General features: G+C 41.3%; 49 protein-coding genes and 1 pseudogene (1 of these 50 running past the window's edge). 19 read left to right on the forward strand and 31 right to left on the reverse strand.

Going from position 1 to position 57,671, the window contains the following annotated elements; all coding sequences use genetic code 11:
- Positions 1–288: 288 nt before the first annotated feature.
- Both LMH66_RS00005 and LMH66_RS00010 read right to left on the reverse strand, forming a co-directional pair.
- A complete protein-coding gene (locus LMH66_RS00005) occupies positions 289–3,549 on the reverse strand; it encodes a DEAD/DEAH box helicase (RefSeq protein ID WP_229367431.1) in 3,261 nt (1,086 codons plus the stop codon).
- Positions 3,550–3,669: 120 nt separating this feature from the next.
- Positions 3,670–5,622 carry a monovalent cation:proton antiporter family protein gene (locus LMH66_RS00010; protein WP_229367432.1) on the reverse strand — a complete coding sequence of 651 codons (1,953 nt, stop codon included), beginning with the start codon at positions 5,620–5,622 and terminating at the stop codon, positions 3,670–3,672.
- Between the two features lie 191 nt (positions 5,623–5,813).
- On the opposite strand from LMH66_RS00010, the gene LMH66_RS00015 reads away from it, so the two are divergent.
- On the forward strand, positions 5,814–6,707 hold the full coding sequence (locus LMH66_RS00015) for a GGDEF domain-containing protein (RefSeq protein ID WP_229367433.1): 894 nt from the start codon (positions 5,814–5,816) through the stop codon (positions 6,705–6,707).
- 76 nt (positions 6,708–6,783) lie between these two features.
- On the opposite strand, the gene tilS is transcribed toward LMH66_RS00015, so the two are convergent.
- The 17 genes from tilS to rpsB form a co-directional block, all read right to left on the reverse strand.
- Positions 6,784–8,325 (reverse strand): tRNA lysidine(34) synthetase TilS, encoded by a 1,542-nt coding sequence (gene tilS / locus LMH66_RS00020; protein ID WP_229367434.1) that lies wholly within the window; start codon positions 8,323–8,325, stop codon positions 6,784–6,786.
- 76 nt (positions 8,326–8,401) lie between these two features.
- Entirely contained in the window at positions 8,402–11,875 is a 3,474-nt protein-coding gene (gene dnaE, locus LMH66_RS00025; RefSeq protein ID WP_229367435.1) for a DNA polymerase III subunit alpha, read from the reverse strand.
- 207 nt (positions 11,876–12,082) lie between these two features.
- Positions 12,083–12,712 (reverse strand): ribonuclease HII, encoded by a 630-nt coding sequence (gene rnhB, locus LMH66_RS00030; protein WP_102527895.1) that lies wholly within the window; start codon positions 12,710–12,712, stop codon positions 12,083–12,085.
- A 44-nt stretch (positions 12,713–12,756) separates the two neighbouring features.
- Positions 12,757–13,905, reverse strand: coding sequence for a lipid-A-disaccharide synthase (lpxB, locus tag LMH66_RS00035; protein ID WP_229367436.1), 1,149 nt, complete (start codon positions 13,903–13,905; stop codon positions 12,757–12,759).
- 8 nt (positions 13,906–13,913) lie between these two features.
- The gene (gene lpxA / locus LMH66_RS00040; RefSeq protein WP_229367437.1) at positions 13,914–14,684 is read right to left on the reverse strand and encodes an acyl-ACP--UDP-N-acetylglucosamine O-acyltransferase; all 771 of its coding nucleotides are present in this window, start codon (positions 14,682–14,684) and stop codon (positions 13,914–13,916) included.
- Positions 14,681–15,142, reverse strand: a complete 462-nt coding sequence (fabZ, locus tag LMH66_RS00045) for a 3-hydroxyacyl-ACP dehydratase FabZ (protein ID WP_220753863.1) — start codon at positions 15,140–15,142, stop codon at positions 14,681–14,683. The genes lpxA and fabZ overlap by 4 nt, the downstream gene beginning before the upstream one ends.
- Before the next feature lie 38 nt (positions 15,143–15,180).
- Complete coding sequence (lpxD, locus tag LMH66_RS00050; RefSeq protein ID WP_229367438.1) at positions 15,181–16,200, reverse strand: UDP-3-O-(3-hydroxymyristoyl)glucosamine N-acyltransferase; 1,020 nt, start codon at positions 16,198–16,200, stop codon at positions 15,181–15,183.
- Positions 16,200–16,697, reverse strand: a complete 498-nt coding sequence (locus tag LMH66_RS00055) for an OmpH family outer membrane protein (RefSeq protein ID WP_102527890.1) — start codon at positions 16,695–16,697, stop codon at positions 16,200–16,202. Before LMH66_RS00055 ends, lpxD begins: the two co-directional genes overlap by 1 nt.
- A gap of 56 nt (positions 16,698–16,753) precedes the next feature.
- Complete coding sequence (bamA, locus tag LMH66_RS00060) at positions 16,754–19,237, reverse strand: outer membrane protein assembly factor BamA (RefSeq protein WP_229367439.1); 2,484 nt, start codon at positions 19,235–19,237, stop codon at positions 16,754–16,756.
- Positions 19,238–19,267: 30 nt separating this feature from the next.
- Entirely contained in the window at positions 19,268–20,653 is a 1,386-nt protein-coding gene (rseP, locus tag LMH66_RS00065; RefSeq protein ID WP_229367440.1) for a sigma E protease regulator RseP, read from the reverse strand.
- A 14-nt stretch (positions 20,654–20,667) separates the two neighbouring features.
- Positions 20,668–21,858 (reverse strand): 1-deoxy-D-xylulose-5-phosphate reductoisomerase, encoded by a 1,191-nt coding sequence (ispC, locus tag LMH66_RS00070; protein WP_229367441.1) that lies wholly within the window; start codon positions 21,856–21,858, stop codon positions 20,668–20,670.
- Between the two features lie 6 nt (positions 21,859–21,864).
- The gene (locus LMH66_RS00075) at positions 21,865–22,722 is read right to left on the reverse strand and encodes a phosphatidate cytidylyltransferase (RefSeq protein ID WP_229367442.1); all 858 of its coding nucleotides are present in this window, start codon (positions 22,720–22,722) and stop codon (positions 21,865–21,867) included.
- Positions 22,723–22,744: 22 nt separating this feature from the next.
- Positions 22,745–23,569 (reverse strand): isoprenyl transferase, encoded by an 825-nt coding sequence (locus LMH66_RS00080; RefSeq protein ID WP_229367443.1) that lies wholly within the window; start codon positions 23,567–23,569, stop codon positions 22,745–22,747.
- A gap of 83 nt (positions 23,570–23,652) precedes the next feature.
- Entirely contained in the window at positions 23,653–24,210 is a 558-nt protein-coding gene (gene frr / locus LMH66_RS00085) for a ribosome recycling factor (RefSeq protein WP_102527884.1), read from the reverse strand.
- Positions 24,211–24,328: 118 nt separating this feature from the next.
- Positions 24,329–25,060 carry a UMP kinase gene (gene pyrH / locus LMH66_RS00090; protein ID WP_102527883.1) on the reverse strand — a complete coding sequence of 244 codons (732 nt, stop codon included), beginning with the start codon at positions 25,058–25,060 and terminating at the stop codon, positions 24,329–24,331.
- A 67-nt stretch (positions 25,061–25,127) separates the two neighbouring features.
- The gene (tsf, locus tag LMH66_RS00095; protein WP_102527882.1) at positions 25,128–25,979 is read right to left on the reverse strand and encodes a translation elongation factor Ts; all 852 of its coding nucleotides are present in this window, start codon (positions 25,977–25,979) and stop codon (positions 25,128–25,130) included.
- Between the two features lie 116 nt (positions 25,980–26,095).
- Positions 26,096–26,824 carry a 30S ribosomal protein S2 gene (gene rpsB / locus LMH66_RS00100; protein ID WP_102527881.1) on the reverse strand — a complete coding sequence of 243 codons (729 nt, stop codon included), beginning with the start codon at positions 26,822–26,824 and terminating at the stop codon, positions 26,096–26,098.
- Between the two features lie 336 nt (positions 26,825–27,160).
- Here rpsB and map point away from each other — a divergent pair, with 336 nt between their 5' ends.
- The 3 genes from map to dapD are packed head-to-tail and all read left to right on the forward strand — an operon-like array spanning position 27,161 to position 31,402.
- Positions 27,161–27,952 (forward strand): type I methionyl aminopeptidase, encoded by a 792-nt coding sequence (gene map / locus LMH66_RS00105; protein WP_102527880.1) that lies wholly within the window; start codon positions 27,161–27,163, stop codon positions 27,950–27,952.
- A 25-nt stretch (positions 27,953–27,977) separates the two neighbouring features.
- Positions 27,978–30,557, forward strand: coding sequence for a bifunctional uridylyltransferase/uridylyl-removing protein GlnD (gene glnD, locus LMH66_RS00110; protein WP_229367444.1), 2,580 nt, complete (start codon positions 27,978–27,980; stop codon positions 30,555–30,557).
- Between the two features lie 20 nt (positions 30,558–30,577).
- A complete protein-coding gene (dapD, locus tag LMH66_RS00115) occupies positions 30,578–31,402 on the forward strand; it encodes a 2,3,4,5-tetrahydropyridine-2,6-dicarboxylate N-succinyltransferase (protein WP_102527878.1) in 825 nt (274 codons plus the stop codon).
- Between the two features lie 114 nt (positions 31,403–31,516).
- Here the strand turns inward: dapD and purU are convergent, their stop codons facing one another.
- The 3 genes from purU to LMH66_RS00130 all read right to left on the reverse strand — a co-directional run bounded on the left by purU (position 31,517) and on the right by LMH66_RS00130 (position 34,465).
- Positions 31,517–32,398, reverse strand: coding sequence for a formyltetrahydrofolate deformylase (purU, locus tag LMH66_RS00120; protein WP_229367445.1), 882 nt, complete (start codon positions 32,396–32,398; stop codon positions 31,517–31,519).
- A gap of 181 nt (positions 32,399–32,579) precedes the next feature.
- Complete coding sequence (locus LMH66_RS00125; protein ID WP_229367446.1) at positions 32,580–34,049, reverse strand: PTS transporter subunit EIIC; 1,470 nt, start codon at positions 34,047–34,049, stop codon at positions 32,580–32,582.
- Complete coding sequence (locus LMH66_RS00130) at positions 34,004–34,465, reverse strand: flavodoxin (protein WP_229367448.1); 462 nt, start codon at positions 34,463–34,465, stop codon at positions 34,004–34,006. Before LMH66_RS00130 ends, LMH66_RS00125 begins: the two co-directional genes overlap by 46 nt.
- Before the next feature lie 157 nt (positions 34,466–34,622).
- Here LMH66_RS00130 and LMH66_RS00135 point away from each other — a divergent pair, with 157 nt between their 5' ends.
- Entirely contained in the window at positions 34,623–34,805 is a 183-nt protein-coding gene (locus LMH66_RS00135) for a hypothetical protein (RefSeq protein WP_102527874.1), read from the forward strand.
- A 157-nt stretch (positions 34,806–34,962) separates the two neighbouring features.
- Here LMH66_RS00135 and truC read toward each other — a convergent pair whose 3' ends face one another.
- Positions 34,963–35,811: a tRNA pseudouridine(65) synthase TruC gene (gene truC / locus LMH66_RS00140; RefSeq protein WP_102527873.1), complete on the reverse strand. Its 849-nt coding sequence runs from the start codon at positions 35,809–35,811 to the stop codon at positions 34,963–34,965.
- A 10-nt stretch (positions 35,812–35,821) separates the two neighbouring features.
- A complete protein-coding gene (locus LMH66_RS00145; RefSeq protein WP_324295146.1) occupies positions 35,822–36,199 on the reverse strand; it encodes a YqcC family protein in 378 nt (125 codons plus the stop codon).
- A 60-nt stretch (positions 36,200–36,259) separates the two neighbouring features.
- Here LMH66_RS00145 and LMH66_RS00150 point away from each other — a divergent pair, with 60 nt between their 5' ends.
- Together LMH66_RS00150 and LMH66_RS00155 are read left to right on the forward strand one after the other, a co-directional pair.
- Positions 36,260–37,285, forward strand: coding sequence for a DUF3549 family protein (locus tag LMH66_RS00150; protein ID WP_229367450.1), 1,026 nt, complete (start codon positions 36,260–36,262; stop codon positions 37,283–37,285).
- Positions 37,282–37,668 carry a DUF3301 domain-containing protein gene (locus LMH66_RS00155; RefSeq protein WP_102527871.1) on the forward strand — a complete coding sequence of 129 codons (387 nt, stop codon included), beginning with the start codon at positions 37,282–37,284 and terminating at the stop codon, positions 37,666–37,668. The genes LMH66_RS00150 and LMH66_RS00155 overlap by 4 nt, the downstream gene beginning before the upstream one ends.
- Positions 37,669–39,539: 1,871 nt before the next feature.
- On the opposite strand, the gene LMH66_RS00160 is transcribed toward LMH66_RS00155, so the two are convergent.
- Together LMH66_RS00160 and LMH66_RS00165 are read right to left on the reverse strand one after the other, a co-directional pair.
- Positions 39,540–39,875 carry a DUF962 domain-containing protein gene (locus LMH66_RS00160; RefSeq protein ID WP_229367452.1) on the reverse strand — a complete coding sequence of 112 codons (336 nt, stop codon included), beginning with the start codon at positions 39,873–39,875 and terminating at the stop codon, positions 39,540–39,542.
- Between the two features lie 145 nt (positions 39,876–40,020).
- Positions 40,021–40,650 carry a GNAT family N-acetyltransferase gene (locus tag LMH66_RS00165; protein WP_229367453.1) on the reverse strand — a complete coding sequence of 210 codons (630 nt, stop codon included), beginning with the start codon at positions 40,648–40,650 and terminating at the stop codon, positions 40,021–40,023.
- Between the two features lie 131 nt (positions 40,651–40,781).
- On the opposite strand from LMH66_RS00165, the gene LMH66_RS00170 reads away from it, so the two are divergent.
- The gene (locus LMH66_RS00170; protein WP_102527928.1) at positions 40,782–41,012 is read left to right on the forward strand and encodes a DUF2789 domain-containing protein; all 231 of its coding nucleotides are present in this window, start codon (positions 40,782–40,784) and stop codon (positions 41,010–41,012) included.
- A 68-nt stretch (positions 41,013–41,080) separates the two neighbouring features.
- On the opposite strand, the gene LMH66_RS00175 is transcribed toward LMH66_RS00170, so the two are convergent.
- A complete protein-coding gene (locus tag LMH66_RS00175) occupies positions 41,081–41,467 on the reverse strand; it encodes a DUF3192 domain-containing protein (RefSeq protein ID WP_102527868.1) in 387 nt (128 codons plus the stop codon).
- 194 nt (positions 41,468–41,661) lie between these two features.
- Here LMH66_RS00175 and LMH66_RS00180 point away from each other — a divergent pair, with 194 nt between their 5' ends.
- A complete protein-coding gene (locus LMH66_RS00180) occupies positions 41,662–41,997 on the forward strand; it encodes a hypothetical protein (protein ID WP_102527867.1) in 336 nt (111 codons plus the stop codon).
- 157 nt (positions 41,998–42,154) lie between these two features.
- A complete protein-coding gene (locus tag LMH66_RS00185; protein WP_102527866.1) occupies positions 42,155–42,928 on the forward strand; it encodes a Zn-ribbon-containing protein in 774 nt (257 codons plus the stop codon).
- A 153-nt stretch (positions 42,929–43,081) separates the two neighbouring features.
- On the opposite strand, the gene syd is transcribed toward LMH66_RS00185, so the two are convergent.
- A complete protein-coding gene (gene syd / locus LMH66_RS00190; protein WP_229367455.1) occupies positions 43,082–43,729 on the reverse strand; it encodes a SecY-interacting protein in 648 nt (215 codons plus the stop codon).
- Between the two features lie 59 nt (positions 43,730–43,788).
- Between syd and queF the strand changes: the two genes are divergently transcribed.
- On the forward strand, positions 43,789–44,643 hold the full coding sequence (queF, locus tag LMH66_RS00195) for an NADPH-dependent 7-cyano-7-deazaguanine reductase QueF (RefSeq protein ID WP_229367457.1): 855 nt from the start codon (positions 43,789–43,791) through the stop codon (positions 44,641–44,643).
- Between the two features lie 65 nt (positions 44,644–44,708).
- Here queF and LMH66_RS00200 read toward each other — a convergent pair whose 3' ends face one another.
- Together LMH66_RS00200 and LMH66_RS00205 are read right to left on the reverse strand one after the other, a co-directional pair.
- Positions 44,709–45,668: a 4'-phosphopantetheinyl transferase family protein gene (locus LMH66_RS00200; RefSeq protein WP_229367459.1), complete on the reverse strand. Its 960-nt coding sequence runs from the start codon at positions 45,666–45,668 to the stop codon at positions 44,709–44,711.
- Positions 45,669–46,432: 764 nt separating this feature from the next.
- Positions 46,433–47,338: a LysR family transcriptional regulator gene (locus LMH66_RS00205; RefSeq protein ID WP_229367467.1), complete on the reverse strand. Its 906-nt coding sequence runs from the start codon at positions 47,336–47,338 to the stop codon at positions 46,433–46,435.
- A gap of 121 nt (positions 47,339–47,459) precedes the next feature.
- Between LMH66_RS00205 and LMH66_RS00210 the strand changes: the two genes are divergently transcribed.
- The 6 genes and pseudogenes from LMH66_RS00210 (at position 47,460) to LMH66_RS00235 (ending at position 51,208) form a co-directional block, all read left to right on the forward strand.
- Positions 47,460–47,798 carry a sugar nucleotide-binding protein gene (locus tag LMH66_RS00210; protein ID WP_229367474.1) on the forward strand — a complete coding sequence of 113 codons (339 nt, stop codon included), beginning with the start codon at positions 47,460–47,462 and terminating at the stop codon, positions 47,796–47,798.
- Positions 47,799–47,927: 129 nt separating this feature from the next.
- Positions 47,928–48,104: pseudogene (locus LMH66_RS00215) on the forward strand (SDR family oxidoreductase); the annotation flags it as partial.
- Positions 48,105–48,186: 82 nt separating this feature from the next.
- Positions 48,187–49,374, forward strand: coding sequence for an MFS transporter (locus tag LMH66_RS00220; protein ID WP_229367478.1), 1,188 nt, complete (start codon positions 48,187–48,189; stop codon positions 49,372–49,374).
- Between the two features lie 80 nt (positions 49,375–49,454).
- Positions 49,455–49,862: a glutaredoxin 2 gene (gene grxB / locus LMH66_RS00225; RefSeq protein ID WP_229367480.1), complete on the forward strand. Its 408-nt coding sequence runs from the start codon at positions 49,455–49,457 to the stop codon at positions 49,860–49,862.
- A gap of 28 nt (positions 49,863–49,890) precedes the next feature.
- Positions 49,891–50,079, forward strand: coding sequence for a hypothetical protein (locus LMH66_RS20520; RefSeq protein ID WP_229367482.1), 189 nt, complete (start codon positions 49,891–49,893; stop codon positions 50,077–50,079).
- A gap of 10 nt (positions 50,080–50,089) precedes the next feature.
- Positions 50,090–51,208, forward strand: a complete 1,119-nt coding sequence (locus LMH66_RS00235) for an alkene reductase (protein WP_229367490.1) — start codon at positions 50,090–50,092, stop codon at positions 51,206–51,208.
- A gap of 871 nt (positions 51,209–52,079) precedes the next feature.
- Here LMH66_RS00235 and fusA read toward each other — a convergent pair.
- Complete coding sequence (gene fusA / locus LMH66_RS00240; RefSeq protein ID WP_229367491.1) at positions 52,080–54,119, reverse strand: elongation factor G; 2,040 nt, start codon at positions 54,117–54,119, stop codon at positions 52,080–52,082.
- A 370-nt stretch (positions 54,120–54,489) separates the two neighbouring features.
- Here fusA and LMH66_RS00245 point away from each other — a divergent pair, with 370 nt between their 5' ends.
- Together LMH66_RS00245 and LMH66_RS00250 are read left to right on the forward strand one after the other, a co-directional pair.
- Positions 54,490–55,353 (forward strand): transcriptional regulator, encoded by an 864-nt coding sequence (locus LMH66_RS00245; RefSeq protein ID WP_371995918.1) that lies wholly within the window; start codon positions 54,490–54,492, stop codon positions 55,351–55,353.
- On the forward strand, positions 55,350–57,671 hold the start of the coding sequence (locus tag LMH66_RS00250; protein ID WP_229367493.1) for a type I polyketide synthase. It continues 5,946 nt past the right edge of the window; 2,322 of the gene's 8,268 nt are visible here — the first part of the coding sequence; it begins with the start codon at positions 55,350–55,352; the stop codon falls past the right edge of the window. Before LMH66_RS00245 ends, LMH66_RS00250 begins: the two co-directional genes overlap by 4 nt.

The following is a 57,671-nucleotide window of genomic DNA, read 5'->3' on the forward strand; positions in this document are numbered from 1 at the left end:
ATCCAAGAGGGTATTGCTGTTGATACCCTCTTGGTCGGGTGTGGGTGGAAAATCCACGACTTTGATTCAGATTTAAATTTAGATTTAGATTTAGATTTAGATTTAGATTTAGATTTAGATTTAAGTTTAGATTCTATTCAAATATATAAATCATTAGCTAACGAAAGCTGCTAAAAATCTTGGGGCATAAACGACTTGCCCTACCCCGTTTCGACCAGCAAAAATGCCAGAAACTATCAATAATCGCCATCCTGAATAAACAACCGCAGTGAAATACGCCGCTGTTAACTAACGCAATAATGACAATAAATCGTCCGCATTACCTTGCCATTGACTCTTGGCACTACCCGCTAAAATACTGTCAGCTAAGCTTTGTTTATGCTGCTGCATTTCTTGAATTTTCTCTTCAACTGTTCCTTGGGCAATCAACTTATAAACAAACACCGGATTTAGCTGCCCTATGCGGTGCGCTCTATCAGTTGCTTGTTTTTCAGCTGCTGGGTTCCACCAAGGATCAAAGTGGATCACAGTATCTGCAGCGGTTAAGTTAAGCCCTGTTCCGCCAGCTTTTAAACTGATCAAAAATACGGGTACTTCACCTTCTTGGAATGCATCAATTTCAACCTGACGATTACGGGTTTGCCCAGTGAGCTTACTGTAACTAATCCCCATTTTGATAAATTCTTGCTCGATAAGCGCAAGCATCCCAGTAAACTGGCTAAATATGAGGATTTTACGCCCCTCTTCCACCATTTCAGGTACATTTTCAGTTAGCCAAGTTAGTTTGGCATTATTCTCAACATGTTGAGCTTGTTCGAGTTTCACTAAGCGTGGATCACAACATGCTTGGCGTAGCTTAAGTAATGCATCTAAAAATTCAATATGACTACTTGAAACACCTTGTTTAGCAAACAGTTCACGCAGCTTTTTCTCCATCACTAAACGGATACTTTCATATAAATTACGTTGGTCTTTTTCAAGCTCAAGCGTTTGCACTATAATGGTTTTTTCAGGCAGTTCCGACATCACTTCAATCTTAGTACGGCGTAATAAGAAAGGCGCAATACGGTTAAGCAAAATCGCCGATTTTTCAGTGTCAGCTTGCTTTTCAATAGGTCCTCTAAACTCTTTGTTAAAGTAGGCGTGCTGGCCTAAAAGCCCGGGTAAACAAAAATCCATTAACGACTTTAATTCACCTAAATGGTTTTCAAGCGGCGTACCCGAAAGACATAATCTAAACTGGCCTTTAAAGGTTTTCAGCGCTTGAGTCACTTTTGCTTGGGCATTTTTGATTTGCTGCGCTTCATCTAAAATGATGTGCTCAAAACTGTATTCACTGTAAACCATTTCATCGCGCAAAATTAATGGATATGTGGTCACAATGACATCATAATCTTCAATTTTATCTAACAGTGCTTGGCGCTTGTTACCATGTACCACCAGCACTTTTAAATCTGGGGTAAATTTCTGTGCTTCTTTATACCAATTCCCGACAAGGCTGGTAGGACAAACAATCAGGCTGGGTCTGGTTTTCCCAGAGGTCGTTCTTGCTGGAGTATTTAAGCTGGTACTCACTGCAGATGCTTTCATCTGTTTTGCTTTTAACAAAAATGCTAGTGTTTGAAGCGTTTTACCTAAGCCCATATCATCGGCAAGGATCCCGCCTAATTGGTACTCTTTCAGGAAACAAAGCCAATCATAGCCTTGTTTTTGATAATCACGTAACGTGGCATTTAAGCCTGTTGGTAACTCAACAGCTTGAATACCTTTAAACTCTGACAATTTAGTTGCAAGGTGCCTGACACGCTCACCGTTTAATAAACGGATATCACTTTCAGATAACTCATTGAGTAAGTCAGCTCGGTTACGTGGTACTTCTAATAAGTCGCCGCCGCCTCGTTGAAACAGTTCTTGGATTACCGAAATCAAAGGTTTAATGGTTTTGGCTTTTATCTTCACAAATCGGCCATTTGGCCCTGGTAGGATAAGTTCTTGCTCATCATCAGGCTCGCCATTTTGCTGTAGCCAACGAGCAACTAAACTCAATAAAGGCACGCTTTGGCCTTCGATATCCGCATTAAGTGATAATGAGAACCAGCCACTGTCTTCATCGTCATCTAAATCGACTTCGATGTCTGCATCAATAATGTTGAGATCAAACTCAGGTGCAAACTCCACCTCATAACCTAAGTCTTCTAAGGTCATGATCCCAAACGTGGTTAATTGCGCCCATTCGTTCACCATTTCAGGCATCAAACCTAGACTATAAAAACAGGCTGAATGATTGGTATAAGTTAATAAACTATTATCAATGGCTTGTAACTGCAGGCTTTGTAAACATGCTATTGCTTGCGCTTCACCTTCTAGTTCTCGATGAATTTGATATTGCACTTTACCTTGTTTAATTAAGCTGATTTTCTCACGACTCACTTTACCTGCAATCGCAATATCACCATAAGCAAACTCAAGTTGTAATACTGGTTGAAGCACCGCGCTGTCATTGAGCTGCACCATGGCAAAGGTTAATTTTACCTTTAATGGATCTTCAATCTCATGAAACTCTATCTCACTGGGAACAGGCACACTTTTAGGCGAGAAATGACGTAACATTTTGTCGCTGATCGAGTCGACCTTATCCAGCGGCACTGGCGGCATTTGTTGTAATAGCTTGAGCTTTTCAACAGTTAAATCCGTTGCAACTGCACCAATTTTTAAATAGTCCAAATCAACGAACATCGGCGGACAAGTGGCAATAAATTCCCAGTTGTCTAATTCAGGCATGCTCATACTAATTTGCGTATGACGTGCATCAGTTTCTTGCCAAACAAAACCGGGAGCTACGGGATGTGTTATTGCTAATGGTGTGCGGCTCTCTTCCCAAAAACATGTGCCTAATTCCAGCATTTTGTTCAATGCTAATGCACAAATTTCACCTTCTAGATAAATCTTTGAGGCACTTTTTGAAGAAGATAATAACAAGCTGATTATCTGGCTATCTTCAGGGTTAATCCACCAAGGAAGATGATACTTAACATCGTTTAAGGCGACTTTACTGCCTTTGTTGTATTGGCCTTTCTTATTCAATTTGCTGCGCTTGAAGTCAACAAAAATGCCATGATGATCGCTAGATAAAGAGAAGATGATACGATCTTTCTCTTCATCCTCTTCTTCGACTGGATTAATAAGATCTTGTTTTTCTAACTGCATTAACCACTGACTTAAGCGTTGCTCTTCAACGGGCTTTTTGTCAATTAGGGCCAAGAGTGCTGCTGCAACATGCTTACAGTTGCTTGCAACAGGACAAGAGCAGTGAGATTTCATCACAATTTTATGGTTCACGTTAACCAAGGTTATATCTTGTCGATAAGGCTCAATCGCAGAGCCCACCACGTAAGATTCAATATTATGATTCTCTTGGCTTGCATGTACTTCAAGTACACGCCCTTCAATTAGATAGTTCTGTGCTTTTTGAAGTTGAGCAGAAGAAAATAACTTAGCAATAAGGTCTAAGCTAATTTTAATTGGAAGATTAAATAATTTGGCCGACATGCACTATTCCATACAAGCTGTAGCAAGAAAAATTGGCTACACAACAACGAACGTAACCATCCATTGTATGGAAGAAGATGGCAAAATTCTACTGTATTCGGCCATCTTCAAAAAAAACCATCACCCTTGTAATAAATACTCTTCAGCAGTTTCTATTGCACGGGGTTTTCCCACTAACATAATGATGTCTTTACGTTGAAATACCCAATCCTCAGGCGGAGGACTAATTTCCTCTCCTTTTCGCCTTACAGCGCGTATTTCAGCCCCTAACTCAGACCATGGAATAGCCGTCAACGTCTTACCTACCGCGTTAGAACCTGTATCTAAAGACACCGCATGCAATAACTCAAGGGTGAAGTCGGTTTCTGCCCCAGTAAAAAAGCCGTGCAGATATTGATAATGATTGCGTCGTTCTGATTCAAGACGCTTAATAATTCGCGGCAAAGGTACACCACATTTATAAAGTACCTGTGACACAAGCATCAAACTGCCTTCTAGTTTTTCGGGGATAACTTGTGTTGCGCCCATTTCCTTTAAGCTATCAAGCTCCGCATCATCTGTGGTGCGTACAAGAATTTTAGTCTCTGGGGCAAGCTTTCTCGACAATGCTAAACAATCTTCAACTTGCCTTGATTCGCCAAAGGTAATCACCACCATACTGGCGCGGCGAATACCAATTTGTTTTAGCAGCCCCATTTTACAAGCATCACCGAAGAATACGGGCTCACCAGCAAGTTTGGCTTCTGACACACGTTTAGGATCTAAATCTAACACCACAAAAGGCACAGCCTCTGTTTTTAAAAAGCGGGCAATGGTTTGGCCCACACGGCCATAACCTAAGATCAATACCAAATCGCCGTCTTCTGGTGGTGGTAATTGAAACTCATCTTCTATTGTCGATTTTTTTGATGTTTTACCTTCAATCTTTTGCGCAATAATAAGACTATTTCGAACAAGCCATGGCGCTATCGACATTGAAAGCACCGCAACCATGACAAATATCGTGCTCATCTGAGTTTCAAGCAGTTCATAATTAACCGCTAGCGCCAGTACGACAAAACTAAATTCGCCTACTTGTGCAAGGCTGATAGCCGTACTTAACGCTACTTTAAATTGCTCACCACCCAGTTTAAGGATCCCAAACACCACTATGGTTTTAGTTAATAACACCGCGATTAGGATCAATAATATTTGCCACCAAAATTCAGCGACAATTGAGAAATCAAGCAGCATACCAATGGAAATAAAGAACAGACCCATTAACAAGTCACGAAACGGTCTTATATCGGCTTCGAGTTGACGGCGATATTGGCTTTCACCTAATAGCATGCCAGCAATAAATGCCCCAAGCGCCATTGATAACCCAAGCCACTGAGTAAACGCGCCCGTCACTAATACAACAACCAAGGTTGAAAGAACAAACAACTCGTTTGAGCGAGAGCGTGCAACTTCATCAAATATGCGCGGTAGGATCCACTTACCAAAAGACATTAAACCAATAAACGCTAAGATCCCTGTCAGCATTCCCCATGCAATTTCAAGAAAGCCTATCGGCTCGCCGTTGGTTGATAATAGCGGTAATACAATCAATAAAGGCACGACGGCAATGTCTTGAAACAACAGCACACTGACCGATAGCTCGCCATGCCGTCTTCGCATCCAGCCTTGCTCATTGACTAGCTTAAGGACAATTGCAGTTGAAGAGAGTGCCACTGCAGAACCAATCACCACAGCTGAAATCATGTTTTGCCCAAATAGCAAAGCCACTAACCCTGCAATGAGTGCAGTAAAAGTCACTTGCGCACTACCTAAACCGAATACTGTGCGCCGCATTGACCAAAGTTTAGGTACCGAAAACTCAAGCCCTAAACTGAACATCAGTAATACCACTCCAAGCTCAGCCACAGAGTGCATTTGTTGTTGAGTAAACCAATGAAAACCACTAGGGCCGCTCACAACACCTGTCAGTAAATAAGCAAGAATAGGCGGCAACCCAAATCGTCGAAGTATTGAAATTGCCACAATAGCAATCACCAACATTGAGAGAATATGGATAAAAATGCTGTGCTCCATAAATACGTGTTCTCCGAGTCAAAAAACCAACGATTAAAGAAACAGTCTATTAACAAAGTAGTTCATTAACAATAACCATATGAAAATAAGGTATAAAAAATAGTAGGCGCACTTTTTGCATTAGTTATACAAGTTAACAACAAACGTTTCACCACTTTTGCAGGAAGCAATCATCGAATGAGGTACTAACAATGGATTACGCAATTGCTTCACAGCCATATCCAGAACAAAACTGGGGTAAATCAGCGTCTTATACAAAATATAACAGCGCTAACTCAGAACGTAATTTGATGAATATCCTGCAGCAAATGCATTCGAGTTTAGACCCTAGAACAGTGTTTGCCAGCTACGGCAAAACGCTCGGCCAACTATTGCCGATCCAGGGGTTGCAACTTAATCAACAGCTCAAACTTAACTGGGGACGCTGTCATGGTTTAAACCAACAACGTGTTATCAGTGGGTTTGGTGAGCCATACAGCATTAAATATTATCTAACAGCGCCGTTAACACCGAGCCAAACACTGCAATTAAACAAACTTGAATCATTGTTTTCTCAGCCATTTTTTAATGCGATTAAATTTGATCAAATGTCTAATAAGGCTATGTTTGATGCGTTGACCGGTTTAGGCAATCGTTACTACTATCGCCAAACCATTAAAAATGCATTGGCGAGAGCTAATCGTAACCAAGGTAATATTGCTTTGTTAGTTTTAGACTTAGACAATTTTAAAAGTCTAAATGATAAACACGGTCACAAGTTAGGTGACACGGTATTGTCTGAATTTGCGGAATTAATCAATGAAGCCATTCGCAATACCGACCAAGCGTTCCGCATTGGTGGTGATGAATTTATTATTATAGCCCAAGGAAATGAACTCGAAATGACACCTTTGTGTCAACGCATTATTGCAGCAATGGCTGAGCACCCATTAATGCATGCTTTTAATGTTCAGTGCAGCATCGGTGTGACGGATTCGACCGTTTCAAATGTGCAAGATAAGTTATATGAAGCCGCCGATAAAGCGCTATATAGTGCGAAAGCTGCAGGAAGAAATTGCTTTAATATGAGCAACAAAAACCTTTAACTGGATATGCGAATTAGTATATCCAGTAGTTAAGAGGTTTTATTAAACTAAGTGCATTGGTTTTATCGTTGAGATATTAAGACGTAAAAACAAATCCCAATGTTTGCTGCTTGGCTAAATAACGCTTATCGACCCAAAGTCCCACTGCTGCAACAAGGTTATCATTATAGAAAACCAGTGGAATTTGACTTCTGATCCAAGGCGGCACGGCAAGTTCTTGCCATATTTTTTTAAGCTCACGTCCTTTATCTCTAAAGTGAGGCTGACAACGTGTACTGCCTTTAGCGCCGAATACTACACTCACTTGTTCACCATTAGGCAGCCTTAACCGCACTCCATCTGTTACAACATTCACCTTCAAACGATTAATCCCAGCTTCAGTGCTTATTAGCTCAGAGCTCGGTAATTCAGAGCTTACTAATTCAGAGTTTATTGGCCTAGTGCTTATTAACTCAGAGCTCGGTAACTCAGAGCTCTCTAACTCAAAAAAAGCACCCGAAATAAGCTCTGACTGAGGCTTAGTAACAAAATTGACCAGTTTATCTGTAATCAGCTTCTGATCTTTCGCCAACTCAGCCAGCTTAATTGCAGGAACAATATAAGCTTTACCTGCAAAACGCTTTATTGAATAGTCGCCACAATGCACATTGACTTTGGCATCATCCGCGGCATATAGCACTTGTTCTAGTACTTGCTCCAGCTGAGACTGAGATGGCAAATTAAACCCTTGAGACTGAATATAGCCCCGAAGCAATAAGCTTTGCCATTGAGTCGATTGCTCTCGCAACTCTAGTAATTTAAAAGCGGAATAGTGACCAACGCCTGAATCATCAATAAATGCCGGTAAGCGATTATTCACTTCTTGCTCGATAACTTGTTGCTGTTGAGCACACAAGTTAGCACTTCTTGAAGCGGTGACTGCTATGCTTGGCCAACGTTGTTTCAAACGTGGAATAATATCTTGGCGTAAGAAGTTCCGATCAAATTGTTCGTCTTGATTGCTTTCATCTTCAATGTGTTTAAGCTCCACAGATGCAGCAAATGATTCAATTTGCCCTTTTGAGACATCCAGCAATGGCCTAACAATCCAGCTGTGTTGATTAAAAGGCTGAATGACCCCCATAGCTGCTAAGCCTTTAGGCCCTTGCCCACGTTTTAACGCTAATAACAGTGTTTCAAGTTGGTCGTCTTGATGATGAGCTGTAAGTAATATATCGGAAGGATTAAGATACTTTTTAAACACGTTGTAACGTGCTTCTCTCGCGATTGCCTCTAAACTTTTACGCGGCGCTTTAGTTAAATTAATCCGTTCAATTTGAATAGGTAATTGATACTTGGTAGCTTGAGAAATACAGTGTTCAACCCAAGTATCTGCATTAGCACTTAAGCCATGATGTACATGAACTAATAGACAAGGAATATGAGGGTTCTTCTGCGCAAACAAACTTAACCCATAAGCTAAGCATTCCGAATCAACACCGCCACTGTAAGCTAATACTAACTTCGCTGATTGATTGTTCAAGGCTTGGGCTGTCACAGGCTCAGTTGCTATAGCCTGTGTTTGCATTAAAGGTAAGGTATAACGCTCAAGAGCCTGACAAATATCATTCACTGTCATCTTAGTTCATTCCATAAGTAGCAGGCTCAAAGACACGGTTCATTAAGCAATAATCATCATTGAACATATTAATCAATTAAAAAACAATTTTCACATTATTAGAGCCGACTAAGCTTTCAATGGCTAACATCAGTTCATCAGTTGGATTCACCCGCCATTCATCACCTAGAGTTAACTGCCCCGCCGCTTCTTGCTGCTGATAATGAATAATCACCGGTACACTGCCATTTTTCCATGGTGATAATGCCTGCTCGAACTGCTCTAGCCAAGCTTGATTGATATCATCAGCGGTAATATTAATTTCTACCGCATTAGCAAAGTGACTGCGAGCCTCGCCTATTTCGATGATATTTCGGGCGGTCATACGATTACCGCCAGCAAAATCATCAAAGCTAACTTCACCCTCACAAATCAAAATCTTATCTTTTTCTAAAAGGTGGTTAAATTTTTCAAATGCTTCAGTAAATAGCATGACCTCTAAACGCGCGCTTTTATCATCTAAGGTAACTAAGCCCATTTTAGAGCCACGTTTAGTAATCATCACTCGGGTAGCAATCACTAACCCTGCCGCTTTCATGGTTTTGCCGCGATCAGTTGGGTGAACATCTTTTAAACGACCTGAAGTGTATTGCTTTAACTCTTTTAAATACTGGTTGATTGGGTGACCAGTTAGATATAAGCCTAGCGTATCACGCTCACCTTCTAACCATATCTTGTCAGGCCAAGTTGCACATTGTACAAAGTTTTGTTTGTTGTCTTCAGGCTCTGAATTTAATAAGCCAAACATATCATTTTGGCCAATGGCTTCAGCTTTAGCATGTTGTGCTGCGGCTAAAATCGCTTCTGGCAAGGTGGCCATCATCGAGGCACGATGTGGGCCTAAGTTATCTAATGCGCCGGCGCAAATAAGCTTTTCAATCACACGCTTATTCAGCTTTTTAAGATCAATACGTGCACAGAAGTCAAATAAATCGGTAAAAGGTCCATCTTTACGCGCGTTGAGAATGGACTCTACAGGACCATCACCCACACCTTTAATCGCACCAATACCATAAACAATATTAAGGTCATCATCGACGGTAAACTTAAACAGGCCTTTATTCACATCAGGTGGAATAAGCGGTAGCCCCATTCGTTCACATTCATCGACTAAGATAACAATTTTATCTGTGTTATCCATATCTGCAGACATTACCGCAGCCATAAATTCAGCAGGGTAATGTGTTTTGAGCCATAGGGTTTGATATGACACTAAAGCATAGGCTGCTGAGTGAGATTTGTTAAAACCGTAACCTGCGAACTTTTCAACCAAATCGAAAATTTTCATCGATAAGGGGCCGTCTACACCGTTGTTGATCGCCCCTTCTTCGAAGGTGCCACGCTGTTTAGCCATTTCTTCTGGTTTTTTCTTACCCATTGCACGACGAAGCATATCTGCTCCACCAAGGGTGTAACCAGCAAGTACCTGTGCAATTTGCATTACTTGTTCTTGATACAAAATAATGCCGTAGGTCGGTTCTAACAGCTCTTTTAATGACTCATGCTGATATTCAGCATCAGGGTATGACACCTCTTCACGGCCATGCTTACGTTCAATAAAGTTATCTACCATGCCTGACTGCAGTGGGCCTGGACGGAAAAGTGCAACCAGTGCAATCATGTCTTCAAAACAATCGGGCTGAAGACGCTTAATCAAATCTTTCATACCGCGTGATTCTAACTGGAATACCGCGGTAGTTTCGTAACGTTGCAATAATCTGAATGATTTAGGATCGGTTAAGCTAATAGATTCAATTCTTACCGGATCTTCACCCACTTTTTCTAGGCGTGGATTAATCATTTGCAGTGCCCAGTCAATAATCGTTAGGGTTCTTAATCCCAAGAAATCGAATTTTACTAAGCCTGCAGTTTCAACATCATTCTTATCGAACTGGGTTACTGGGTTTAAACCTTCAGCATCGCAATATAGTGGTGAAAAGTCTGTGATGACGGTTGGCGAGATAACAACACCACCGGCATGTTTACCCGCATTACGTGTCACGCCCTCTAAGCGGCGACACATATCAATCAGCTCACGAACATCTTCATCTGCGCTATAAGCTTCAGGAAGCGATGGTTCCACTTCAAAGGCTTTTGTCAGTGTCATCCCAGGTTCAGCTGGGATCATTTTCGTGAGGCGCTCAACAAAACCATATGGATGACCGAGCGCACGACCAACATCTCGTACAACTGCTTTTGCAGCCATGGTGCCGAAGGTAATAATCTGCGATACAGCGTCACGACCATATAGTTCGGCTACGTGATCAATGACTTCATCACGACGATCCATACAGAAATCAACGTCGAAATCAGGCATTGAGACACGTTCAGGGTTTAAGAAACGCTCGAACAGTAAATCATATTCTAGTGGATCTAGGTCGGTAATTTTAAGCGCATAAGCCACCAGTGAACCCGCACCAGAACCACGGCCAGGTCCAACGGGGATATCATTATCTTTACCCCATTGAATGAACTCCATTACGATCAAGAAGTAACCAGGGAATCCCATCTGGTTAATTACTTTCAATTCAATATCAAGGCGTTCATCGTACTCTGGACGTTTTTCTATTCGCTCTTGTTCGTCTGGAAACAAAAACTCAAGTCGTTCCTCTAATCCCTTCTCTGAAATATCAACGAGGAAATCCTCAATAGATAAGTCACCTGTTGGAAAGTTAGGTAAGAAATACTCATTTAGACGAATCGTCACGTTACAGCGTTTAGCTATTTCCACAGTATTGGCAATTGCCGACGGGATATCAGCAAATAGTTCGCACATTTCTTCTTCGGTGCGCAAATATTGTTGTTCACTGTATTTTTTAGGGCGGCGAGGATCGGCTAAGGTGAAGCCGTCATGAATGGCGACCCTAATTTCATGGGACTCAAAATCATCGGCCTTCAAAAAAACAACTTGATTGGTTGCGACGACTGGCAAATCATTTTCTGAGGCGAGTTTAACCGCCATATGTAAATAGCGTTCTTCGTCGGGACGTCCTGTTCGAATGAGCTCTAGAAAATATCGATTTTCGAAATGGGTTTTATAAAACTCGACTAACTCAGTCACTTGAGTTGTATTATCTTTTAATAGCGCCTTACCGACATCGCCCTCTTTTGCCCCTGAAATTAATAAAATACCTTTATTAAATTTGACCAACCACTCTTGGTCAATTACAACGCGACCATTAATCTGACCACGTAAGTAGGCTTCACTGATCAACTGAGTCAAACTCTGATAACCATCATTATCTAAGGCAATGATGGTTAGTGCGCAAAAGTCGTCATCAAAACCTGGCACTTTCATCCAAAAATCGGCACCGACAATCGGTTTGATGCCCGCGCCATGACAACCACCGTAGAATTTAACTAAACCACAAAAATTATTTTGGTCGGTTATGGCTAAAGCCCCCATTCCAAGCTCTGAAGCTTTAGCTAGAATAGGTTTAACTTTTGCCACGCCATCAGACATGGAAAAATCACTGTGAACACGAAGGTGGACGAAACGAGGATCGGACATAGATTATAATATCTTTGGAATGCGTGATTAAAAGGAAAAACCGCTGACCAGATTAGCAAACTAACCCAGTTTATAATAGTGAATTATCAATATTGCGATGTCGAGATTGATTTTTAAATGAGCTGAAAAACATTTACTCTATCCATCTGTATTAATTAGAGTAACAGCTCATCCGACTTATATTAAACGTAGATATTTGATTGAGAATTAACTTTTATTTAAAAGCGCCATCACTGGTTTAAAGCTCTTACGATGCTCATCTAAAACCCCGTGGGCCTCAAGTGCTTCAAAGTGAGCTTTTGTTGGGTAACCTTTATGATTGGCAAATCCATATTGAGGATAACGCGCATCAAGCTCAGTCATTTCTTTGTCTCGAGTTACTTTAGCAATAATTGATGCTGCACTGATAGCTGCAACGAGTCCATCACCTTTGATGATTGCGTGACTTTGAATGCCAAAGTCTGGAGAACGATTACCATCAACTAATACCCGCTCTGGAGTAATTGATAAACCCGCAACTGCACGTTGCATTGCTAACATGGTTGCATGGAGAATATTTATCTCATCAATTTCAGCCGGTGTTGCTCGCCCTATGCTAATCGCTAAGGCTTTATCCATGATTTCGGTAAATAAAATGTCGCGGCGTTTCTCAGACAGTTTTTTCGAGTCATTTAATCCAGTAATCGGATTGTTAGGATCTAATATGACTGCAGCGGTAACAACGTCCCCTACTAGTGGGCCACGACCGACTTCATCCACACCAGCAACTACACCACGGCTAATGTATTCAACTTGTTCAGGTGTAATGCCTTTTATCACCGCAGGAATTCTACTCATGACACTTTCTCTTGTGATGGGTTATTATTTTGGATAATGGTTCGTTAGCGCTCGTTTATCACTTTAATTACTGCGTCGGCAGCACGGTCACTCGCATTACAACGAAGTGTTAGGTGCATCTTTTCAAACTCCGCTTTCAAAGGTGCAAAATCGATATTCAACTGTTCAATTACTGCTGCGGCAATATTATGTTCATTACATTCGTCTTGGACAACTTCCGGAATTAAAGCGCGATCGGCTAATAAATTGGGTAGCGAATAATGTTCAAGGCTCATCAGTCTTTTAGCGATACTATATGTCAGCCTATTCACGCGATAAGACATGACTGTCGGACGTTTAACTAGCATAGCTTCTAAAGCTGCAGTACCTGATGCTAATAATATTGCATCTGATGCTGCCATTACTTCACGAGACTGCCCTTCAATCAATTCGATTTCTAAGTCAGGAGCAAACTCTTTAAGCGCGGCAACAAATTGTTCTCTGCGAGCTTGATTAACTAATGGCGTGACAAACTTTATATCTGGATATTTCTGTTTAACGATGACAATCGCCTTGATAAAAGGCTCTGCAAGCTGTTTAAGCTCACTACCACGAGAACCTGGCAATACCGCTAGGTACTCAGCGTGAGGATCTAATCCGAGTAATTTGCGTGCAGCAAGTTTGTCACTTTCCATTGGAATATCATCAGCCAATGTATGACCTACAAAAGTGCAAGGCACTTGGTACTTATCGTAAAATGCTTTTTCAAAAGGCAGTAGCGACAATACCATGTTAGTGGCTTTTGCTATTTTAAAGATTCGTTTTGGACGCCAAGCCCAAACAGATGGACTGACATAATGAACAGTTTTAATACCTTTATTCTTAAGCTTTAACTCAAGACCGATATTAAAATCAGGTGCATCGATACCAATAAAACAGTCAGGTTTCGCTTGGCATATTTCTTCAATTAGCGTTGCCCTAACCTTGAGTAATCTTGGTAATCGTCCTAGGACTTCAACAATCCCCATCACAGCAAGCTCTTCGTAAGAAAAAAAGCTTTCAAAGCCTAATGCTTCCATCTGCGGGCCGCCAATGCCGATAAATCGGGCATCTGGATATTGTTTTTGCAAAGATTTAATTAATCCTGCACCTAAAATATCGCCGGAGATTTCTCCGGCGACCATTGCAAATATACGAGGGGTATTATTTGTCATTATGTATTCTATCGAATGATCCCACGAGATGAGCCATTAATAAAATCAACCATACCTTTAACGTATTCATCAGTTTCAGCATCTTCTGTGATTTCAGCGAGTGCTTCTTCGATGGTTAAGTTTTTACGGTACAGCGACTTATAAGTACGACGGATTGCATGTTGGGTTTCTTTGGTAAAGCCACGACGTTTAAGACCTTCAGCATTTAAGCCTCGAGGAATCGCCGGACTACCAGCAGCCATTACAAACGGAGGTACATCCTGGAAAATAGTTGATGAGCCTGCAGTAAAAGCATGCGCACCAATATGCACGAACTGATGAACGCCAGTCATTCCACCCAAAATAGCCCAATCACCAACATGGACATGACCTGCGATAGATGCATTATTTGCCATGATGATGTTGTCACCTAAAACACAGTCATGAGCAATATGCACATAAGCCATCAATAGGTTGTTTGAACCAATACGGGTTTCACTGTTATCTTGAATTGTGCCGCGGTGAATAGTTACGTTTTCACGGATAATATTATTATCACCCATGATTAAGGTCGTAGGCTCACCGGCATATTTTTTATCCTGACACTCTTCACCGATAGAAGAGAATTGGAAAAAGCGGTTACCCTTACCAATGACACTAGGGCCTTTGATAACAACATGAGAACTGACCCAAGTGTCGTCGCCAATTTCAACATCAGCGCCAATATAACTCCATGGGCCAATGGTGACATTATTGCCAATTTTTGCGTCAGGGTGTACGAATGCTAACTTATCAATCACTTGTTGATCTCTCTACGTGCACACATGATTTCGGCAGAACAAGCTAGTTCACCATCTACGAATGCCTGTCCTTCGAATACACCAATCCCTCGGCGCTCTTTAATCATTTTGACATGAAAATGAACTTGGTCACCAGGAGACACAACGCGTTTAAAACGCGCCTTATCGACACCAGCTAGCAAATATAAAACATCTGGTGAAGGCTCAGGGCTCATGGTCTTGAATGCCAATAAACCTGTTGCTTGTGCCATAGCTTCAATAATAAGAACACCAGGCATAACAGGCTTAACTGGGAAGTGACCTTGGAAAAATGGTTCATTAAACGTCACGTTTTTAATCGCATGCAAAGATTCACCCACGGTATAATCTAATACACGGTCAACTAACAAAAATGGATATCTATGAGGAAGATACTGAAGAATTTCTTCAATATCCATTGTATTTAATTGGTTTGACACGCTTAATTCCTCGCAATGGCTCTGTCGAGCCATGACTTCTAATCTTTAATTTTCTTTTCAATCGTTTTAACACGATTGAATAATTCGTCTAAGTGGCGAAAACGAACAGTATTACGACGCCACGTCTTGTTATCCATTGCAATTGTAGCAGATGAATACAGACCTGGTTTACGAATATCACTAGTTACATTGGTACTACCAGATACTTGAGTCCCGTCAACGACATTTAAATGCCCTGAGACACCACAGCCGCCACCGAAAATACAATACTTACCGATTTTTGTGCTACCAGCAATAATTGTGGCACCCGCAATTGCAGTATTCTGGCCAATGATACAGTTGTGTGCAATTTGCACTTGGTTGTCGATTATCACACCATCATGAATTTCTGTAGGAGAAAGTGCGCCACAATCAACAGTTGTTCCTGCACCTATCTCGACTTTATCGCCGATTCTCACTCCACCAGTTTGCGGTATCTTAATCCAGTTACCTTTTTCATTAGCATAACCAAAACCATCAGAACCGATGATAGAACCTGAGTGGAAAATACAATCCTGACCTACAATGACATTATGGTAAAAAGTTACATTCGCTTTTAAGCAAGTCCCAGAACCAATAATAGATTGTTCTCCGACGACAGAGCCTGCACCTATTTGAACATCATTGCCAATAATGACATTTGCGCCCACGACAGCATTGGCAGCAATAGCCACATTATCGCCTAATTGAGCAGAAGGGTCGATTTGAGCTGACGGATGAATGCCAGTAGTCACTTTCGGAGTGGTATCAAGAAGTTGAGCTATTCGGGCAAAGCCGACATAAGGATCTTTCAAAACTAAAGCATTACCTTGGTAATCTTCAGCATCTTTTTCACTCAATAACACCGCACCAGCTTGAGAAGCCTCAAGCTGTGCACGGTACTTACTATTGGCTAAAAAAGAAAGTTGATCTTGAGTCGCATCTTCTAAGGTCGCTACACTGGTTATGACCAATGATTCGTCACCTTGTATTGATGCGCTCAACAGCTGACCAAGCTCTTTTAAAGTCACAGTTTTCATTAGTTGCCTTTACTTAACACTTGAACAACTTTATCGCTGATGTCAGCGTCAGGCTTAACGTAAATAACAGCACCACGTTGAAGAACGATATCATATGATTCTTTTTCAGCGATGGTGTCAATAGCCTGTTGAACTTGAACTAACAGCTTGTTTTGCTCTTCACCTTGACGACGACGCATGTCTTCATCTAGTGCTTTGCCTTTAAGTTGGAAGTCTGATTTTAATGACTCCATTTTACGAACAAGATCTGTTTTTTGGCTTTCGCTCATCAACGCACCGTCACGTTGCTGTTTTTCAACCATAGTACGCATTTCTTCTTGCATTTTTTGTACTTCAGCAACTCGATCACCAAATTCAGTTTTTAGTGATTGTGAAATTTGTTCACGTTGAGGTAGTTGCTCAAAGACTTCGCCCATATCAACCACAGCAATTTTTTCAGCATGTGCCATCATAGGTGCACTTAAAAATGCCATTGTTACTAACGCGCGATTTACCATCTTTTTCAAAATAGACTCCTTGTTATGATCAGCAAAACTTGCCGAATATATTTGTTTTAGAATGTTTTGCCAATATTAAACGAAAATATTTCAGTTTCATCATCTTCGTATTCTTTAATCGGCCAAGCCAAGCTAAACACCATAGGTCCCATCGGTGATAACCATTGAACACTCATACCCCAAGAGGCACGGATTCGACTTGGGTCACTATAATCTTCCAATTTATCAAACTCATCGGCTGGAAGATATCTATACGAGTCATAATCAAACTCGGTATCCCATACGTTACCAGCATCAACGAAGAAACTAGTACGTACTGAATTAGAATAAGCCTCATCCAAGAACGGAGTTGGAACAATCATTTCCATACTGGCAGTCGCAATGGCGTTACCACCAATAGAACGACCAGAACTCACTTGAATTTGGTTAGGCTCACCAGGTAAAGAACAGCTGTCACCAGATGGATCCGGTGCACATGGTTCACTACCACGGTAGAGATAGAATGAACGTGGACCAACAGAGTTAGACTTAAAGCCACGTAATGAACTACTACCACCTGAATAATAGTTTTCCCAGAATGGTAAAATTTGATCGTTCTGGTTGAAGCTACCATAACCATTCGCGTAACCTAATCGAGCTCGTGTCAATAATACAAAGCCGTGATTTCGGGTTAATGGTAAATAGAAGTTAGTATCTAAATCTGTTTTAAAATACTGCAGATCTGAACCAGGAATTGTCGCCTTAGCACTAAAGCGCTGTGACGAACCATCAGTTGGGAACGTACCACGGTTTAACGTACTACGAGACCAGCCGCCATTCATCTCAAAGTTATCAAAACTTAAATCAGCATTAGGATCATCAGACTCACGATATACATTATAAAAACGTAATGCTTGTTCATATGCTGAAATTTCAGAAATCGAGTTATGACGATAACCAATGCCACCGTTTAAGCGGTTATATTCATTGACCGGAAAACCTGAGTTTAACGCGATGCCGTATGATTTGTTTTTATAGCGCTCAAGGTTAGCCTCGTTCGCATCAAATTCATTCCAGTAAATACTCCCGCCTAAACTCACGCCATCTTTAGTGAAATATGGGTCAGTATAAGAAAAGTTAACATTTTTAGAGTACTTGTTAGTATTCAAGCTGACACCAGCCTGATTACCAGTACCTAAGAAGTTACTTTGCTGAACACCAAACTGAAGACTCAAACCAGACTCAGTACCGTAACCCACACCAGCATTAAACGAACCTGAAGGTTGCTCTTTCACATTAAATGCAACGTCAACTAAATCATCGCTACCTGGAACTTGTACAGTCTCGGTATCTACTGTTTCAAAGTATCCCAAACGGTTTAAACGCGCTTTTGATTGCTCAACTTGCGCCGAGTTCAACCATGCACCTTCCATTTGGCGCAGTTCACGACGCATGACTTCATCTTTAGTAACCGCGTTACCACTGAAGTTGATTGAGCGAACGTAGACACGCTTACCTGGATTAACATTAATATTTAATGAAACCTCTTTGGTTTCGTCGTTAATTTCTGGGAAAGTTTTAACTTCTGGGTATGCATAACCAAAACGACCTAAATATTTACTGTACATTTCTTCGGTGAAAGTCACATCACCGCCGTTGTACATATCGCCTTCTTTGATTGGCAAAATAGCCTTCATTAACTTTTCACGGCCCATTAGTTCGCCGGTTAAGTTAACTTCAGACACTTTATATTTTTCACCTTCATCAACATTGATGGTGATATAAAGTCCCTTTCTATCTGGAGTCATTGCAACTTGAGTCGAACTGACTTCAAATCGAATATAACCCTGATTATGATAATAGGTTTTAACCGTCTCTAAGTCAGCTTGAAGCTTTTGTTTTTGGTAACGACGTTCACCGAATAAATCCCACCAAGCAACATAATCTTTAAGCTCAAGTAAGCCGATAATTTCAGAGTCTGAAAATACTGAGTTACCCACCACGTTAATTTGGCGAATTTCAGCCGCTAAGCCTTCAGTGAAGTTGAATTTAAGTTCAACACGGTTACGAGGTAAATTGATAACTTCCGCTTCAACTTTTGCACCGTATTTACCCACACCGTAATAGAAATCCTGTAGGCCTTTTTCAATGCCAGATAACATGGTTCTATCAAGTGACTCACCGATCTTAATACCTGAGCCATCCAAGCTTTCTTGGAGCTGCTCATCTTTAATATCTTTGTTACCTTCAAAGGTAACTGCACTGATTGTTGCACGTTCTTTTACAGTCACAATCAATACGCCGTCTTCACGGGCAACATTGATCGTTTCAAAGTTAGTGGAGGCGTACAAGCTTTTAATCGCTTGTTGTAATTTTACTTGGTCAACAGTATCGCCCACTTTAACGGGGAGACTTAACAAGGCAGCACCTAGTGCAACTCGTTGTAAACCATCAATCTGGATGTCGGTCACTTCAAATGGTTGGAAAGTCTCAGCCACACCATTGCCTGAAAATGACGCGCCGACTAAAATCATCGAGGCAAAAAGTTTATTCAATCTCATAGAGCACTTCTAATTATTTGTGTTCCCTGCTCAGAGTCTGGAAAAATCGTTAAAAAGCGCAACGCTCATTAACAACAGCAGCATAGCCGCACCAAACCTGAATCCTATATCCTGTACCTTCTCTGGTACAGGCTTACCCGTAATCACTTCGATAAAGTAATACAGCAAGTGTCCCCCATCAAGCACTGGCAAAGGCATTAAGTTTATGATGCCTAAGTTCACACTGATGAGTGCGATAAACCCGAGAAAATACACCAATCCATAGTCAGCACTGGTACCAGCACCTTGGGCTATAGAAATCGGACCGCTCAAGTTTTTCACCGACACATCGCCGGTAAATAGTTTTCCAATCATTTTAAAACTGACAACCACCAGTTGCCATGTTTTATCTGCAGCAGCTGTAAAGGAATCTACTATGCCATACTCAAGCTGGAAGCGCATACTTTCAGGCCAATCTATTTGAGTCGGGCTAACACCTACAACGCCAATTGTTTCCCCATTAGCATTTGTCTGCGCCTGAGGAGTAACAATGATGGTCTTTTGTTTGTTTTCTCTTAGAACAGTTAGTTCTACATCTTTGTCCGCAGACGTTTGTATCACATCTACAAAACCATTCCAATCTTGATAAGGCTGACGATTAATTTCGAGGATTTCGTCGCCTAAAGCTAACCCTGCCATCTCAGCAGCACTGCCTTTAGTAACCAAAGCAATAATAGGTTCAATACCTGGGCGATAAATACCCAATCCCATTGCTGTAATCGGTGACTCTTTATCAGGATCAAATTGCCAATTTCTGATATCCAGCTGATACGTTGTTACTTGAGTTTGTTCTTGTGCTGAAGTATTTTGTGCAGATAAAGAAAGCGGCATTAGGCTAATATCCAGCTCTGTACCACCTATATGACTCACCAATGCAAGGTTAACTTCTTCCCAGTTTCTCACCTTTTGCCCTGACACTGAAACAATTTGCATAGGTTCTTGCAGCTGAATTTGTGCCGCAGGTGTATTCACTCTTGTTGTATCAATGACAGGCTTCAGGGAAGAAACACCAATCATGTACATAATGTACAAGGCAACTATCGCGAACAAAAAGTTAGCAATGGGACCCGCTGAAACTACAGCAATACGTTGCCAAACAGTTTTACGATTGAAAGCTTGATCTTTCAACTCATCAGGTACGTCTTCAACACGTTCATCCAGCATTTTGACATAGCCACCCAATGGCAACATTGCAATGACGTATTCAGTTCCATCTTTGCCTATTTTGCGCCATAAGGTTTTACCAAAACCAATAGAAAAACGTTCTACTTTGATACCACAACGACGTGCGACCCAAAAATGTCCGTATTCATGTGCAGTAATCAAAATACCCAGTGCGACAATAAATGACCCTAGGTTCCAAAAAAAATCGAACATCGTTCTCCTACGAACTAGTTAATTGCTTTGATTGCTTCTTTAGCGATAGTACGAGCTTGTGCATCTAAACTCATAATATCTTCGATACTGCTTAATGAAGATTGAGGCGTTTTTTCTAAACAAACCTCGTTAATGCGAGCAATATCTGTAAATTTAATTTGTTGCTGTAAAAATGCGTCAACGGCTATTTCGTTGGCAGCATTTAACACTGTTGTTGCTTCTTGGCCTTTTTCGCAGGCTTGCATTGCCAGTGCTAAACAAGGGAAACGATTATAGTCAGGTTCACAGAAGCTTAATTCTCGGACTTTGAAAAAATCCAAAGGTTCAACTCCAGCGTAAATTCTTTCAGGAAAAGACATACAGTGAGCAATCGGTGTACGCATATCAGGGTTACCCATTTGCGCGATAACCGAGCCATCTAAATACTGCACCATTGAATGAATGACACTTTGAGGATGAATAACAACTTTGAGTTGTTCGGCATTGGTATTAAACAACCAACGAGCCTCAATAAACTCAAGACCTTTGTTCATCATAGTCGCTGAATCAACTGATATTTTAGGTCCCATTGACCAATTAGGGTGATTACAAGCTTGAGCAGGGGTCATCGCATCTAACGTAGCAAGATCTGCTGTTAAAAATGGTCCACCTGAACCTGTCAGCAAAATATGCGAAATACCCGCAGCGGATAAATCACATTGGCCAAGATTTGATTGCACTTCTGCTGGCATGCATTGAAAAATCGCATTGTGCTCACTATCAACTGGAAGTAACGTAGCGCCACTGTCGCGAGTCGTATTCATAAAGAGCTCACCGGACATTACCAAGGCTTCTTTATTGGCTAACAATACCCTTTTACCTGCTTTTACAGCTGCAAATGTAGATCTTAGCCCCGCTGCGCCAACAATTGCTGCCATCACAGTATCAACACTGGATGAAGTCACTAAGCCAATCAGTTCATCATCACCAGTAATAACTTCTGTCGCAAGGTTAGCTGGCAGCATTGACTTAAGTGTTTTCGCAGCTGTTGCATCCACCATATGAGCAAAACGAGGCTGGTGCTTAATACAAAGCGCTAACATTTTATCCACGCTTGAATTGGCCACTAGGCCATAAACCTTAAACTGCTCAGGATTATGACTCATCACACTTAATGTGCTGCTACCAATCGAGCCCGTGGCTCCAAGAATAACCATATTTTGCATGGTAAATTAAATCCAGAACGCTAGGTAAATAAAGGTAAAGACAGGTAATGCCGCTGTTAGGCTATCCATTCTATCTAATACACCGCCGTGTCCTGGTAAAATTTTACCAGAATCTTTAATATTGGCAGCACGTTTAAACATGCTTTCAGATAAATCACCAAATGCAGAAGCAACGGCTGTGATTAAGGTAACTGCTATCACTAAACCTAACTCTTGTTCTGGGGAGTAATACATCACACCAATAACAACAGCCATAGTCGCGGCTAAACCACCACCTAAGCCTTCTAAAGTCTTATTTGGGCTAACATTTGGCATTAGTTTATGTTTGCCCAATGAGCGTCCAGCGAAATAAGCACCAGTATCAGCAGCCCAAACCACTAACATGACTAAAAACACTAAACTAGCACCAAAGTATGGGGCAACGTTTGCACTGATTGATTTAAGGGTAATTAACGATACAAAACAAGGGATAAGTGTCAATTGGCCAAACATGGATTTAAGCATGTGGCTGTCTTTCCAGACGCTACCACTTTTAGGAAAGCTAAATACTAATACTGTACTAACAATCCACCAAAATAGACCAATGGTAATAATGGCAAAATAAATAGGGTGCAATTGCCCCTTAAGCCATAAACTCTCGACAGGGACAAAGAAGTTAAGCGCCACTAGAATAAGCGAAACAGTGACTGTAAATGTCCACTGGGTTGCAGTGCAATTAGGGTCAATAAAACTACCCCACTCTTTTGCACCAATCATAAAGACAGGGATTAACACCCAAGCAAAGTACTCAGTAGGAAGGAAGAATATGGCGCCAATCACTAATGGAAGTAACCATAACACTGTAATAATTCGTTGTTTTAACAAAGCAAAAGCCTCTTAAATATTTTTAAATAGCACGTATTTCTTCGATTTGACTACCCGTCAAACCAAATCTACGTTGCCTACTGGCAAAAACAGCAAGGGCATCTTTAAATGCCTGCTCATTAAAATCTGGCCACAAAGTCTCAGTAAAGACTAATTCCGCGTATGCAGCCTGCCATAAAATAAAGTTACTAATACGGTAATCACCGCCTGTACGTATCATCAAATCAACTTCATTTTGCTCATTCATGCAAAGCTGTTGATTTAATGTTTCTTCAGTCAATTCACTTGATTCAATTTCACCTTGAGCGACTTTATCTGCTAGCTTTTGAGCCGCTTGTAAAATATCCCAACGCCCGCCGTAATTTGCGGCAACATTGAGAACCAACCCTGTATTTCCTGCTGTTTGTTGTTGTGCTTTGTCAATCTGTTTTTGTAAACGTGCAGAAAAACGACTGATATCCCCAATGATATTTAATCGAACTTGATTATTGTGTAACAGTTTTATTTCTCTTTGTAAGACAGAGAAAAATAATTCCATTAATAAACTGACTTCTTTATCTGGTCTACGCCAGTTTTCGCTTGAAAAAGCGAATAAGGTTAACGACTCAATACCCAGTTGACTGGCGACACTCACAGTGCGGCGCACTGCTTTAACTCCAGCCTTATGACCAAACACTCTTGGCTTTCCTTGTTGCTGAGCCCAGCGACCGTTACCGTCCATAATTATAGCGACGTGTTTAGGAAGCGACTGCTTAACCACATCAGAAAGTTGACCAGGCAAAATTTCCGACGATTCTATATCAGCACTCGATTGTGTTTTTGGCTCATATCCAACAGTGGATGACATCTATTACAACCCTTTCAAATAGACAAACGCCGTGTAGTATAACCTTACACGGCGCTTTAACTCTAGCTTTGCTAGGACGAGAATTAGACTTCCATCAATTCTTTTTCTTTAGCAGCTAAAATTCCATCAATATTTTTGATACTTGCGTCGGTGAACTTCTGAATTTCATCTTCACTACGACGAACATCATCTTCAGTACACTCTTTCGCTTTTTCAAGCTTTTTGATTTCACTGATAGCGTCACGACGTACATTACGTACGGCAACACGACCATTTTCAGCTTCACCACGTACTACTTTAATGAAATCTTTACGACGTTCTTCAGTTAATGCAGGCAATGGGATACGCATTGCGTTACCCGCAGTCATTGGGTTAAGACCCAAATCAGAACTCATGATCGCTTTTTCTACAGCTTGAACCATAGTCGCATCGAATACGGTTACATTTAGGGTACGAGAATCTTCAATACCAATATTTGCAACTTGCTTAAGCGGTGTCATTGAACCGTAGTAAGACACTTGAATTGAATCAAGTAGGCTTGGGTGAGCACGACCAGTACGTACTTTAGCCATTTGGTTTTTAGTAGCATCAACACACTTGTTCATACGGTCTTGAGCATCTTCTTTAATTGTATCAATCACGATAAATATCCTTTTGGTCACAAATACTTATAATTTGAACGACTCTCTGAGAATGGCACATAGATTTTACTATGTCGACAGTCGTACAAATGAAAATTGTCAGCTAAAAACTAACCTATTAAGATTTAGTTTTAATATGCGTGCCTTCTTCTTCACCCATGATAACACGACGTAAAGCACCAGGTTTATTCATGTTGAAAACTAAGATAGGCATGTCATGGTCACGGGCTAGCGTAAATGCAGCTAAGTCCATCACCTTAAATTCATTTTCTAATACTTCATCATAAGTTAATGAGTCGTATTTTACAGCTTCAGGGTCTTTCATAGGATCAGCTGAGTATACGCCATCAACTTTTGTTCCTTTTAATACCACTTCCGCTTCAATTTCAATACCACGTAAACACGCAGCTGAATCAGTTGTACAAAACGGGTTACCTGTACCAGCAGCGAAAATAACAACTCGGCCAGACTTTAATAAACTGATTGCCTCTGCCCAATTATAATCGTCACACACACCTTTTAAAGGAATTGCAGACATCAAACGAGCATTGACATAGGCACGATGCAAAGCATCACGCATTGCTAAGCCATTCATTACGGTTGCAAGCATACCCATATGGTCACCAACAACACGGTTCATACCAGCTTGTGCTAAGCCTTCACCACGGAATAGATTACCACCACCAATAACAACCCCAACTTGGATGCCAAGTTCAACTAACTCCTTTACTTCTTGCGCCATACGGTCAAGAACTTTAGGGTCAATACCGAAGCCTTCTTCGCCCATTAACGCTTCGCCGCTTAACTTTAAAAGAACGCGTCTAAATGCAGGTTTTGGATTGGTGCTCATAATTTTTTCCTAATTATAACAAAACCGCAGCGGTTGCTGCGGCTTTAGGGTATGAAGAGATGTTTAATTACGCTTTTTTAGTAGCAGCAATTTGTGCAGCAACTTCTGCAGCGAAATCTTCTTCTTTCTTCTCAATACCTTCACCAACTTCTAAACGAATGAAGTTAGTTACTGAAGCGCCTTTCTCTTTAAGAATGTCGCCAACAGTTTTCTTTGGTTCCATGATGTAAGCTTGGCCAGTAAGAGAGATCTCACCAGTAAACTTCTTCATACGACCGATAACCATTTTCTCAGCGATTTCTTGAGGCTTACCTTCGTTCATCGCGATTTCTACTTGAAGCGCTTGCTCACGAGCAACAACATCAGCAGGTACGTCAGTTGGATTAACGAATTCAGGCTTAGAAGCAGCAACATGCATAGCGATGTGCTTAAGCGTTTCAGCATCAGCTTCACCTGTTACAACAACACCGATACGGTCGCCGTGACGGTAAGAAGCTTGATCAGCACCATCGATGTATTCAACGCGACGAACGTTGATGTTTTCACCGATTTTAGCGACTAGCGCAACACGAGTTTCTTCGAATTGTGCTTTAAGATCTTCAATAGATACTTTAGAAGCAGCTGCAACAGCTAGTACTTCATTAGCAAACGCTAAGAAGTTACCATCTTTAGCAACGAAGTCAGTTTGACAGTTAACTTCTAATAAAGCTGTGTAACCTTCGCCACCTTGAATAAGGATTGTACCTTCAGCAGCAATGTTACCTGCTTTTTTAGCAGCTTTAGCAGCACCACTTTTACGCATGTTATCGATAGCTAGCTCGATATCACCGTTAGTTTCAGTCAATGCTTTTTTACAGTCCATCATGCCAGCGCCAGTGCGGTCACGAAGTTCTTTAACTTGGGCAGCAGTAATTGCCATTGTTAAATCCTCTATTTTAATTCGTCTAATATTGCATTTAAAAACAGGGGCCCATAAGGCCCCTGCTCACCAATTTTTATTGGTTAATAAGGGGGATGGAAACCATCACGCCTTATTTAAACAGTTTCTACGAAACCGTCTTGCTCAGCTTGAACAGCTAAATCTTGACCGCGGCCTGAGTTAGCAGCTGCAGCAACAGAAGAAGTGTACAAACGGATAGAACGCATAGCATCATCGTTACCAGGAACGATGTAGTTAACGCCATCTGGAGCAGAGTTAGTATCAACAACAGCAACAACTGGGATACCTAAGTTGTTAGCTTCTTTAATAGCGATATGCTCGTGGTCAGCACCGATAACGAATAATACGTCAGGTAAGCCGCCCATGTTTTTGATACCACCAAGAGATTTTTCTAACTTCTCTAGCTCGCGAGTACGCATTAACGCTTCTTTCTTAGTAAGCTTGTCGAAAGTACCGTCTACTGACTGGCTTTCTAGCTCTTTAAGACGTTTGATTGACTGACGAACAGTTTTCCAGTTAGTCAACATGCCGCCTAACCAGCGGTGATCAACGTAGTACTGGTCACAAGACATTGCAGATTCTTTGATAGCTTCGCCAGCAGCGCGCTTAGTACCAACAAAAAGGATTTTACCTTTTTTAGAAGCAACGTTGCTGATGAACGCTAGTGCTTCGTTGAACATTGGCACAGTGTGCTCAAGGTTGATGATGTGAACACCATTACGAGCACCGAAGATGAAAGGCTTCATCTTAGGATTCCAGTAACGAGTTTGGTGACCGAAGTGAACACCAGCTTGAAGCATGTCGCGCATTGAAACAGTAGTCATTTTATATACCTTAATTTGGGGGGTTAGACCTCCACGGATCCCATACCTTCGACTCTTGCTTGCTTAAAAAGCGCACTAAGAGCACCCCGAAGAATGTGTCGATACGTGTGTGATTTAGTATTTAGTTAAATTGCCATCTATAACATGTATAATGGCCGCCATATTTTACGCTTAGTGGAACAGTAAGTGAAGAAAGTATTTATACTTTATTCAAATTACAGCTTCATTAAGACTTAAACACAACGGCGCGCTTTATACCATAACTAGGTGTAAAGCACAAATTTTGCCAAATTTATTTGCGCCTTTTTTGACTGATATAACGGTAAGAGATAATTCATGAGCATAGTCATCAAGACAGCAGAACAAATCGAAAAAATGCGTGTAGCTGGTAAGTTAGCTGCAGAAGTATTAGAAATGATTGCACCTTTCGTCAAGGTAGGCGTAACCACAGATGAGCTTAACGACATTTGTGCAAAATTTACCGAAGAACACGGCGCTATTTCTGCACCGCTTAACTACCACGGATTCCCAAAATCCATTTGTACCTCTGTTAATGAAGTTGTATGTCACGGTATCCCTAGTAGCTATACATTAAAAGATGGCGATATCTTGAATATCGATATCACTGTCATTAAAGATGGTTTCCACGGTGATACATCAAAAATGTTTTTAATTGGTGATGTGAGCCCAAAAGACAGAAGATTGGCACGCATTGCTCAAGAAAGCTTGTACCTTGCGATTAAAAAAGTTCGCCCAGGGGTTAAACTAGGCGAAATTGGTACTGCCATTGAGAAATTTATTAAAGCCAGCAAATCAGGTTTAGATAAGTACTCAATCGTTCAAGATTACTGTGGTCACGGGATTGGCGAAGGCTTTCACGAAGAGCCACAAGTCGTACACTATAAAAATAATGACAACACAGTATTAAAAGCCGGCATGTGTTTTACTATCGAGCCAATGATCAATGCTGGACGTTACACAACTGTTTTAGATAAAGAAGATAACTGGACAGTAACCACTTCAGATGGTAAAAAATCAGCTCAATGGGAACATACATTACTTGTCACTGAAACAGGTGTTGAAGTTCTGACTTTGCGAAGCGAAGAAGACCTCCCAAGATCAATTTAACTTTTAAGTAAAAATAAGGACATCAATGAACACTGCGCTGGTAGCTAAAAACACGCTCATCGAATTTAACCAGCGCTTATTGGAGCAATTTACTGCTAATGAACCAATAACGGATCTCGTGCAGCAGCGTTGCCAATTTGTTGATGACCTTTTAAAACAAAGCTGGCTCAAATTTGATTTAAATAATCATCACATTAGTCTTATTGCCGTGGGCGGATATGGTCGCGGCGAGCTTCATCCCCATTCAGATATCGATCTCCTATTATTAACCCAATTAGATAGTGTCAGCCAACAAGCTAAAGATGCCATCAGTCAGTTTATTACCTATCTTTGGGATTCAGGATTAGAACTCGGTCACAGTGTTCGCTCTATTGAAGAAACATTAGAGCAAGGTCAGCTCGATATCACTACCGCCACCAATTTACTTGAAGCCAGGTTGCTTATTGGCCAAGAGGCATTGTTCGATGAACTTTATGATGCCATTAGACAAGAAGATTTTTGGCCGTCTGATACTTTTTTCTTAGGCAAAATTGAAGAGCAGCACCAACGCCACCTCAGAGCAAATGCCTTTGACTTAGAACCCAACTTAAAATCATGCCCTGGCGGGTTACGTGATATTCAAACTGTCGCATGGGTTGCTATGCGCCACTTTGATGCGGCCTCGCTATCTGAGTTAGTTGCACACGACTTCTTAGAGCCTGTTGAGCTTACAGAATTTCTAGAATGTCAGGATTTTTTATGGCAACTGCGTTTTTGCCTGCACATGATTTCGGGACGTAATGAAAATCGATTGTTGTTCGATTTACAAAGGCAAGTCGCCAGCATGATGGGCTTTGAAGATGGTACTCAGCTCGCTGTAGAGCAGATGATGAAGCGTTACTATCGCACGGTAAGACGTGTGATGGAGCTTAATGAAATGCTGCTACAGCTTTTTAAGCGTGCCACATTAAGCTTGTCATCTTCGCTAACCATTTACCCAATTAATGACAAGTATCAACGCCGTGGTCGATACATTGAAGTATTAGATGACCAGTTATTTGAACAACAACCAGAGCAAATTCTAAATCTATTTTTACTTGTTGCCAAAAACTCTAATGTCCGTCGTATATATGCACCAACATTGCGTCTATTGCGACAAGCTAGACGTCGTCTAAAAGCCCCATTGCAAGATAACCCAGAATGCCGCAAGTATTTCATAGCAATTTTGAAGCATCCTCGGGGGATTGCCGCATTCTCATTAATGCACAAACATGGAATTTTATCTTCCTATTTACCTGCATGGCGTAAAATCGAAGGCCAAATGCAGTTTGATTTATTCCATGCTTATACGGTTGATGAACATACACATAGATTACTGCTAAATATTGAACGCTTTGCCCAACCCGATCAAAAAGATGAGTTCCCACTGGGCGCAATCCTAATAAATCAATTGCCAAAGAAAGGCTTACTCGTGTTAGGCGCCATATTTCATGACATCGCTAAAGGTCGAGGTGGCGACCACAGTAAATTAGGCGCCACTGATGCATTAGACTTTTGTAAGTTACATGGGTTAAGTGATCACGATGGGCGACTTGTGGCATGGTTAGTTGAAAACCACCTGGTAATGTCAGTTACCGCTCAGCGCCGCGATATTTCAGATCCTGAAGTGGTCGCAGTATTTGCTGATCGCGTTCAAGATGCAGTGCATTTAAGTTATTTATACTGCCTCACCGTGGCAGATATTTGCGCAACTAACCACAAAGCTTGGAATAACTGGAAAGGCTCTCTGTTAAGAGACTTATATTTTGCAACTCAGCGGGTACTATCTCGTGGCAAAGAAAAACCAATCGATGTGGCTGACAGGGTTCTTGAAATTCAGCAAAAAGCCCAAAAAGAATTATTAAGACGTGGCGTTAAACAAAAAGCGATTAATGAGCTGTGGAGCCGATTCAAAGATGATTATTTTTTACGTCATCAACCCAATCAAGTGTCATGGCATACTGAAGCATTACTCAAACATGATAAACAGAAGCCACTCGTGTTAATTTCAAAGCACACGACTCGTGGTGGCAGCGAGCTGTTTGTTTACGCCAAAGACAAACCCAAGTTATTCGCCACTGTTATGACAGTGTTAGATAACAAAAACATAAATGTTCATGATGCTAACATCATGACATCAAACGATGACTTCGCCTTAGATACATTCGTTATATTAGAGCAAGATGGCGAACCAATCAGCCAGCTTTCACGTATTCAATCGATTAAAAAGTCGCTTGAAAAGAGATTGGCGACACAAAAATCTAAACCTCCAAAGTTTAGAAAGATGTCACGAATCATGAAACCTTTTAAAGTTCGTACACAAGTGAGTTTCTTACCGGGTGCGAAGCATGATACAAGTATGATGGAGCTAATTGCGCTGGACACCCCTGGCTTACTCGCCAAAGTAGGTGATGTACTTTACCGCTGCGATATCACGTTATTATCAGCAAAAATTACCACCATTGGTGAAAGAGCAGAAGATTTCTTTATTTTACAAACAGCTCAAGGCCAAGCGCTCAACGAAGCTCAACAAACACAATTATCAGAAGCGCTTTCAGAGGCGCTTACTCAACCTTTACATCAATAAACACAATTTGGGAGAAAGTAATGGAGGCATTACGCCAACGCATAGAAGCTGCATTTGAGGCTCGTCAGGACATCACACCTAGCACGGTAGAGCCAAGTGTTCGTGCAGATATCGAAACTGTTATTAGCATGCTTGATAAAGGCCAAGCTCGCGTAGCAGAAAAGATTGATGGCGAATGGCATGTACATCAGTGGTTAAAGAAAGCTGTTTTACTTTCTTTCCGTATTTTCGACAACGAAGTTGTTGAAGGCGGTGACACTAAGTACTTTGATAAAGTGCCACAAAAATTCTCAGACTACACAGCTGAACGCTTTAAAGAAGAAGCTATTCGTGTTGTTCCACCAGCGACCGTTCGTAAAGGTTCATTTATCGGTAAGAACACCGTATTAATGCCATCTTACGTTAACCTAGGCGCATTCGTTGACGAAGGCACCATGGTTGATACATGGGCAACTGTTGGCTCTTGTGCACAAATTGGTAAGAACGTGCATTTATCAGGTGGTGTTGGCATTGGTGGCGTACTTGAGCCATTACAAGCAGGCCCAACAATCATTGAAGATAACTGTTTCATTGGCGCACGTAGTGAAATTGTTGAAGGCGTTGTGGTTGAAGAAGGCAGCGTAATTTCAATGGGCGTATACATTGGCCAAAGCACACGTATCTTTGACCGTGAAACTGGCGAAGTGCATTACGGCCGCGTACCTGCAGGCTCTGTAGTGGTTTCTGGTAACCTACCATCTAAATGTGGTACTTACAGCTTATACGCAGCTATCATCGTTAAGAAAGTTGACGCTAAAACTCGCGGTAAAGTGGGCATTAACGAATTATTACGTATCGTCGATTAATCGATAAAACACTAAGTGTGATAAGTCATAACGACCACTAAGCACTCCGATGTTAACGTAAAAAGGCTCAGATGATACTGAGCCTTTTTTATTGAATTATTGCCAACTAGCAGCTTAAAACACGACGGTTTTGTTGCCGTACACCACCACTTGTTCTTCAAGCACTAATTGTAATGCTTTACTCAATACACTCTTTTCAACGTCACGGCCGTTATGGGCCATTTCTTCAGCGCTAAAACTATGATCAACATTAATCACATCTTGCTTAATGATTGGTCCTTCATCTAAACAGTTATTCACAAAGTGCGCTGTTGCACCAATAATTTTAACCCCCCTTTCCCACGCTTGGCGATAAGGCGATGCGCCAATAAATGCCGGCAAAAATGAATGATGAATATTGATAATGGTATTTGGAAACTCTGCAACAAACTCAGGGGTTAGGATACGCATGAATTTGGCCAGCACGATATAGTCAGGCGAATAATGTTTTATCTTTTCAAGCATCGCTTGTTCATGTTCTTGTCTATCAAGCCCTTGATGACTCACATAATGAAACGGGATATCAAACTTCTCGGTTAAGCCTTGCAAAATGTCGTAATTACCAATGACAGCCGCAATTTCGACGTCTAAACCACCGTAATATGACTTCATTAGAATATCACCTAGGCAATGAGCTTCTTTAGTCACTAATACCACAATACGCTTCTTACCGGCATCAACTAACTTCATGTGGTTTTGTTCTGGTAAAACTTGACGAAGATCTGCCAATAACGCTTCATCATTAATCTTGCCTTCTAACACGGTACGCATGAAAAAACGGCCTTGCTGATGATCAACAAATTCGGTGTTTTTGATAATGTTTAGCTGATGAGCAAAACATACCCCTGTGATGTTCGCGATTAATCCTTGAGCATCTTCACAATCAGTAATTAAAATTTTCCGAGGTAATGGTGTCGTTGCTGTTTCACTTTGTTGACTTAAAGGGGAGTTATTCATAATTACACTACTCATATCAATAATATTAAACGCTTATAGCCATTCATTAATAACACAGCATTTGAGAAAATAAATATTCAGGAATATATTTTTATGATTGCGAAGTAAATAAGTGCCTTGAGATGGGATATGCATAAAAATATGACTTAAAAGATGATAATTCTATAATTAAACTTGAATTTTACTGACGAGTGTCGAGATATTTCTGCAATAGCTTTCTTAAGCTTTCTGCTTTAGTACCAAATACGACTTGTACCCCCTTGCCTACTTTAATCACGCCCTTTGCTCCCAGTCTCATCAATCTAGGCTTATCAACTAGCTTAGGATCGACAACCGCAATACGTAATCGAGTTAAACAAGCATTCAATTCAACGATATTATCAGGTCCACCTAAGGCACTGATCATTGATCTCAAACTCTCTTTATTTCCATCGTCGTCAAGCTCTAACCGACCAGGTGTCTTCAAATTAAAAGCTAAAATACTGACTCTAAAAATAAGGTAGTAAATAAAGGCCGTTAATGGCCCTAAAAACCAGAACCAACTGGTATTGCTGGACTGAGCAAACAATAAACTGAAATCAATTAACCCATGGGAAAACACCACACTATGGTTAACATCAAGTAAAATACAGACGGTATAAGCAAGCCCAGTTAATATGGCATGAATAACAAATAACACTGGTGCTACAAACATAAATGCAAACTCAATCGGTTCAGTTATGCCCGTAAGCCAACTTGTAGCTGCGGCTGATAACATAATGCCGGCAACACGGTTGCGCTCTGATTTATCTGCGCAGCGCCAAATCGCTAATGCAGCAGCAGGTAAGCCCCACATTTTAATTAAATAGCCACCAGCTAAATTACCCGCTAACGGATCGCCTGCAAGATAACGTGCAATTTCACCACGAACCATTTTTCCTTCATGAAAATACTGACCCACTTCAAGATAAAAAGGTGCATTCCAAATATGATGTAAACCAAGAGGGATCAAAAAACGTTCAATGGTGCCATAAACACCGAAGGCAAGTGCGGGATCTTGATATACTGCCCAAAGCGATAGTGAATCAATATAGTAAGCTAACGTTGGCCAAATATGAGCAAGTAAAAAAGCCAGAGCAATTGTGAAAGGAATAATGATTAACGCGGCGCTGCGCTGGCCTTCAAAAAAAGAAAACATCGCAGGCAACTTAACATCCTGACTTAACCGAACAACAAAACAGGTTAACGCGCCAACAAGAATACCGCCTGCAATACCTGTATCAATGGTGTCAATTCCCCATATTGGCTGGGAGTTTAACTCATAAATAGCAGTAAATGCTCCTAGGCTAGATATAAAGACCCCGTAGCCAAACACTGCAAAAAATGCTGCAATGCCTTGATCTTTACAAAAACCTATCGATATCGCCACCGCAAAAAGCAAAGGCATCATAGTAAAAATGAGGTTACCAACAGCGGAGAAAACCGTCGCCAGCTCTGCTGGAATAAAAGGGAGTGGATTAAATGATAAACCGAGCATTACACCGGCAGCGGGTAAAATGGCAATAGGAATAAGCAGCGCCTGACTCAGGCGCTGGGCAAACTTAAACCATTGCTGGCTAAGTCGTCTTAACTGGCGAGTGATTGAACTGCCGCGTACCAAGCTGGTATCCATTGTGTCGCTTCAGTTTCAGGTTCCATGGTTTCGCATGCATCAATCTCTAATGTCTCAGTGAGTTTTTTTGCCCCAAGTTCAGACAATAACTCATCAAATTGTTTAGCGGCACCACAAAAGGTTTCATAACTTGAATCCCCAAGACCAATGATACTGTATTGCAACTTAGGTAAATATGGCGCCACTGATTTCAGCTCACTAAACCACTGGGTAATATCATCCGGTAAATCCCCTTGCCCGGTCGTTGAAGTAACGACAATCAATAACTCATCTTCACTGGGCACATAACCAGTTAAATCGGCTGGCTGCAGCAGATTAGCCGTGAAATCTAATTCGGCAATTTTATCGGTCAATGTTTCAGCAACAAATTGAGCACTACCGTATACCGTCCCAAACACTAAATTAACTTTTTCCATGATATACTTCTCTTTAAGTTAACTGACTTCTATAATTCATTTAGCAGTGCGCTGCTTTATGAGGTTAATAACTTCACCATACTGTATTCTAATACTAGGCTGCAAGTATGAAATACAAACAAAAGTAATAACTTACCCATTCGTTAAGGTTACTGTTATGCGTCAGGCCAACAGGCACAGATTGTTTAAACTGCAACACAAATCAGCCCATATTCGCCGTAATTTTTATTTTCGTTGTGAGCAACAAGATACCAGTGAACCTCTGGCAAAAATTGAAGAGTTTGAAAAACTTAAATCGGTATTACTAGAACATACTAAAGTGCCGCTTAAGGCCAGTTAGTCCATTTTAGTCCAATAGTCGCGGTTGTTATTGGCTCGTTATTGACAGTCATGAAATCGACCAAAGAATATTGAAAAAAAGAGATATCCCTGACAGATATCTCTTTTTATTATTCAACTTTTTCTATTTTCTATTTTCTATTACTAAATATTTAGCACTAGGCAAGCAGCATAGGCTCTTCATCAATTAGTTGCTCTTGCCAACCAAACTGTTCAAAAATCGTTAACCACTCTTGCTCAAGCTCTGTTTCAATATGCATTAATTGCTGAGTGACAGGATGGGTAAAGCGAATAGATTTCGCTATCAGCCACAGTCGATTTATCTCAAAGTGCGATCTGAAGAATTTATTTTGTTTGCCGTCACCATGGGTGGTATCACCAATGATCGGGTGACGTAAATGTGCCATATGACGACGTAATTGGTGTTTACGTCCTGTTTGCGGTGTTAATTTAATTAAACAAAAACGACTCGTCGAGTAACGACCTGAACTAAATGGAATTTCTGTATTTAATAAAGGAGCATAGTCAGTCACCGCATCTTGAGGAGGTTTATCTTTGCGGGCTTTTTTGTCGGCAACATCATCAAGTTCTACTTTTAATGCGTAATCCAACCTCGCTGCTTCATGCATATTACCCCGCACTAATGCTAAGTAGGTTTTCTCAATTTGGTGCAGCTCGAACTGCTCACATAAAGCCCTAGCCACCTCACTACTTTTAGCAAACACCAATACACCTGAAGTCGGCCTATCTAAGCGGTGAACAGGGAATACATGACATCCAACTAAATCACGTGTTAATTGCATCGCAAAAAAACGCTCTTTTCTGGCTAAGTATGAACGATGTACCAATAAACCGGCAGGCTTATGGATGGCCACAATATGTTCATCTTCAAATAAAATCTCTAACTCAGGAGCGACTTCATCGCTTTCCTCTAACTCAGTATTAAGCGTTTCATCGTCAAAGTATTCATCATCAGCAAATGGACTAATATATTTATCTTCTGTCATTATATTCACCTTACTGACGGGTTAAAAAGTTATCTATCTGAGTCAGCAATTCAACTAAAGCTGTTAAGTCACCGTGATTTACCCAAGCTTGCTCTGCCATTGGCGTTAACGATATTTGCGTCGGCAGAGGTAAGCATTGCTCAATTAACTGACCCATTTTCGGAATGAATATGAACTGCAGCCACTGCTCAAAACGCAATGAGTCACAAGCAAATGGCGCCGTACTGGCAAGCGCTGTATCTGAAGGTATAGAGCCAGACCACAAATCACTTTGCTTTAGTTGCTGTTCTAACTGTATTAAATATTGAGCGGTTTGAATATGAGGCATAACGGCAGGTTTTCGCTTAAACGGTTTAAAATAATCATAGTTGTTTGTGCGACTAATCATATCATCAGACGCCAGTTAACCCTATAATAGCGGCAAGTTAATCGCGATAAATAAACTCCCATGACACAACTCGAAACCTTAAGCCAATTCCTAGACACCGCTAACACTCAATTTCAGGTTTATGATTTAGGCCGAAGAGTGGAAAACATTGACCCAGTGTTATTCAACCAAATTGAAGCATTGAACACCCCTTACCCATTTCCAATTCAAGGCCACGCCCAGTTTGCTATTGTGTTTTGGCGTGAAGATCAACCGCCTTTTATTTGGTTTTTAAAGCTGCCTCTTGATGAGCAAGGTTTGTTATCGCCTGCCCAGCGTAGCCAGTTTATTAAAATGATCCTAGAAGCGTTAGGGCGTGATCCAACTAAAGCTTTGTCTGATGAAGAACAAGAACGCTACGCCAATCATCCATTCAGTTTTAAGCCTAGCCAAGAAAAACTAGCACTGTTTAATGCACTAGTTAAAAAGCAATTAAGTCAGCAAGCATCTGCTCAATATGAATATGCTGCCCAGTATTTTTCGAATTTAAATGAAACCAATGCTCAAGGTGACAACTGGCAACAACTCGGATTGCAAGGTATTGCCGATGTCTGTGTCCGCTTAGATAAGTTTGACCATGACAAGCATATCAATGCAGCTATTACCCTAGCACCGTTAGAGGTTCAAGCTGCTATTTGTCAATGTTTAGAGCACGTTGCCATTTCAGATACATTAGCTAATACCTTATTTGATAAGTTATCAGCCGCAGAAGTTGAGCATAAGCATATCTACCTTAGATCGCTCGCATCTCAACCAGAATTAACGCAAAAAGCGATTAAGCTATTAGTGAATTACCAACAGTTAGATGAGAACTTATTGATCACAATTGCAGCAAGAAGTTGGACTGCTCTAAAAGATGATGCAACTCGCAAACTTTATCTTGAAGTATTAGCTAACCAACCGCAAAACTTCTTTAATCAAGTTTTTGCTGATATCGTAGCTATTCCAAGTTTACGAGATTCACTGCTGCTCGATTTAAGAAGTGCTGACCGTAGTGAGAAACTTTCTTCCGCCATCGGCGGATTATTTAGGGCCGTTAGCCAATGATGTCAGATTTTATTTTAATCGTCGCAGTTGTCGTTATTGCTGCATTCTTTTGGCAATTACGTCAAATGGCTGAAATCAGTCGTCGCTATGCTGAAAGATCTTGTGCCAATCAAAAAGTACAATTGTTGGCTATTGCTATGGAATCAGCAAGACCAAGTATTGGTGGCACAACAGGCTTATGTTGGCGTGCAAAATTTATGTTTGAATTCAGTACCGATGGTATTAATCAATACCGCGGTCACATCGATATGCACGGCAAAAAGATAGAAAAGATTAACTGGCCGATATTTCCAGAGCCGGAATGGATGGATGCGCCAATGGCCAAAGGTAAGTTTGGTGGCTGTGGTGGCGCATCAAGCTGCAATTCTGGCAAATGCCGTTAATACGCATACGTTAAGCAAGCTTTCAATTAAGCATTTACTTAATTAAAGTGTAAAACGTCCACATGATGAAACGCTATTAGAGGGTTAAGCACACTCTCAATAGCGTTTTTTATTGGCTGAGTATTAGAGTGTGTTGATCTTTTAAGGTTTTTTTTGCAGTGAAATTTGCTTAGATTGCTAGACGGCAATTCACTCGCCGCGCTTAATTCGCTTTTTATCTCGAACAAATTCAACCAGTAAAAATCAACACGCCCTAGCTGATATCTCGTTTCAATATCAGCGTAAGTCGAATTTTAAGCAAAAGAAAGACCGCGGCAATAAATTGTCGCGGTCTCTTATACTCTTGTTAAGCCATCCAGCTATATTTGTGCTCCCTGCACCATCCATGCGTCTAACTTGCTCCGTGCGCTATCCTTATTCAATCCTTGATGTTCCATGTACACTAAAGTACTGTCCCTGTTACTCGATTATCCTTTGACCGAGCCTGCTCAAATCCTTAAGCGTGTCCTTTAAATCATCCTTGGGGTTCTTCCATGACATCCTTGCTTCAATTATCTGCATCCATTGCAATCACTGTTATCCTTAACAGCGTAAATCCATTTTACTGATGTCCAAACATTAAAATCCATTTCACCATAAAGTCTTTCATCATCTCTGATGTCAGTGTCATCCATTAACACTGTCGTTTTCCTTAACGACGCTTTATCGTCCACTTAATTAATGTGTTATAAGTCATCATCCTGATGAGCAACATCAATAACTAAGGTAATAACTAGGGTTCATCCTGAGCAAGCCATTACAACAATCTATTGTAATCAGTCTCATGTTACAGCCACTTGCTAAAATCTTAATTAGCAGCAGTTTTGTTTAAAACTACTAAACACATCCTGTGCTTATCTGCTTCCTTGTGACTTATTTTAAGCAATATGTGAGTAAATAAATATGCACAAAACACGCAATTAACACAGCAGCAACAAACAGCAAAAGCCAAACCAAAAATTAAACCAATTGATACAACAACTTAAAACAAAACGCTCCAAATAAGCCAATCTAAAAGCGCTAAGTCTCACAGCGCTTGTGAGATATATCTCACAAGTCGAGTGGAAAAGTAAGAAGCTAAGTCTTTTGACCGACTTACATATTTAACATTTACATAGCAGGCATGCGTAAGCATGTATAAAAGTAGGCATGCATAAATATTGATTTCAATTAAGCATAAAAAAGCGCAACCTAATAAGGTTGCGCTCATTTTACTCTTCGTTAGCTATCCTGCTAAATTGTGCTCCCTGCTCCATCCATGCGACTAACGTGCTCCTTGCTCCATTTTCCTTTTAACTCAATTTCCTTGTACTACCCTTGAAGAGTATTACTTGAGTGTTCATTCCTTTGAATCAGTCAATCCTTGTGACTGAGAGGCTAACTCCTAATATACCGTCCTGGTATTTGCTTCCTGCAATCCTTCATCTTCCTGATGAGGTTCATCCTTGTTTCAGTTAATCATTAACTGAGCTTATGCCCATTCCTTGAGCGTGTCCTAGTTTCATCCTGAAATTGATACACTCATCCATAACTAATGAAAGAGCATTTTTATTCACTTTAAGCACTAACTCAATTAACTTTGATTGTGGCTACATCCTGTAACTCACTCAATTAATTCATTGATTGCTTAATAAGTTCATTGTAAATAATAATTGAATTCGAAATCAGCCTAAAAACCATTGAAACAAAATATTCACAAAGTAAATATTACAGCTAAATACATAAGCATCTGTTTTTATTTATCTTTTAATTAAATGGTGAGAAATTAGATAACTCATAACGAAAGAATACCTACACTACTGTGAGATAAGTCTCACAAGCATAGGTAACAGTTAGCTTGAAGGCGAGCCTAAACCAAGGCGCTTTTTTAACATTTGTGCAAACATCACCCAGTCGGCTAGTAAGCTATATAAAGGATATTCAAATGTGGCAGGTCTATTTTTTTCAAATACAAAGTGTCCTACCCAAGCAAAACCATACCCAATAACTGGCAAAAGCCATAATTGCCACCACTGTTGATTCAACAAAGTAACAATGATTAGCACAATGATTAAGGCACTGCCGACATAATGAAGTCTCCGGCAAGTTGTGTCTTGATGTTGTGATAAATAGAAAGGATAAAAAGATTTAAAGTCTTGATACTTTTTTTCACTTATCTTTTCATTCATAACCGTCACTCATCTTTTCATCCATAACCGAAGCTAATTGTAATAATATAAATTAACGCAAAAATTTTTCTTAAACGATCAGCTACTTCATGAAGTTAGCTAATGGTTAGATAATAGGTAGCTAATAGCTTGTTAACTGAAGCTTTTACTTACTCGGATAAATTAATATTTCACCATCTACGCTACCTATAGAAAGTTCAGATAAATGATTAAAACCTTCGCGGGCAAATAGCTCTGCATGTTTAGGGTTATTCACAAACACCCCAATGCCATCTAAATCAGGCTGTTCATCACACCAACTTAATACTGCTTCGATCAATTTTGCACCGTTACCTTTACTTTGTTCATTAGGGGTTAATGCAATAAATTGCAGGATCCCATATTGCTTACTCGGCAAGCTTTCTAAGATGCTGTGTTCTTTTTTAATTAATGCCTGAGTGGAATTCCAGCCTGTTCCTAGTAGCATTTTCAAGCGCCAATGCCAGTAACGGCTTTCCCCTAGCGGCACTTGGTGAGTAATAACACATGCAACGCCAATTAGGCGATCACCATCGAACCAACCAATTAAAGGTTGTTCTTGCTGCCAAAGCTCCGTCAATTCTTCACGAATAGCTGCGCGAAGCTTTTGCTCGTAACTTGCCTGATTTGTTGTAGCAAGTGCTTCAATAAAGAAAGGATCATCATGGTAAGCGTTATAAATAATCGAAGCTGCCACTCGCAAGTCTTCTGCCGTTAAGTAAACGGCTTTATGCTCTGCCAACACGTTCTGTTCCATATTCTCACTCATTGCTAAATCAAGTTGATAGTTACAACTTAACAAGTTTGAAACATATTGCAATTTTAATGCTGTCACCTACGCTTAAAGTTAATTTAATCGCGAAATTTAAGCATAATAACGGGACTATTATGGACACGACTTCAGCTACGCTTGCACACTTATTTGAACAACTCGGTTTAGATGCTACAGAGGCCGGTATCAAGCTTTTTCTGTCACAACATAGTATTGATGCCAATACCAAGTTAACCGATGCAAGCTTTTGGAATCATGCTCAGAAAGCATTTTTAGAAGAGAGTTTAAAAGAAGACGCCCAGTGGTCTGAACTCGTGGACCAACTGGACGTTCTTTTAAGGCAATAGCTAAGATTCTATCTAAAATTGCATAGCCATAAAATATTGATAAAAACTTACCCAACTAATGGCTTGTATTAAATCTTTTGATACGCGGTTTCACCCCAACCCACTAATTTATTGTCACTTATGACTACTGGGGTACATTCATCTTTAGTGGTTTTGCCATCGCCTTTACTCCACTGCGTACGATAGAAAAGCACATTCACTTCTTTCTTCGGACTTTCAGCATCAGCTTGAGTCACGTAAGCTTCACTAAAATCTGCTGTGCCCATTAAAATAGTGACTTGATCGCGCGCCATACCAATGGTTAATTTTGATAAGTTAGTTCTATTAGTTTGTTGCTGTTTTTCCCAGTAAGAATCACTACGATTACCTTCATGATCACCAACATTCAACACACAACCACTCAAAGAAAGGCTACTCACAGCCATTAAAAATGCTAAACCCAATTTTGTTTTCATGATACTTCCCTTTTATTAAAATGATTCTCACGTAATTACTACTCAAACTGCTTTTGAGATACGTTATAATGTTGTCAATCATCATTAAGCTAAAACCGTGCCAAAATTTATATAATTGATTTTATTAAGTTTTATAAATATCTAATTGGCGGTTGAGCATTTTCACTAATCAATATTGAGGGTTTTCACCAATTATGAGTCCAATCGAACAGGTCCTCGCAGCGGCAAAAACTATCGCAATGAATGGTCATACACCGACAATGGCATTGATTAAGGGGAAATTAGGTGGCCGAGTACCTATGCCAATTCTTATTCAAGGCTTACAGCAATTCAAAGCCATTCCGAAAGAACAATGGCAAACCTTGCCAGACTTAGGCGATGCGCTTGAAACAACTAAACAAGCAACAAATGATGCACCTAGTATGATTGAGCAACAATTAATGGCTCAAATGCAGCAAATGAAAATTGAATTCGAAGCTAAAATAGAATCACTAGAAAAGCGTGTTTTACAGCTTGAAAATAAACAATAACGATTGAAGTACAGCAGTATTTTCATTTAAATATATGAGTCTGCTGACACAAAATTAGTGCCTTAACTTGTGCACTCACATTGACTTAGTACACTCACATTAATTTAATGCACTGGAACCTTGTCATTTTACAGTCCAAGAATTGAACGGAAACCCCATGTTTGTCACAGAGCTCAGATTTGAATGTTTTGCGGATACCACGATAACCGCAGCCGAGAAAGCCATTAACCATTACCTCGAATCATTAAGAGCAAACGGTCAAATTTTAGGAAGAGAATTCGCTGTTGCATTTAACGAAGGTGAGTTTAAAGTCAGGTTGTTAATGCCGGAAAAAACCAGCTTATCGAGCCGTCATAACAGCCCTTGGACTAAACAAGCTTTACTGCAATTGACTGAAGCAAAGTTACTTGCGCCACGTGAGAAGTACATTGGCCAAGACATTAATTCAGAACAAAGTAATGAAGAAGCACCAAGTTGGCAGGTGCTTTATACCAGTTATGTTCATATGTGTTCGCCACTGCGTAGCGGCGATAACTTGTTACCTATTCCGTTATATCAAATCCCTGCCACATTTAATGGCGATCACAAAAGAGTGATCCGCTGGCAAACAGAGTGGCAAGCCTGTGATGAATTACAAATGGCTGCAGCGACTCAAGCTGAGTTTGCCGCTCTAGAAGAAATCACCAGCCATAAAAGCGACCTATTTAGACGCGGTTGGGATATACGCGGCAGAGTCGAATTTATCACTAAAATTCCAACCTACTATTATTTATATCGTGTAGGTGGTGAAAGCCTAGCCAAAGAGAAAGAACGAGCTTGTCCTAAATGCGGCTCGAAGGAATGGCGTTTAAATGAGCCATTACTCGATATGTTCCATTTTCGATGTGAGCCTTGTCGAATCGTGTCTAATATTTCTTGGGATCATCAGTAAGCTTGTACTCATAAGCCTTTAGCTAATAAGCCCTTAGCTAATAACTTCTTAATTAATAACCTCTTAGGCTATAAGCCTGCGGTTCAAAAAAGCCTGACTTATAATGAGTAAGTCAGGTTTTTATTTTCACATCATGCTAAATGCGCTGATTGATCATTTACGTTTCAGTAAATCATTACACATCATCTTCATTCGCTGCCAAATTCCAGGGTGAGCGACATAATGGTCTTCAACAATAGGCGCAACTGGCGGCATAACGCGCGGCGATAATGCATCGATGAATTCGGCTAAACTGTCAGCCAGTTGGTCTTTAGGTTTATCACCTGGAATTTCGATCCACACACTGCCGTCTTCATTATTTACGGTGATCATTTGGTCACCATCACCTAATACACCCACAAACCAAGTTGGCGCTTGCTTAAGCTTTTTCTTCATCATGAGATGACCGATCACATTTTGTTGCAAAGATTCAAAGTCTTGCTGATTCCAAACTTGGAGTAATTCACCCTCACCCCATGTTGAATCAAAATACAAAGGCGCAGAAAAATACTCACCATAAAATGCATTAATATCTTGATGTAATTTGAGATCTAAAGCGTGTTCTACATTACTGAAATCAGAGCTGTTTTTACGTTTAACAGCCTTCCAAGAAACGGCTTCATCTGATTCAAGATCGTACTTACCTTCAATGCAGGCGGATCCTTGCCCAAGTGGGAAATAACGGGGAAACTCGCCTAATACATCCTGATAAGCTTGAATATAACGGCTAGAAAAATGATCCAATGAAGTTGAACAAGACACTTAAGATGCTCCAATTTTGGGTTATAATATAAGTCTATTTTGACACGGAAACAGACTAGATGACACACAATCACGACCCCTATAGTGATGCAGAGGCACTTAAAGGACTCACTTTAGGCCAAACGACGCAATATCAAGCAGAATATGATGCTTCACTGCTGCAAGGGGTTCCTCGTAAACTGAATCGAGATGCCATTGAATTAACTGATACGCTTCCTTTTCAAGGTGCTGATATTTGGACAGGTTACGAGCTGTCTTGGCTAAATGCCAAGGGTAAACCCATGGTCGCTATTATTGAAGTTTACTTAGCGATTGAAAGTGATAATTTAATCGAATCCAAATCTTTTAAGCTATATCTCAACAGCTACAATCAGACACGATTTGACAGTGTTGAACAAGTGCAGCAAACATTAGTTACCGACTTAAGCCTCTGTGCTAATGGTAACGTCAGCGTCAAAGTCATTGAGCCAAAGCATTTTAATACCCAGCGTATTGTTGAATTGCCGGGTCACTGTATTGACGAGCTTGATATTGAAATAGATGACTATCAGTTTAAACCTGAGTATCTTGAAAACAGCACTGATGATAAACACGTAGCAGAAACGCTGACTTCAAACCTGCTAAAATCCAATTGCCTTATCACCTCGCAGCCTGATTGGGGCAGCGTAATGGTCCGTTATCAAGGCCCTAAAATTGACCGTGAAAAACTGCTGCGCTATTTAATTTCTTTCCGCCAGCATAACGAGTTTCATGAGCAATGTGTCGAGCGTATTTTTACCGATTTAAAGCGCTATTGTGAATGCACAAAATTAACGGTTTATGCCCGCTATACACGTCGTGGTGGTTTAGATATTAATCCATTCAGAAGTGACTTTGAGCAGCCAGCAGAAACTCACCGTTTAGCTAGACAGTAAGCGGTGTAGTGACAAATAAAAACGGATTAAGCGCGGCAAGTGAATTGCCGCCTTGCTATCTAAGCTCAAAGGATGTCGGAAAAGTTGACTTGTTTAGCCTTCACAACAACCTTACTTTCAGCCCCGCATTCGACGCTAATCGCAAATCGGTATGTTTGATCAATCCTGCCTAAAAAACATTGCCAATTTGATGCTGCGACATATTGCTTTGTGTCGGTTTCACACAGCAAGCTCAGTGGGATGCTATCAGACAATAACAACTCCTTGTTTAGTAACTTATAAGTACTTGACGCCATGTGCGTAACTGGCACTTTATGAGTAGTTGACACATTATGAGCAATTGACAATGGTTCATGTGAAACTGGCAAAGGACAAAACTGCAGGTTCTTGAGGTCAAAAGCAAACGATATAAGTGACAATGCCAACCCTAGGCCTTTGGCTTTTATGTAAGATTCTTTTAAAGACCATAAATCAAAGAAGCGTTCTCGCTGTTGATTTTCTGGTAACGCCAATAACGCAGATTCTTCTGGGAATGAGAAGTAGTGATGTAAAATGGCATGAATGTTAGTACTGTTTCGGCGTCGTTCTATATCAACGCCAAAATCAACACCAAACTCTTCTGCAATCACTGAGTCTGCACTCTTAAAGGCAATAGTACCAGAATCATTAGTATTAGAATCAATCGTATTTTGGATCACGCCAATCAACAGCCACTCACCGCTATGGCTGACATTAAACTGAATACCCGTTTGCTTATATTGCGCAGCTGATAACCTTGGCTTCCCCTTCTCACCATATTCAAATTGCCACTGCTGTGGCGTAATACCTGCAAATTGGGACAACACTGCACGTAAATATCCACGTACCATCAAACCTTGTTCTCTGGCTGATCGTTGAACAAAGCGATCGACTTTAGTCAGTTCATTTTCAGGCAGCCATGAACGCACGATAGATGCACTAAAATCATCGAGTAAATCAGTACTAAGCGAACAATAAAACAGTTGAATGGTGATAGAAGACTGCAAATTAAGCTCACACAGAGTAACAATAGCGCATTGTCGCTTTTTTTAGGGTGTTGTTTCAACTAGCAGCTTATCTTTTTGTAATGGTTAACTAACACTGTAGAGCATTTAAACCACATTTTTTAATTCAATATTTTTCTGATGTGCGGTCATATAATTAATCGCTGAGTGCCTGTGCCTGCGTTTTTAATTGTGAATTACCCCACGACTAAAGATCTAGGGGTTTCTGCAAACCTAGATTAGGCTGCTTCTTTTTTCTCAGTTCCCTTAGCCGACGCCTAAAATCACTTGCTGCATATTTAACGCTTTGGTCTGAATGGAACATTAACTTATTGGTATTCGGTTGTTGTCGTTTAATCGCCAAATCTAATGCCTCTTTTGCTAATTGGGCATTTGGACTCGTTGATAGCGCATAACCCACTATGCTCTCTACATGATAAGTCTAATACACAAGCTAAATAGCTCTAGCCTTGATGTGTTCGTATATACGTGATGTCCTCAATACAGTGGGCATTCTTTGTTTCAGGATTAAACTCACGCTTTAATCGATTTGGTGCGTATTTATGCTCACAGCCTGCCTCTGGATACTAGTGCGTTTTCCTTTGGCTTAATGGCTTTAATACTCAGACGTTTCATCATTGTTCCGGTTTTGTGTAACCCTATCTTTTTACCTAGTTCATTAAGCTCTACAGTTATACGACGTTTACCAAAAATAGCGAAAAGCCTGACCGCTTGCGGTGCGGGAGTTGTCAATCAACTTAACCTAGCTAAAATCGTTCAATCAAGAAATCCAAAAACAAACGAAGTCGCTTAGGTTGATACTGGCGACTCAGGTAAATCATATTCAAATCAGCACCTGCAGAAGAGGTCGATGCGTTGAAGTTCTTCATATAACCATTTAATAACGTCACTAAACGCTGCTGTTTGATGTCTTCTTGCACATCTAGAATAGATTTCAACGCAATGCCCGCCCCATCTAACGCCCATTGACGAATCACTTCGCCATCATCAGAAAACCGCTTTGGCACGACAGTAGCAACGTTGTGTAGCTCTTCACCTTGAAAGTGCCATGTTTTCAGTTCTTCATTGCTGCGAACCATGGCTAAACAATCGTGCTGTACTAAATCTTGTGGCGTAATCGGCGTGCCTTTCTTTGCCAAATATTGGGGGGAAGCGCAAAGCACTCGGCGACTGGACGCCAATTTGCGAGAGATAAGATTGCTGTCGGCTAGCTCCCCATATCGAATAACGATATCTAAACCAGACTCTGCTAAGTTGGATAAGTTATCGCTTAGATAAAGATAAGGGATCACACCGGGATAGAGTTGACAAAACTCCGACAGTATTGGCGAAATGTATTGCTTACCAATATCACGAGGAGCCGAGATTTTAAGAGTCCCACGAACTTCTTTGATGCCAGTTTGGAGTAAGTTTTCCGTCTCTTTAACGCTGTCGATGATTTCCAAACATGCTTGATGGTAAATAGCACCAGAGTCGGTCAGTGAGATATGCCTTGTACTGCGATTAAGTAATTTCAACCCATAGCGGTCTTCCAGCGACTGCAATCTTGCCGTTACTGTTGCTGGTGATAAACCGAGCTCTCTGCCAGCCGCTGCCAGCCCTTGGTTCTTCACTATGCTGACAAACAGCGTCATATCCGAAAACTTGTCCACATTCCCTCCTTAAAATTCATTATTCAACTGAGCCGAATAATCTTTTCAAATATTACCCAATTATCAAATTTCTTCCAATCAATATACTAACCCTATAGAAACGAGATTGGAGAAACAAATCGTGAAAACAGAAAAAACCATTTATGTCGTACTGGGTGGCACATCAGGTATTGGTGCTGAACTTAGCCAACAACTTGCAAATGACAATGCGGTTGTACACGTAGCAAGCCGCAAAACAGAGCTAGACATCAGCGATGAACAATCGGTTTACCACTACTTCGAAAGCATCGGTAGTTTTGACCATCTTATCATCACCGCTGGTTCTTATGCTCCGGCTGGCAAAGTGATGGACGTAGAAGTTTCACAAGCAAAATACGCTTTTGACACCAAATTTGGGGCGCCATCAACGCAGCGAAACAAGGAGTACGCTACATCAAGAAAGGCGGCTCAACCACACTAACTTCTGGCATGTTATCGCGCAAAGTTGTTGCTAACACCTACGTAAAATCAGCAATTAACGCAACCATTGAAGCGACCACTAAAGTACTGGCGAAAGAATTAGCTCCGATCAGAGTGAAAAACTGAGGCGTATCAAGGCATGAACGAAGACGACAGGAATGCCTTGTTCAAACATACACAAAATAGCTTACCAGTGGGCAAAATTGGCGAAACCCGCGACGTTGCAAAAGCTTACCGACTTCTGATTGAAAACAGCTACATGACTGGCGCCGTGATTGATGTCGATGGTGGTGCACTGCTTGGCTAGCAACAAGTAAAAACAAGGTACCAGAGCAATAGAAAAGCATGGCACCAATTGGTTCAAAGGAAATAAAGAAAGAGAGTCCCCCATGAATAAAGAAAAAATGCCGCTGCAGGTATGGATCTTAACGCTTGCAGCTTTTGCTATCGGTACCGCGGAATTTGTTATTGCAGGAATTCTTCCTCAAGTCGCTAACTCATTGTCCATCACTGAAGGGCAAGCGGGCTACCTAATCAGTGCCTACGCGCTTGCCATTGTGTTTGGCGGTCCAATACTTACGATTTACTTAGCACGCTTTAACAAGAAAGCGGTACTAACTGGGCTTATGGTGTTGTTTATCCTCGGTAACGTATTGTCTGCTTTCGCACCAAACTACTTTGTGTTGATGGTGAGCCGAGCGATCACTGGCTTAGTTCAAGGTCCTTTCTATGGCATCGGCGCCGTGGTAGCGACTAATTTAGTTTCAGAAAAAATGGCAGGTCGTGCGGTCGGACAGATGTTCGCGGGCTTAACACTGGCTAACGTTTTAGGTGTGCCTAGCGGTACTTGGATTGGCTTGCAATTCGGCTGGCACACCACTTTCTTGACCGTTGCTGCTTTTGGCTTAGTGGCTCTATTATTCATCACTTCAGTGATCAAATCCACCGGTCATGGCGAAGCAAAAGATGTCAAAGCCCAATTGACCGCGTTCAAAAACCCAATGCTACTTATCAGCCTAGCAATCACCGTATTTGCTTGGTCGGGGTTTATGACTTTGTATGGCTACATCGCACCTATCGCCATGCACATCACTGGCTTTGGTGAAAGTGCAGTGACTTGGATTCTGGTTATCGTTGGCGTCGGTCTGATTGTTGGCAACACCATAGGTGGTCGTTCATCAGATAAAAACCTACAAAAAGCGTCCATGTTCTGGGCTATCGCAATGATTGTGTCACTCGTACTGGTAGGCCTAACTGTAGACAACAAAGTGCTGTTCATTGCCACCGCCTTTGTATTTGGTATTGCGTCATTCGCTAACGTACCTGCAATGCAGCTTCGAGTGATGAATCACGGTGGTGAAGGTCAAGAGTTAGCGGCGACGGCAAATATCTCAGCGTTCAACTTAGCCAATGCCTTTGGCGGTTTCTTAGGGGGCATGGTTCTCGATAGCCAAATGGGCGCAGGCATGATCCCTTACACAGCAATCATTGTTCCACTTATTGGTTTGCTATTCATCGCCAAGGTGAACCGCAAAGAAAGCAAACAAGCCGAGTTAGCTCCAAGCTTCAACAATTAGTTTCATTTCTACTGGTAGCCCTGATTTAACACATGGCGAACAAAGCGAGGCTACCAAATACGAATCACTAGGAAAATACTATGAAACTCTACATTTACAAACATTGCCCATTTAGTGTTCGCGTCCGCTATGTTGCCCGCATGCACAATATCCAACTCGAAGTCATCAATATTGCTTATGACGACAAAACCACGACAGACCTAATTGGAACCAAGCAAGTGCCACTTCTTATCAAAGACAATGGTGAAGTGATGGCAGAAAGCCAAAATATCATCGCTTACTTCCTTGAGTTGGCAACATCTAGTAAAACAGGTCAACCGTCACAACAAGTGTTGGATTGGCAAAAAATCGCGTTTCTTCAACTGCAAAAAGTGGCCTGCCCAAGTTGCTCAAATATGGATTTGCCAGAGTTTGTCACTCTGTCTGCACAACAAGCTTGGTGCGCTAAAAAGGAAACTGATGCGCTCAATTTTGATGCACTTTTATAAGACACGCCAAACATTGCCAAAGAGGAAGATGCGCTCATCGAGCGCGAAAACCGTATTGAGTCTCGATTCCTACCAACATGTGACTTTGGTAGATGAAGCCATCTTATTTTCTATTTTACGCGGGTTCTTCAGTACCGCGAAAATCCAATGGGACGACGCCGTGAAAGATTGGATGGAATCGGTAAGCAACAAAACCCATGTACCACTACTTAAGTAAGGAACTGATCATGAGCAAACTTTTTGAACCAACAAAGCTAAAACAACTGACTCTACAAAACCGCGTAGTCATGGCACCAATGACCCGAGCACGCACCAGCCAACCGGGTAACATCCCAAACCAAATGATGGCGACTTACTATAAGCAACGTGCAACCGCGGGATTAATCATCTCCGAAGCCACCCAGATTTCAGACGATTCGCAGGGTTACTCGTTCACACCAGGCGTCTACACTGATGAACAAGTGGCAGGCTGGGAAGCCGTCACTCAAGCAGCAAAAGAACAAGGCGCTGCCATGTATTGTCAGTTATGGCATGTTGGTCGGGTATCGCACCCGACATTCCAAAAAGGCGAACAGCCTATTGCCCCATCGGCACTAAAACCAGTAGAAACCCAAGTGTGGATTGCCGACGAAGAGGGCAACGGCAACATGGTAGATTGTGAAGAGCCACTAGCAATGTCTCAAGTCGATATTGACCGCGTTGTAAGTGATTTTGCCCATGCAGCTAAACGTGCGATTGAAGCTGGCTTTGATGGCGTCGAAATACACGGCGGTAATGGTTATCTGATTGATCAGTTCCTACGTACCAATTCAAATCACAGAACCGATAACTACGGCGGTACTCGCGAAAACCGACTTCGCTTTTTATTAGAAGTAGTCGATGCGGTGAGCGAAACCATTGGTGCAAACAAAGTGGGAATACGACTCGCGCCTTTCATCACTTTTAAGGACATGAATTGTCCAGACATTGTACCGACCATCCTCGAAGCATCAAAACAACTTCAAGCTCGTGATATTGCGTACCTACACCTGTCTGAAGCGGATTGGGACGATGCTCCAGTGATTCCAGAAAGCTTCCGCATCGAACTGCGCGAATGCTTCACAAACACGATTATCGTCGCAGGCAGTTACACCCAAGAGCGTGCCGATGAGGTACTTGAAAAAGGTTATGCGGATTTAGTGGCGTTTGGACGCCCGTTTGTTTCTAACCCAGATTTGGTAGCGCGCTTACAGCACCAACAACCTCTGGCTGAACTAGATGGCTCAACACTATTTGGTGGCAATGAGCGTGGATACACAGATTACTCAGTATTTAATTGTGTAACTAACTCATTAGTAGATAATTAATAGAAAGTAGGGTGCAGTATGTATCACATAAATTGTTTTATACTGTGCTCTTCCTCTTACGGTAACGGTCTCCTTCAAAATCAATTCAACAGCACCTATTGACGTGTAATGGTTTTATGAATTTGGAGAGATTTATAGCTTAAAATAAGTAAAATCTCGAAGGTAATAAAATGGCCAGGAAAGTAAAAGTTAACGCCAGTACGACTCAAAAGTTTGAACATGCCAAATTAATGGTTAAAGAAGGCTAACAAACAAATCCAAGATATATCAGCTAGCAGCATTAGATAATCTTTAAATAGCGTGTAGTTAACTTAGAAATGAGCTTATCTCCTGAGATGAGTAAAAACAATTTTTATACCTAAGATAAGCTTCACACATTTTGTCTGTGGATCTTTTGACTTTTATCAAATATGTCGAGAAAACCCCGTGAGTCGAGCGCAGTGAAAGTCGCGGGGTAACTCACACTCAATCATTTGATCATGAATAGTAGAGAATAACGATGCAGTGCTATCAGGTTTAACCTCAATCCCTATTTGTTGTAAAGGGATATGATCTCAACAGCAGTTAAATTTTTCTGAAAACTGTAACGTTTAATTGAGTGTATAGAAGAAAGCTATGCAAACGAAAGCATGCTTCATTTAAGCTGTCAGTATGAAGATTAAGGCGTATTTCATTTTTATGTATTAAAGCGGAAATGCTGGAGGGTAAGGGATACCAAAAATAATAATTTCGACTTCTCAATTCAAAATATAGAGGTAGAGGATGTAATACTTGACTGGTTTGCTTGTGTATCAGTTCGTGTAACATTAATGGCACCTCAAAGTTGAGGCACCAATAAGTCATTGCTTTATAATAAAAATCTGTAAGCAAGCTAACTAATCATAGCCTTGAGCTCTTTTTGTGGCAATACATCGTAACGACTGAATTGCATCGAGAACTGACCATCTCCTCCGGTCAACGATTTCAGTCGAGTAGAATAGTTACTCACATTGGCTAGCGGCGCTTCTACATTAACCTCCACTAAGCCTTTACTGTTAGTCTGTGTGCCACACACAATACCGCGGGCAGAACTAATGTCACCGGTGATCTCACCGACATGGGTTTGCGCCACTTGAATATTCATATCAACTATCGGCTCTAACATTACAGGTTGCGCTAATTTCACTGCCTCCATAAAAGCTCTTTTACCTGCCATTACAAAGGCTATTTCTTTTGAGTCAACGCTGTGATGCTTGCCATCAAGCACGGTCACTTTAATATCTTGCAGCGGGTATCCTCCTAACTCTCCGACGAGCATGGCTTCACGAACGCCCTTTTCAACTGCTGGAATATACTGGCTAGGCACCGAGCCACCCACCACTTTAGAGACAAACTCAAAACCTTGTCCACGAGCAAGAGGCTCAACTTTTAACTCAACCTCACCAAACTGGCCTGAACCACCAGATTGCTTTTTATGGCGATAACGAAATTCAGCCTCGCCCATAATGGTTTCCCGATACGCAATGGCAGGAATGTCGGTTTCCATATCAACATTAAATAGATTCTGCGCTTTCTCCAATGCAATTTGCAGATGTAAATCCCCTTGTCCTTGCAATACAGTTTGGCCTTCAGCTTCATTGCGGCTGATTTGCAAACTAGGATCTTCTGCCACTAACTTATGTAACACTTCCGATATTTTTTGCTCATCACCGCGGCGTTTTGCTGATACCGCTAAGCCAAAAATAGGCTGCGGGAATTTGAGCTCCGGTAAATGGAATTCATCTTCATCATGACTGTCATGCAGCACTGCGCCTACTGTCAATTCTTCCAATTTAGCTATGGCGCAGATATCTCCTGGTAACGCTTGGTTCACATTGATTTGTTTGTCACCTTGCAACTTCATTAAATGAGACACTTTAAACGGCTTACGACCGCTACCAATAAACAATTTCATTCCCACAGAAATCGTACCTTGATACAAGCGGAAACCCCCCATACGTCCAAAAAACGGATCTATCGCCACCCTAAATACATGAGCTAAAACATGGTCTGAGGCTTTTTGTGTGACATTAATTGGCTTAGCATCATCACCAAACCCTTTAATAAACTGTGGTGGATTAGCTTCAAGTGGGCTAGGCATCAATTTAATCAGCATTTCTAATAACGAGCCAATACCAATATCTTGCTCAGCACTGGTAAAACAAACTGGCACTAAGTGCCCCATTCTTAATGCTGTTTCTAATGGTGCATGTAATTGCTCAGGGCTTAGTGATTCCCCCTGCTCGAGATAAAGCTCCATTAAGGCTTCATCTTCTTCTAATACGGTATCGACTAGCTCATCTCTGGCTTGGGTAGGGCTACTGAATAGCGTCGATGTGGTTTCATCACAATGTAAATAACAATCAACGACTGAATCCACAACGCCATCAGCATTGGTATGAGGTAAATTAACCGGCAAACAGCGATGACCAAATTGATGCTGAATATCCATCATCACTTCTGACACGTTTGTTTCATTGCCATCCATATGATTAATCGCAATGATCACCGCTTTACCTTGACGGCGCGCTGCTTCAAAAGCGCGTTTAGTGACAGATTCAATGCCGACACCTGCATTGACGACCAATATCACCGACTCAACGCCGGGTAAGGGTAATAGTGCACGACCAAAAAAGTCAGGTAATCCAGGAGTATCGATAAAATTGATGTGATGCGATTGATAATCAAGATTTAAAAAGGAAGGTTCTAAACTGTGGCGGTGGGATTTTTCTTGGGCAGTGAAATCAGCATGATTTGTACCCTTATCGACCCTGCCTTTTAAAGTGATTGCATCAGCGCTAAAGAGTAATGCCTCAAGTAATGAGGATTTCCCTGCGCCAGTATGTCCGAGCACTGCCAGATTGCGGATTTGCTCAGTGGTAAACTCAGCCATGATGGCCTCCTTTGTTCACATTATTAAACTATCCATATTTTGTCTTTGTATGTTTACAGCTGCCTATTATTTGCACTCAAACCAGTATACGACTGAAAGAAAGTGAATAAATTGACCTAGATCAGTCTTTACACCGACCCCATTTTTCATAACAAAATCACCCATTCAGCTTACAAGTGTTAGCTAGTTCTGGTCGTATCAGTGATTAATTAGTTTCGGGTGATTGTATCGACCTGAAACCTCAGGTACTCTGCATGCTCGTTTATGCTAAAACACTAATAATGAAGATGAACAAACGTTAATCTTCATTATGATTTTAAGAGTCCCAATAGATTGTACGGAGTATTCATTCTGCTATGGCCGTCCTTAAATGACAGCAAACCGACAAGCTAAATCTGCCATGAAAAAACCTGGCAAAAAAGTATCTTCCGATTGTGATGCGGCAAACACACCTGTGCGCCATCGCAATGCAACAACGACACCTGAAATGCGTCAATTCATTCAGACTTCCGAGTTTACTGTCAGCCAGTTAGCTAAAATTCTTAATATTACTGAAGCAACAGTTAGAAAGTGGCGCAAGCGAGACTCAATAAGTGATACACCTAATACCCCACATCATTTAAAAACCACCCTTTCACCAATGGAAGAGTATGTGGTTGTCGGGTTGCGCTATCAATTGAAAATGCCCTTAGATAGGCTGCTAAAAGTCACCCAACAGTTCATCAATGAAAACGTATCTCGCTCTGGTTTAGCCCGTTGTCTTAAGCGTTACGGTGTATCCAAACTCGATGAGTTTGAAAGCCCTTTTGTACCTGAACGATATTTTAATCAGTTACCCATTGTTCAGGGTACAGATGTAGCGACTTACACCTTAAACCCTGAAACTCTGGCTAACACCCTTGCTCTACCAGAGGCTACGCCCGATAACGTGGTACAAGTGGTTTCATTAACCATTCCACCGCAACTGACACAAGCAGACAGTTATTCAATTTTACTCGGTGTCGATTTTGCAACCGACTGGGTTTATCTCGACATCTATCAAGACAACCACACACAAGCGACCAATCGATATATCGCTTATGTGTTAAAGCACGGACCGTTTCATCTACGTAAGTTACTCGTCAAAAATTACCATACATTTTTAGCTCGTTTTCCTGGTGCAACTGCAGCAGAAAACGCGCCTCAAAATAATAAATCAGCTAAGGATAAGCTGAGTACTGGAGACTCAAAATGAGCCAAACCCCTACTAATCCTGAGACGCCCTCTCAAGAAAACAGTCAATCTCAAGATTCGAGATTAAATAAACGCCTTAAAGACATGCCAATTGCCATTGTTGGCATGGCAAGCATTTTTGCAAATTCGCGTTACCTGAATAAATTTTGGGATTTAATCAGTGAAAAAATTGATGCGATTACCGAAGTGCCTGAGTCGCACTGGCGTCCTGAAGATTACTTTGATGCTGATAAATCAACGCCAGATAAAAGCTACTGTAAACGTGGTGGCTTTATTCCAGAAGTGGACTTTAATCCAATGGAGTTTGGCCTGCCGCCAAATATCTTAGAACTGACTGATACTTCACAGCTGCTTTCGCTAGTCATTGCCAAAGAAGTGCTTGCAGATGCGGGTGTTACCTCTGAGTACGACACTGACAAAATCGGTATTACGCTGGGTGTGGGTGGCGGTCAAAAGATCAATGCAAGCTTAACGGCGCGCCTGCAATACCCAGTGCTTAAAAAGGTATTCAAAAGCAGCGGCCTAAGTGATGCTGACAGCGATATGCTGATCAAAAAATTCCAAGACCAATACATTCACTGGGAAGAAAACTCATTCCCAGGCTCACTAGGTAATGTTATTGCAGGTCGTATTGCTAACCGCTTCGATTTAGGCGGCATGAACTGTGTGGTTGACGCTGCATGTGCAGGCTCACTTGCCGCAATGCGTATGGCATTAACTGAGCTGGTTGAAGGCCGCAGTGAAATGATGATCACTGGTGGTGTTTGTACCGATAACTCACCTTCAATGTACATGAGCTTTTCAAAAACCCCAGCGTTCACGACCAATGAAACGATTCAACCATTTGATATCGATTCAAAAGGCATGATGATTGGTGAAGGTATCGGCATGGTAGCCCTTAAGCGCCTTGAAGATGCAGAACGTGATGGTGACCGTATTTACTCAGTCATTAAAGGTGTTGGCGCTTCATCAGACGGTAAGTTCAAGAGTATTTATGCTCCGCGCCCTGAAGGCCAAGCAAAAGCACTAAAACGTGCTTATGATGATGCAGGTTTTGCCCCTGAAACCGTTGGCTTAATTGAAGCTCACGGCACAGGCACTGCAGCAGGTGATGTAGCCGAATTCAATGGTCTTAAATCAGTATTTGGTGAAAATGAACCGACCAAACAGCACATTGCGTTAGGTTCGGTTAAATCACAAGTGGGACACACTAAATCTACCGCTGGTACTGCTGGTGTGATTAAAGCTGCGCTTGCACTGCACCACAAAGTGCTGCCGCCAACCATTAACGTCTCAAAGCCAAACCCTAAACTAAACGTTGAAGATTCACCGTTTTTCGTTAATACCGAAACCCGTCCTTGGATGCCTCGCCCTGACGGCACACCTCGTCGTGCTGGTATTAGCTCATTTGGTTTTGGTGGCACTAACTTCCACTTAGTCTTGGAAGAATATAGTCCAGAACACAGCCGTGATGACAAATACCGTCAACGCCAAGTGGCTCAAAGCTTATTAATTAGTGCTGATAACAAAGCAGCCTTAATTGCAGAAGTGAATAAGTTAACCGCTGAAATCAGCGCACTTAAAGGTACTGACAATAGCAGTATTGAGCAAGCAGAGCTCACGCGCATTGCCAAGCAATATGCAGTGACTAAAATTAAAGATTCCGCTGCCCGCTTAGGTCTTGTGGTATCAAGCCTTACCGAGCTAACCACTCAGCTTGGTTTAGCGTTAAAGCAACTTAATAACGATTCTGATGCATGGCAATTGCCATCGGGTACCAGTTACCGCTCATCAGCACTCATCACTGTGACAACTAAGGGTAAAAAAGCGACTAGCGAACCAAAAGTCGCAGCGTTATTTGCCGGCCAAGGCTCGCAATACGTCAACATGGGTATTGAAGTCGCTTGTCATTTCCCTGAAATGCGTCAGCAACTGATCAAAGCCGATAAAGTGTTTGCAAGCTTTGACAAAACACCACTATCGCAAGTGATGTTCCCTATTCCTGCTTTTGAAAAAGCAGATAAAGATGCACAAGCGGCATTACTCACCAGCACCGACAATGCGCAAAGTGCTATTGGCGTAGTCAGCATGAGTCAGTATCAGTTACTGAGTCAGGCAGGATTTAGCGCGGATATGTTTGCAGGTCATAGCTTTGGTGAGCTTTCAGCATTATGTGCCGCTGGGGTAATTTCAAATGATGATTACTATCAGCTTTCATATGCTCGCGGCGCAGCTATGGCTTCATCGGCTATAGATAAAGACGGTAATGAATTAGATAAAGGCACCATGTACGCCATTATCTTGCCAGCTAATGATGCT

The sequence above is a fragment of the Shewanella sp. 10N.7 genome, assembly GCF_020806285.1.
Classification (GTDB): domain Bacteria; phylum Pseudomonadota; class Gammaproteobacteria; order Enterobacterales; family Shewanellaceae; genus Shewanella; species Shewanella electrodiphila.

Excerpts from the sequence above, each read along its gene's own strand:
- LMH66_RS00245 (WP_371995918.1), top strand. The coding sequence starts at position 54,490 with ATGACAGCAAACCGACAAGCTAAATCTGCCATGAAAAAACCTGGCAAA.
- LMH66_RS00010 (WP_229367432.1), bottom strand. The coding sequence starts at position 5,622 with ATGGAGCACAGCATTTTTATCCATATTCTCTCAATGTTGGTGATTGCT.
- LMH66_RS00130 (WP_229367448.1), bottom strand. The coding sequence starts at position 34,465 with ATGGAAAAAGTTAATTTAGTGTTTGGGACGGTATACGGTAGTGCTCAA.
- LMH66_RS00160 (WP_229367452.1), bottom strand. The coding sequence starts at position 39,875 with ATGAATGAAAAGATAAGTGAAAAAAAGTATCAAGACTTTAAATCTTTT.
- LMH66_RS00125 (WP_229367446.1), bottom strand. The coding sequence starts at position 34,049 with ATGGATACCAGCTTGGTACGCGGCAGTTCAATCACTCGCCAGTTAAGA.
- LMH66_RS00055 (WP_102527890.1), bottom strand. The coding sequence starts at position 16,697 with ATGGTAAATCGCGCGTTAGTAACAATGGCATTTTTAAGTGCACCTATG.
- grxB (WP_229367480.1), top strand. The coding sequence starts at position 49,455 with ATGAAACTCTACATTTACAAACATTGCCCATTTAGTGTTCGCGTCCGC.
- queF (WP_229367457.1), top strand. The coding sequence starts at position 43,789 with ATGACACACAATCACGACCCCTATAGTGATGCAGAGGCACTTAAAGGA.
- LMH66_RS00135 (WP_102527874.1), top strand. The coding sequence starts at position 34,623 with ATGCGTCAGGCCAACAGGCACAGATTGTTTAAACTGCAACACAAATCA.
- LMH66_RS00235 (WP_229367490.1), top strand. The coding sequence starts at position 50,090 with ATGAGCAAACTTTTTGAACCAACAAAGCTAAAACAACTGACTCTACAA.
- dapD (WP_102527878.1), top strand. The coding sequence starts at position 30,578 with ATGGAGGCATTACGCCAACGCATAGAAGCTGCATTTGAGGCTCGTCAG.
- LMH66_RS00220 (WP_229367478.1), top strand. The coding sequence starts at position 48,187 with ATGAATAAAGAAAAAATGCCGCTGCAGGTATGGATCTTAACGCTTGCA.
- LMH66_RS00170 (WP_102527928.1), top strand. The coding sequence starts at position 40,782 with ATGGACACGACTTCAGCTACGCTTGCACACTTATTTGAACAACTCGGT.
- LMH66_RS00145 (WP_324295146.1), bottom strand. The coding sequence starts at position 36,199 with ATGATTAGTCGCACAAACAACTATGATTATTTTAAACCGTTTAAGCGA.
- LMH66_RS00080 (WP_229367443.1), bottom strand. The coding sequence starts at position 23,569 with ATGTCATCCACTGTTGGATATGAGCCAAAAACACAATCGAGTGCTGAT.
- LMH66_RS20520 (WP_229367482.1), top strand. The coding sequence starts at position 49,891 with ATGCGCTCATCGAGCGCGAAAACCGTATTGAGTCTCGATTCCTACCAA.
- map (WP_102527880.1), top strand. The coding sequence starts at position 27,161 with ATGAGCATAGTCATCAAGACAGCAGAACAAATCGAAAAAATGCGTGTA.
- LMH66_RS00180 (WP_102527867.1), top strand. The coding sequence starts at position 41,662 with ATGAGTCCAATCGAACAGGTCCTCGCAGCGGCAAAAACTATCGCAATG.
- rseP (WP_229367440.1), bottom strand. The coding sequence starts at position 20,653 with ATGTTCGATTTTTTTTGGAACCTAGGGTCATTTATTGTCGCACTGGGT.
- glnD (WP_229367444.1), top strand. The coding sequence starts at position 27,978 with ATGAACACTGCGCTGGTAGCTAAAAACACGCTCATCGAATTTAACCAG.
- LMH66_RS00185 (WP_102527866.1), top strand. The coding sequence starts at position 42,155 with ATGTTTGTCACAGAGCTCAGATTTGAATGTTTTGCGGATACCACGATA.
- LMH66_RS00165 (WP_229367453.1), bottom strand. The coding sequence starts at position 40,650 with ATGGAACAGAACGTGTTGGCAGAGCATAAAGCCGTTTACTTAACGGCA.
- dnaE (WP_229367435.1), bottom strand. The coding sequence starts at position 11,875 with ATGTCCGATCCTCGTTTCGTCCACCTTCGTGTTCACAGTGATTTTTCC.
- rpsB (WP_102527881.1), bottom strand. The coding sequence starts at position 26,824 with ATGACTACTGTTTCAATGCGCGACATGCTTCAAGCTGGTGTTCACTTC.
- LMH66_RS00175 (WP_102527868.1), bottom strand. The coding sequence starts at position 41,467 with ATGAAAACAAAATTGGGTTTAGCATTTTTAATGGCTGTGAGTAGCCTT.
- LMH66_RS00150 (WP_229367450.1), top strand. The coding sequence starts at position 36,260 with ATGACACAACTCGAAACCTTAAGCCAATTCCTAGACACCGCTAACACT.
- lpxB (WP_229367436.1), bottom strand. The coding sequence starts at position 13,905 with ATGACAAATAATACCCCTCGTATATTTGCAATGGTCGCCGGAGAAATC.
- purU (WP_229367445.1), bottom strand. The coding sequence starts at position 32,398 with ATGAATAACTCCCCTTTAAGTCAACAAAGTGAAACAGCAACGACACCA.
- lpxD (WP_229367438.1), bottom strand. The coding sequence starts at position 16,200 with ATGAAAACTGTGACTTTAAAAGAGCTTGGTCAGCTGTTGAGCGCATCA.
- rnhB (WP_102527895.1), bottom strand. The coding sequence starts at position 12,712 with ATGAGTAGAATTCCTGCGGTGATAAAAGGCATTACACCTGAACAAGTT.
- LMH66_RS00015 (WP_229367433.1), top strand. The coding sequence starts at position 5,814 with ATGGATTACGCAATTGCTTCACAGCCATATCCAGAACAAAACTGGGGT.
- tsf (WP_102527882.1), bottom strand. The coding sequence starts at position 25,979 with ATGGCAATTACTGCTGCCCAAGTTAAAGAACTTCGTGACCGCACTGGC.
- pyrH (WP_102527883.1), bottom strand. The coding sequence starts at position 25,060 with ATGAGCACCAATCCAAAACCTGCATTTAGACGCGTTCTTTTAAAGTTA.
- LMH66_RS00005 (WP_229367431.1), bottom strand. The coding sequence starts at position 3,549 with ATGTCGGCCAAATTATTTAATCTTCCAATTAAAATTAGCTTAGACCTT.
- fusA (WP_229367491.1), bottom strand. The coding sequence starts at position 54,119 with ATGGCTGAGTTTACCACTGAGCAAATCCGCAATCTGGCAGTGCTCGGA.
- bamA (WP_229367439.1), bottom strand. The coding sequence starts at position 19,237 with ATGAGATTGAATAAACTTTTTGCCTCGATGATTTTAGTCGGCGCGTCA.
- LMH66_RS00155 (WP_102527871.1), top strand. The coding sequence starts at position 37,282 with ATGATGTCAGATTTTATTTTAATCGTCGCAGTTGTCGTTATTGCTGCA.
- truC (WP_102527873.1), bottom strand. The coding sequence starts at position 35,811 with ATGACAGAAGATAAATATATTAGTCCATTTGCTGATGATGAATACTTT.
- tilS (WP_229367434.1), bottom strand. The coding sequence starts at position 8,325 with ATGACAGTGAATGATATTTGTCAGGCTCTTGAGCGTTATACCTTACCT.
- ispC (WP_229367441.1), bottom strand. The coding sequence starts at position 21,858 with ATGCAAAATATGGTTATTCTTGGAGCCACGGGCTCGATTGGTAGCAGC.